Genomic DNA, 55,312 nt, shown 5'->3' with positions numbered 1-55,312 from the left:
TGGGTCCCGGCTTTCGCCGGGACGACGGACGTGAAGCGTGCGCGCACATGAGAGCGCGAAACGCCCGCCGCGCAGGCGAGCAACCTGGCGATCACGCCCAAATAAAAACCAACGCCACTGGGTCCCGGCTTTCGCCGGGACGACGGACGTGAAGCGTGCGAGCACGTGAGAGCGCGAAACGCCCGCCGCGCAGGCGAGCAACCTGGCGATAACGCATCAACACAATCACAAACCAAAGTCACTGGGTCCCGGCTTTCGCCGGGACGACGAGCGTGATGCGTGAGCCGGGACCGTACAATGGGGCTAGAATAAAACGAACGGTCGTGCTATTTTAGATTCCATGAACGCTACCACCACCCCCAGCAAAGGCGCCGCAACCCGCGAGCTGATCCTCGAGCAGGCCTACCAGCTGGCCCGCCAAGACGGCATGGAAGGCCTCTCCATCGGCACGCTCGCCTCAGGCGTGGGCATGTCCAAAAGCGGCGTCTTCGCCCACTTCGGCTCCCGCGAAGATCTGCAACTGGCGCTGCTCGACGCGGTATCCGCCCGTTTCGTGGCCTTCATCCTGCACCCGGCACTCAAACAGCCGCGCGGCTTGCCGCGTCTGCGCGCCATCGTCGAAAACTGGATCGAATGGGGACGCATCCACGCCACCGGCTGCGTGCTCCTCAGCGCCGCGGTGGAATACGACGGCCGCGAAGACAGCCTGCTGCGCCAGCGCGTCAAGCAACAACAGTCGGACTGGCGCAACGAAATCAAGCGCGCGATTGCGCTCGCCGTGCAGGTGGGCGATTTCCGCGTCGACACCGACACCACCGTATTCGCCTTCGAAATCTACGCCCTGATGCTCGGCCTGCACCACGACGCGGGGCTGTTCGGTTTTGACGAGGCCAGCCGTTGCACGTCGGCTGCGCTCGATCGTCTGTTCGCCAGCTATCGGCCCTGAACCCCCAGGAGCTTTCCCATGACACGCCCAACTGCACGCACGCATCGTCATTCCTCACGTCATGTATTGAAGCTCGGTGCCGTGCGCATCGGGTTTGTCGTAGGCGGTCGCCTGGCGCCGCAGCGCACGGTGGATCGTGCCGCGCGCCTGTTCGCCACGCCGTTCGCCAGTAGCCGCAGCCGTGCGCGCGCAGCTAAGCCCGACAGCGCCATGCAGCGGCGCGACTTGCAGATCGGTGGCGAAACCATCGCTACCTACGTGTGGGGCGATCCCGCCACGCAACCGTATGCCTTGCTGGTGCATGGCTGGTCCAGTTTCGGTCTGCGCTACCTGCCGTGGGTGCAGAAGCTGCGTGCACTGGGCTACGCCGTCGTCACCTTCGATCAACCCGGTCATGGCGAGAGCACCGGCCGTTTGTGCACGCTGCCCGATTGCATCGACACCATCCGCGAAGTCGGCAAACACTTCGGCGACGCGGCGCTCGCCATCGGCCATTCGATGGGCGGTGCCGCCGTCACGCTGGCGCAATGCGAAGCGTGGCACGCGCACAAACTCGTGGTAATCGCGCCAGCCGCCGACATCGAAGCGGCTGCGCATCGGTTCTTCCGTTTTGTGCATCTGGGCTCGCATCTGCACGAACCTTTCATGAGTTGGTACGAACATCGCACGGGCATTGCGCCGCGCGATCTGGCTGCTCATCACACGCTGCCCAGACTCGGCCAGCCGGGCCTTGTCATCCACGATCTCGGCGATCGCGAAGTGCCATGGGAAGAGGGCGAGCGCTACGCGCGCTACTGGAGCGGCGCACGTCTGCTGACGACGCAGGGGCTCGGCCACCACAAAATTCTGGATGCGCCGGAAGTGATCGAGGGGACGCTGGCTTTTCTGCGTGGCGAATGCGTGGGCAATCGCGTGGTGGCGTCGCCGAATCTGCCGTTTGGGGTGGCGTAGTCATCGACACTCCCTCACGGTGGACAGCTCACACCGTCAGACACCCCTCACCGTCATTCCGGCGCAGGCCGGAATGACGGTGAAGCGAGGAACGACGGCAACGCAAAAGCTAAACCTCACGCCTGCGTATACCGCTCCAGATCCAACTGCCCCTCCGACTTGGCCACCATGACCGCCGTCACCGTATCGCCGGTGACATTCGCGACGGTAACGCACATATCGATCAACCGATCCACCGCTGCGATCACCCCGATGACCTCCAGCGGCAACCCCACCGACGATAGCACCAGTCCCATCACCACCAGGCCCGCGCCGGGAATGCCGGCAGCGCCGATCGATGCAAGCGTGGTAGTGAGCATCACCGTGAGCAATTGCGTGAAAGACAGCTCAACGCCGTACGCATTGCTCGCGAAAATCGTCACCGTGCCGAGGTAGCAAGCAAGCCCCGCCATATTCACGGTACAACCTAGCGGCAACACAAAGCTCGCCACGCGCGTGTCCACGCCGATGCGGTCCTGCGCGTTCTCCAAATTCAACGGCAGCGTCGCCGCGCTGCTCGCCGAGGAGTACGCAAACAGTTGCACAGCGATCATCTTGCGCAAAAACGGCAGAGGATTAAGGCGAAACGCCAGCAAGTACGCGCTGCAAATCACCAGCAAGAAAAACAGTATTGCCGCATAGTTCACCGCCACCAGCGAGCCAAGATGCCCCAACACGGAAAAGCCGTGATCGGCCGTCACATAAGCCATCAAGCCGAACACGCCAAACGGAGCAAACTTCAGCACCATATGGATCAGCTTGAACACCACGCTGGAAAGGCTGTTGAAAAAGCCTCGCACTTGCGCCGCCGCCTCGCCGGCAAAATTGATCGCCAGTGCAAAGAAAATCGAAAACACGATAGTGGGCAACAACGCGCCCTCCGCAAACGCCTTGAACGGGTTCGACGGAATCGCACCGATCAACGCATCCTTGATACTGGTCGGCGGCGCGGTTGGCGCGCCTGAGCTGGTCGCGGCCAATCCAAAACCCGCGCCCACTTTAAGCAACATGGCCAAGCCCATGGCGATGGCGGCCATCAGCATCATCGATACCGCATAAATAACGAGGGACTTCCACGCGATGCGCCGCATCGATGCCATGTCCGACAGCGACGTGATACCGGTCACCAGCGACACGAACACCACCGGTATCACGCACATGCGAATCAGCGACATGAAGATGTCGCCCAGCGGCGCAAACACCTTGGCGGGCTCGCCGACGAAATGCCCGACCGCAAGGCCGAGAATCATCGCGATCAGGATCTGATGCCACATCTGCAGGCGCGGTACGCGCCGAAGGCTCGTCGATTGCATAGGCCACCATCCTTTAAACGCTGTATGGAACAACGCAAAAGCCCAACGCAAATCTCCCGATGACCCAAGTCTAATCCTGCTTTCGCGCCAATGCTGTCATCCTCGTTTCGCTCCCATGCCCTCGCTGTCACTGGCCGGCTTCGCCGTAGCGCACCCGTGAACCCGGGCCTGCGCCGGGATGGCGGCGACAGGGCATCAAACCCGCGCCCGACTGCGGATAATCACCGCGCCGACGCCCACTTAGGCCCTCCTGCGCGCGCTTAACGGGCAACCCCACTAGAATGCAGGGCTAGCACACACGTTGTCGGAGTCCCCATGAGTTCCCCCGCCAAGCACGTCCCCGCCACCGCTGCGCAGGCCGAAACCAGTCCTCTGCGTTTCGTCACCGCCGCCAGCCTGTTCGACGGCCATGACGCCGCGATCAACATCATGCGCCGCATCATCCAGGCGCAGGGCGCGGAGGTGATTCACCTGGGCCACAACCGCTCGGTGGAAGATGTCGTTCGTGCTGCACTGCAAGAAGATGCCGACGCCATCGCGCTGTCGTCCTACCAGGGCGGGCACGTCGAGTACTTCAAGTACATGGTGGACATGCTCAAGGAGAAGGGCGCCTCGCACATCCGCGTGTTCGGCGGCGGCGGCGGCACCATCACGCCGGAAGAAATCCGCGAACTGCAGGCCTACGGCGTGGAGCGCATCTACCACCCCAACGACGGCATGAAGCTCGGCCTCACCGAGATGATCGAAGACGTTATGCACCGCGCCGGCAACGCTGCCGCCAAGCGCGAGCAGAACGAAGCCCTGGTGCCTGCCACCATCAGCATCGACGACGAAATCAGCATCGGCCACACGCTGTCCGCCATCGAAGAAGACAAGCTCAGCGACACCGAACTCGCACGCCTGCGCAAAGAATGGGCGCTGGCCGGCAAGCACACGCCCGTGCTCGGCATGACCGGCACCGGCGGCGCGGGTAAATCCTCCGTGGTGGACGAACTGCTGCTGCGCTTCCTGCACGCCTTCCCGCAGATGCGCATCGCCGTGCTCGCCGTCGACCCCACGCGCCGCCGCAGCGGCGGTGCCTTGCTGGGCGACCGCATCCGCATGAATGCGCTGCGCAGCCATCGCATCTACATGCGCTCCATGGCCACGCGCCGCCAGAACGCCGCCACCAACGAAGTGCTGCACGACTGCATCAACTTCCTCAAGGCGCAGCCCTACGACCTGGTGATCGTGGAAACCGCCGGCATTGGCCAGAGCGATTCGGAAATCGTCGACCTCGTCGACTTCCCCGTCTACGTGATGACCAGCGACTACGGCGCCGCCAGCCAGCTCGAGAAAATCGACATGCTCGATTTCGCCGAACTCGTGGTGCTCAACAAATTCGACAAGCGCGGCGCCGAAGACGCGCTGCGCGACGTGCGCAAGCAGTGGAAGCGCAACCGCACCGCCTTCAGCCTGAAAGACGAAGACGTGCCGGTGTATCCCACCATCGCCAGCCAGTTCAACGATCCGGGCGTCACCTGGATGTTCACCAACCTCTGCCGCCTGCTGCGCGACAAGCTGCACATTGAACCCTCGGCAAGGGGAAACCTCAACGCAGAACCCTCCCCTTCCAGGGGAGGGCAGGGTGGGGTCGCTCTTAGCCCCAACTGCGATTTCAAACCCAACCTGGACGTAACGCTGAAAGAACCGCGCGCCACCGTGCTGATCCCCGGTGCACGCGTGCGCTACCTCGCCGAGATCGCCGAACAAGGCCGCGGCATCAACGCCCAGATCGAAACCGAAGCCGAATACGCCAGCAAGGCGCAGCACTACTACGAAGCGCTGAAAGAACTCGGCGACGAAAAACTCCCGCACGCACTGGAGCGCTACGACCACGAAGCCACGCACGACGCCAACGCCGACCGCTCCATGCTCGTGCTGCGCCAGCGCTACAACGCCGCGCTGCGCGAACTCAGCCACGAAGCCGTGCACCTGCTGCGCGACTGGCCCGCACGCTACAAGACCGTCACCGATGACGTAAACGAATACAAAGTGCGCGACAAAGTGATCCGCGTGGAGAACTACCGCGAATCGCTCAGCCACCAGAAAATTCCGAAGGTCGCGCCGCCCAAGACCAAGGATTGGGGCGATCAACTCCGCTTCCTGATGCGCGAAAACCTGCCGGGCCACTACCCGTACACCGGCGGCGTGTATCCGTATCGCCGCACCGGCGAAGATCCCACCCGCATGTTCGCGGGCGAGGGCACACCCGAGCGCACTAACCGCCGTTTCCATTACCTCAGCCAGGGCGGTGCCGCCACGCGTCTTTCCACCGCGTTCGACTCCGTCACCCTGTACGGCGAAGATCCCGCACCGCGCCCGGACATCTACGGCAAGATCGGCAACTCCGGCGTCAACGTCGCCACGCTCGACGACATGAAGAAGCTGTACTCCGGCTTCGACCTCAGCTCGCCGACCAGTTCCGTCTCGATGACCATCAACGGTCCCGCGCCGATCATCCTCGCGATGTACATGAACACCGCGATCGACCAGAACGTCGAGAAATACCTGAAGGAAGATCCCGCACGCTGGGCCGCCGCGCAAAAGCGCATCGACGAACTCTTCGCCGGCAAGCAGCGTCCGACGTATTCCGGCGACCTGCCCAAAGGCAACGAAGGCCTCGGCCTAAGCCTGCTCGGCGTCACCGGCGATCAACTCGTCGATGCACAAACGTACGCACGCATCAAAGAGGAAACCCTGCAAACCGTGCGCGGCACCGTGCAGGCCGACATCCTCAAGGAAGACCAGGCGCAAAACACCTGCATCTTCAGCACCGAATTCGCGCTGCGCATGATGGGCGACATCCAGCAGTACTTCGTCGACCACAAAGTGCGCAACTTCTATTCGGTCTCCATCTCCGGTTATCACATCGCCGAAGCCGGCGCCAACCCGATCAGCCAGCTCGCCTTCACCCTCAGCAACGGTTTCACCATTGTCGAGTACTACCTCGCGCGCGGCATGCACATCGACGACTTCGCGCCCAACCTAAGCTTCTTCTTCTCCAACGGCATGGACCCGGAGTACACCGTCATCGGCCGTGTCGCCCGCCGCATCTGGGCACGCGCCATGCGCGAACGCTACGGCGCCAGCGCACGCAGCCAGATGATGAAGTACCACATCCAGACATCCGGCCGCTCCCTGCACGCGCAGGAAATCCAGTTCAACGACATCCGCACCACGCTGCAAGCGCTGTACGCATTGTTCGATAACTGCAACAGCCTGCACACCAACGCCTACGACGAAGCCATCACCACGCCCACCGAAGAAAGCGTGCGCCGCGCCGTGGCCATCCAGATGATCATCAACAAAGAACTCGGCCTCAACTTCAACGAAAACCCCTGGCAGGGCAGCTACGTGGTCGATGCCCTCACCGACATCGTCGAAGAAGCCGTCTACAAAGAATTCGAAGCCATCAGCGAACGCGGCGGCGTACTCGGCGCCATGGACACCATGTACCAACGCGGCAAGATTCAGGAAGAATCGATGTACTACGAACAAAAGAAACACGACGGCAGCCTGCCGCTCATCGGCGTCAACACCTTCCTGCCCAAAGACCACGGCGGTGAAATCGCCACCGAAATCGAACTCATCCGCTCCACGGAAGAAGAGAAGGGTCAGCAGATCGACAACGTGCTGGCATTCGGTAAAGCCCGCAACAGCCTGGCGCCGGAAAGCCTCAAGACGCTACAGAACACCGCGCGTGAGCGTAAGAACGTGTTCGAGCAGTTGATGGAGGCGGTGAAGTACAACTCGTTGGGGCAGATTTCCCATGCGCTGTATGACGTGGGTGGGGAGTACCGGCGGAATATGTAAAGACATAAGGGCCCACTTCGGTGGGCCTTTTACAGAAGAAGAGAGTGGCCGATCGTTATCTGACAGGGGGTTAATGGTATGACGGACGATTACTCGCAGTTAGAGCTTGTTGGAGTAGCTCGCGAAATACGTGAGCGCGTTGGTGACCTGAAGCTGGCACATGCCAATGAAGCAGAGACGCGCCTGAAAGTTGTGGACGATGTCATCAAGCAGTTACTTGGTTGGACATTGGCAGACATTCACCCTGAAGAGCGAATAAGTGAAGATGGGAAGGCGCGCTATATAGATTACGTGCTACGCACTGCTAATACAGCGATTGTCATAGAAGCCAAACGAGCTGGAGCTTCGTTTGACTTGCAAGGAGTAGTGGATCGCCGAGTGCAGCTAACTCCTGGGTTCGTTAAGGGGGACGTTGGCGACGCAATAATTCAGGCAAGAGACTATGGGCGATCAAAGTCTATCCCTTTTGCTGTGGTAACTAATGGGTCGCAGTGGATCATTTTTCCGGCAAGCAGGTCAGATCAAATTGAATTCAACAGGTCTAGCGCAATAGTTTTCGATTCTGCTGATGTAGCACTTGGCACAGAACTTGGCTACTTTGTTTCGTTACTTTCTCGAGATGGGGTGGTCGACGGATTTCTGGAAAGAGAACTCCTAGGGCGTACCGAAGATCAATTGCAAGAGCGTCGCCTCAGAACTCAAGTCCATCGGGATAGCGCAAGACCAGCCAATCCAATTTTTCATCTTATTGAAAACGAAGTGATTGATTGCTTTTCAGACACGATTGCAGGAAGGGGTAAAGACTTTCTTGAACTTTGTTATGTGCCGACACCGGACAGAACAAAGTTTGATGGTCGAATCAAAATGCATCTTCGGCGTCACGATGCCTTGTTTGGTGAACATGTAGTCCGGCCCCTTCGGGAGCGCGAGTCAAAGGTTTTCATAAAAGCCATTGAGGATGCAGCCAAGCACGGTCGCCCTTTGGCGTTGTTAGTTTTAGGAAGCGTCGGAGCCGGTAAAACGACATATTTAAGCTATACGAGGCAAGTGGTTACTGACGACTTCTTTGCTTCAAGAAAAGATCGTGAATACCCGCATTGGATATATGTTGATTTAAGGGCCGTCTCCGGTGGGGAGCGCCCAATCGAAGCCATATATGCTGCTATATTTGAATATATTAAAAATGACGATTTTTTTAGTTCATGGGATCGTGCGATCCGGTCGGCCTACAAGGATGAAATTGATTCTCTTCGAAGAGGGCCGCTGTCACTGATAGCGAGCTCTGATGAGGAATTTAAGCGAAGACTGTCTGATGTTGTAATGGCTGATTACAACAATGTGAAGCCATACGTCGACAAGCTAATCAAATATGCATCGTCGAAGCAGCCAATATTTCTCGTGATCGACAACGTCGATCAATTTGAAAGCGAGGATTTCCAAGGTAAGGTCTTTGCAGACGCAATATCATTTGCTTCGCGTTTTAGCGTAAATTTGGTATTGGCGATGAGAGAAGGAACCTTTGTTAGGCACAGAAATCATCCATCCTTCGATGCGTTCGATTTTGATCCGTTGTCTATTGAAGCCCCGGAAATTACGGCGGTGCTTTCAAGACGATTCATGGTCCTTCATCGAGCGCTAAAAAATAAGGCGGGGCACTTTACTGCCGAAAATGGAGCTAGGTTTGAAGTAGATGATTTGAGTGTTTTTGCAGAACTCATTCAACAAAGCGTTTTGGGTACCGAGATAGGGACGAGGATAGAAGTTCTAGCAAATAAAGATGTCCGTTTGGCATTGCGTATGACGCGAGAATTTCTTGAGCGCGGGTACACGGAGCCTGGCAAGGCGATAAGCTTGCACAAATTGAAGCAAAAATATGTACTTCCTAGGCATGAGGCATTTCGGGCGATTCTTTTAGGTAATCAGAATGTTTATTCTGAGGCTTTCTCGGTAATTGGAAACCCATTTGATTCGAGGCTGTCGCGCTCATCATCGCAAATGCTTCGTATGTTTGTGTTGGCTGGCCTCGTCAGATTCGGTAGTGATGCGACTGCAGAATTTATAGATGGTTCGAGTCTCAGAGATGTCTGCCGAAAGCTGGGTTATGGGGATGCGTCGGTTACCAAAGTAATACAAGATTTGTGCAGGTTGAGGTTCGCTCAAACGGCGTCTCATGAAGAGCCAAAGTTTTCTTCTTCTTTCTTTGCGACACGTCTAGGTGGCTATGTTGTAAGAGAATTGATCGCCGATTTTACGTTCCTGGAGGCGATGCTTATGGATACCTTCATTTCTCACGACGGCCTATGGGAAACCCTGAAGGCGCTAACAGCACAGATAGCCAATGAAAAAGATACTGTTCGACGTATTGGGCTTCGTATAGAACGAATTAGGAAATTTTGGAAAAATTTGTCTGATCAGTATTTTCTTCTACTTAGTGAGGCGCTGCGAAGAGGGCTGCCCGCGGAATGGTGCACGAACCCATTTACGGAGCTTGAGCACGCCTTTGAGGCAAATTGTTCGAAGGTGATTTCTTCGGCTCAACGAATTTACGGCTGAGTACTGAAGGTGACAGAGGTAATTAAATCTCTTTAACTATCTAGAGGTAAGGGGAGGAAATCTCGTGGAAACTGGTCCCTTTGCAGTTGGCGAAGTTCAGTCAGTCAGTCTCTTGAATTCCCCCGTGGGTTCTTTCTACTTGCACGACGATGCGGTTGTGATGAAGATCCGCCTGATTAACCCGTTTCAGGTGGATAAACCAGTCGACCTTATAGTCTCTACGGGTGGGGCGAGCGCGTTTCAAATTGCTACGATATCCACGCATCCGGCAAAGCAAGTGGCAATACAAATTTTGAAGCGTCAGCTCGAAATCACACTCGGATCAATGATTGGAAACGCCGATCCGATTACCGGCGACCTTGGTGTGGGTACTGATGGCGAGCTTGTCGTATCAGTTTGGGTCGAACACGGGAATTATCGAATTGTCTCACTGGGAACCGGTATGGAGGTTCGGGAAAAAGCAGTGTCCAATTATGTTTGGTTCAGGCATTGGAAATTGGAAGCGGTCGCTTCCGATCGGTCAAGGAGATTCGTTCTGGTTGAGCGCACAGAAGTTGCTAATCAGCATGCAGCTGTTGCCTGAGATCGTTTGACCAAAGGGTGTGAAAAACGAAAGCAGAGAATAACGGTACCAGGTACCCTTGTTCGTTAGCCCCGGAAGCGAACATTTCATCGCTTCGCGCACCGACGGCTTTCCAATCGTTACACTGCGTTCTCGCTTCCCTGGCTATTCCCATGTCCGCTCCAGTTCGACTTGCCCATCGTGTCTCCGAACTGTTCGGGCTCTCACGCGCCGAAGCCGAGCAATTTATCCAGAACGGCTGGGTGTCGGTGGACGGGCAGGTGATCGAGATGCCTCAGCACAAGGTAACCGTCGAGCGTGTCGAACTCGACCCCAACGCTCGCCTGGAAGCGGTGGAGCCAGCCACGATCTTGTTGCACAAGCCAGCTGGGTTCGATGCGAGCAACGCTTACAAGCCCGCCAGTTCCCTGGTGACGCCGGCGACACGCTGGGCGGATGATCCCAGTGGTGAGCGCCTGCTGCGGCGCCATTTCCATCGTTTGACATCGCCGGTGCCATTGGACACCGAGGCCAGTGGCTTGATGGTGTTGACCCAGGACGGCCGTGTATGGCGCCGCCTGACCGAGGATGCGGACCTTATTGAGCACGAGTACATCGTCGAAATCTGCGGCGCGATCGCGCCCGACGGTCTGCGCCGGCTCAGTCATGGCCTGAGTTTCAACGGTCGTGCGCTGCCGCCGTGCAAGGTCAGTTGGCAGAACGAGACCCGGCTGCGCTTCGCGATCAAGGGCGTGCAAGTGGGACAGTTGCGCGACATGTGCGCACAGGTCGGGCTGGGCGTCGTGTCGATCCGCCGATTGCGCATCGGCAGGGTAGCGTTGGGCAAGGGCCCGAACGGTGCGATGCCGCCGGGAATGTGGCGCTATCTACCGATGGGCGAGAAATTCTGAGACGAACAGAACGGGGTTGGGTTGAGTTTTCCTTGTTCAACCCGCCCCGCTTGCTTCAATGGCTGGCAACCCAGCCTTCCCCGATCTCCTCGAAGCGCACATGGGCCGCTTCGGTAGAGCCAGCGCTCATTTCCATAAGCGTTTCGACACCTTTCAGCGCAAGCGCTAGCGCGCGCGCATCGACGCATGGAGAGAGTTGTAGTGCATCCCGCATGAGGTGGACGATGCCTGAATAACGGTACTAGGTACCCTTGCTCAGGACTGCCACTGCACTACAAAACCCGCTGTGCAAAGTATCAGACCTAGGACGCTGACAGCGACAATCATTGATTCTGTGCGCTGTCCAGAGTCTCTATAGCCACGGTAGATCTCTCCGATGGTGGAGCGCAATTTCGTGAGCGACGATCGCTTTGTAAAAGCCTCGCACCATGCCCAACACATGAAACCTGCGGCAAACAGGTACGACGCAAGTGAGGGTCTTTGTATAACTCCGATGATGGCCAGTGCTAGGAAAAGACTGACTTTCAGCCAGCGCGAGCCAGAGGTACGTGTGCTTCCCATGGGCGTCTCCCGGGTTAAGTGGGTGCGCGGTATATCACCCACCCTTTTCTACTTATGGACTACAGGCGTTTAAATAAAAGTCCATGTCCGAAAACTCGCCGAAATCTCCTGCTGGATTTTCGCTATTGGTAACGGGATATCCAAAGAGCGCATCGAAAGAATTTTGATATTCTCCTTGCGTGAATTGGTCCCACGATTGGTTGGCTTGATCGACCATGCCTGCCACGGTGCCGCCAATGGCATCGTCTAGCGATGGATCGTAAGTTACGATCAAATCGTGAAGCTGGTTACCTATTGCCGTACCAGTTTTCCACGCAGCCGTTAACCAAATTGCGCTATACATAGTTGTTTCGGCGATGGCTGCCGTCGGTCCCACGCTGCCAACCGGGGCAGTGCGAAATTCAAGGTAGATTTCCTGGAGCGTCATATCTAACGTTGGAGCAGCCATAGGTGTTGCTAGGCCAGATAACGGCTGCACGGGGTCAATAGCGGCCACCTTTGTATTGAATGAGCTTTGTATGTCGGGCGAAGCATACTCATTGACCGCTGCGCTCACCTGTTTAGTACCGAACACTTTTGCCACTCTGATTAGTGATTGGTCACTAAGACGTTTGGCAAAGATTTTCAGGAGTGGTTGCGTATTGCCTTGCGTGCGTATGGCATATAAATCTGCGAGGTCATTGAGTTCTCGTTCCGAGAGACCGTTCAGGAGATGTTCCGTGCTCCCGTATTGAAAATTGGCTTCGATGATGTCCGCAAAATTCGCTTGCACTTCGTCGGGTGTGGAGCCTAATCGGGATTTGCTGCTCTGGAGTACAGGTTGCCCCACGTAGCGAAAGTCTGCTGTTGTCAGTGTTCTCTTGGCAACGGATAGCGTCCCGCCACCTGCTTGGCAAGGCGTTGGCATATTAACGTGATTACCATAAGCGTTATTGCATACGGGAAAGCTGATTACGCCCACTAGTAGAGCAGCTGCAAGACAGGTCGACTTATTCATTCTCAGGCCCCTCACGTATTCGAATGGTTGGCAGTATTTGCGGGTGCGCTGTTGGTTCTGAACCTTGCCTAATGATTTTTCTTTACGAACAAGCGCGATTCGAGGATGCGACAGTTCGTTAACGGTGATGAATGGGTTTCAATTGTTAGTCGCTGTAAGCCATCTGACTAATAAAGGTAGGTGCTGGCCTGCATTGTTACGACCGCAACGCCTCTCTGATTGCAGAAAAAAGCGTCTCAAAAGGACACTGTCTGGAGTAGTCCCGTTTCCTTGAGTTTCCCTTGTTCAACCCACCCTGCTTGCTTCAATGACTGGCAACCCAGCCGTCCCCAATCTCCTCGAAGCGCACATGGGCCGCTTCGGTAGAACCGGCGCTCATTTCCATAAGCGTTTCGACACCTTTCAGCGCAAGCGCTAGCGCGCGCGGGTCGACGCAGGGAGAGAGTTGTAGTGCATCCCGCATGAGGTGGACGATGCCTTGGGCGCTTTCCAGCAACGTGTAAGCATCGTCCAGCAGGGCGAGCGGGTTGCCGATGGGGGCAGGGTAGTAACTGGTGTTGAGTGTGAGCCAGGCTCCTGGAGCTTTCTCTTTCATCGTTGTTCCTTTGCGCGATGAGATCGGCCGCAAACTGCGACCCTGTGCATGTGCACGCTTAGATCACGCCGTACATTGCATACGGCGTGACGGGCTGCAGGAAAAATCCTGCAAGGACTATCGGAAATGGATGGTCCGTTTAGTCGTTAGCCCTGATTGCCCGACATCGTTTCGGGAAAACGATGGTGAAGAAATACGCTGTGCGCACTCTGGGGCCGGGACGATGGCAAACGAGTGCCGTATCATCGGGCTTAGCCATGATTAACTCCTGAAAGTTAGTTGTGGTTAGCGGATCGTATGGGCTCCACCCCATGCGGTCCGCGCTACTTCACTGAGCGTCGGGCGGTTTGGTGCCACGAGAACGCCGCGCCCGACTCGGCGACCTTCGCACGCCACCCTGCGAACGTCTGTCAGCGCACGCTGATCAACGATTACGGCCGATGCTGTTTCGCGTGCAGCTATCAAAGGTGACGTCACGCGCAACAACGTGCGGACGAAGCGGGTTGAATCGTTGTTCCGAAATCGGTTGCATTTTTCCGAAAGGCGCACACTAGCTGTTGCCTTCATTTGGCCGAGGCGCGTACGCCCTGGCTTTGATAATCAGCGAGTCCATCGCCTCCAAGAGGTCATTGCTATGAGTCGCGAGCCGATCCATTCAAATGCCGAGGTGCAAACGCCAAGCCGTAGGGGTGTTCTCTACATGAGAATGTCTACCGATAAGCAGCAGTATTCGCTTGCTAACCAAGCACATGCTTTGTTCGCTTATGCGGAGAAGCACAATATTGCCGTGGCACGAACGTATTCAGACGAGGCCAAGAGCGGTCTGACGTTTGAGGGACGAAAGGGGCTGCAAGAGTTGATTCGGGATGTGCAAAAGCCGGAGCGACAATTCGAAGTTGTGCTGACCTATGACGTCAGTCGGTGGGGGCGCTTTCAGAACACCGACGAGGCTGCTTATTACGAACACATTTGTAAGCGAGCTGGCGTGAACGTGATTTATTGCGCGGAGGCGTTTGATGACTACGCAGCACCAATCTCGGGCATCCTCAAAAACCTCAAGCGCGCTATGGCTGCTGAGTACAGCCGGGAGTTGTCCGTCAAAGTGTCTCAGGCCCATCAGAGGTTAGCCGCCCTTGGATATCACCAAGGTAGCTATGTCGGTATAGGTCTACGCCGCGCAATAGTCACACCGGATGGCCGAGTGTTGGGAACACTCGAAGACGGGCAGCGCAGGCGTGGTTACGGTGACCGGGTTCGGGTCGTCCCCGGACCAGAGCATGAAATTGCCGTAGTTCGGCGGATATTTGACGCGTTCACCATAAGGAATCTGCAGGCGACGCAGATCATGGATGACCTGAATAAAGATCCTTCGACTTGGTTGCGTGGCGCACCTTGGACCTTTTACAAGATCAGAAAACTGCTCACGGATGAACGCTATATCGGAACCATGATCTTTAGATGTTACGACGACCGCTTCACACGCAAGACGCACCCGGAATCACCCTGCAAGGTCATTCGCTATGAACATGCATTTCCACCCCTCATTCCAGTAACGCAGTTCCGTGAGGCTGCCGAACGCATCCAATACCGCTTTCGAACGTTTGACGATGAAACGATGATAAGGATGCTGAAGAGACTGTACGAAGAAAGGGGAAGAATCAGCAAGAGCGTTATCGAGAGTAGTTACGAGATGCCCAAGTACACGACTTATCGAGACCGCTTCGGAACGCTCCTAAGAGCATATGAGATGGCCGGCATACCTACCTTCAAAAATTGCTCCTACATCGACCGAAATCGAACAAAACGCATCGATACCGAAAACGCTCTTGATCAACTCATGGATGAGCTTCGTCTTGATGAGCACCTGGTTGTGCCCGATAGAAAGCACAACATCGTGCTTGTCGATAACAGGTGGAGCATCTTTATCAGGCTGATTCGAGCAAGGCCGAACAGGGCAGGAAAAATCGAGTGGATATTTCAAGTCCGACCTTCTCAGCGAGCAGACTTCTTACTACTTATCCGGCTCGATAAAACTGGCGAAATTGTCTTCGATCAATATCTAGTTCCCATGTTGAGCATTCGACCCGGTTTGACTCGAATGTCGCCCTCTAACGATCTAGGCACCGACATGTATCGCATAAACAGCTTTTCGGCAGTTAGGGAACTCGCCGAAAGATATTTTGATGACGTCACAGAGTGCACCGATCGATTTGCTCGGCGTCGCATCGGGTGCCCGAGCAAGAGCGAGGTTAAGCTGAGGCGAGGAAGGGATTTATAAAAGCCAGATAAAAGGATGGAAGTAATTAAATCTCTTTAACTATCTCAGTCCCTTTTGTTCGCTTTGTTCTTATGTTCTGTACGGAACCGAAGCGAAGCGAAGTGCTACTACCGTATGTCGCGCACTACAAAATATAACTCTTTGGTCATGGTGTTTAGCAAATACCCTCCGTGGACGTTTTGAAAGTCCCCGCTTTGACCTAGCCCGTCAAAATTGAAGCTTACACAAAGGTACTTCTGCGCCCCTTCGGTGACGATGCTCCAGTCCGCAAGACTAGGGGTGAAATCAGTTGGCGGCCCACGGTTATCTCCCAGTGAGATAGCTGATGACAGCCTGTAGAGCTTTCCCATGAAGATGAGGGCTCTGGAATCCTTTCGTTCTGCGTAGCCAACATCGCCACCTTTGTATTTAAAGTAGTAAGGTGTATTGAAGCCGTCAGAATAGTCGTCTTCTTCTATGACCTTCGTGGTGTCAAGATTATGAACAACAATCGACGACGCAGCGGCACGGTCCTGCAGGCAACTACGCACCAACTGTTCTGATGGCGGCGTGGCAAATACTACGCAAGATATTGCCAGTAACACAGCGGCGAGGATGATCTGCTTCATTTATAAACCTTTGCATGTGTTGCGTTTAGGTACGCTTGACCAAATTTCCAAAAAATCGTCCCACCAATTCCAGCGGTCGATTCATATAGATGATCGTAGCGACCGATCTCCTCCTGCTTGATTGCAATTTTTCCTGTTTTCTTGTTCTTGGTCTTTACATACCTATATTGAATAACAAGCTTAGTAGAATCACTAATTCCGTATATGTTGTGGCTCGGATTTGTGATCTTTATCCCTCTCTTAACCTTAGCGTGGTGCGCGTAGTTCGTCTTGATATCCGCGCCATCCCAAAAATAGGCGCCATTAGATTTATCTGGTCCCCCGTTCAGTGCGTTTTTGGCGGCAGCAATTGCTGCTTGCATGCCCATATTATTTGCTATCTCTTTGTCGGATGCTTTCATCAATGCCTGATAGCGCACATTGCCGTCACTCACGACGTATGAAAACGAACGCTCCTTAGACGCAAATGTCGCTATATCAGAATAGCCCCGCGCGTCCCGCTGCCTTACGAGGACACTTGCCAGCGCCATCATCTCGTCGGAGTTGTTTTGAGTCGATGCCTCGCCGTACGCCATCGCCGCAAGCTGCCTTGTTTGTGCATCTATTGGAGCTGAGAGTGGAGAATCAGATAAGGCATATTGAGAAATGCCCGAATCATGCTCACCGAAAGGATATGGATCATTCATACATCTTTACTCGCCGAGTCTCGTTCAATCCATGTGACGAGCCTCAAGGTTGTCTGTCCTTGAACGCTTGCCGTCTCTCCGTTTGAATATGAACCCTTATGGGTATGCAGAAGGCCATTGCTGTAAAGATCGTAGCGGTATCCATCCACAGGAGTTGTTCCGTCGTCGAGCAACGCAAAGCTTTGCTCAATGATTTCATCGAGATCATCGATTACGGAGTCGGCGGTCGCAGTTGGACTATTTGCAGTAGCTGTTTGTGCGACCGCAGTTGCGCTGTTGACGGTTATGCTGAATTTGCGCCCATACATTGGAATGATTCGGGGATGCTTGGCGCATTTGCATAGCACGAGATCGTCGCCTAACGCCTGTCGCTGACCAATCGTGGCATCAAAAATTCGCCTTTGTTGTGGTGAACCCGGCGAGGCAACGATTTCACCAAGGCTCTTGCACGTATCGCACCAAGCCTGATCACCAAGAAACGCCATTCGGCGCGGTCTACCATCCGGCCCGGTAATCGTGCTGCGACGATTACCCATCAAAACCCGGCCGCCGCTGTCGAGCGGGTCATCTTCTACAACTGCATAAAATATTGCCATTGCCTCTATTCCGTTCGTGAGTGGATGGCTGTTCCATCACCCGAAAGGCGGTGAGGCCAGATCACTCACTATCTCTCGAAGGTTTCATCGCTGGATGTCAGGCAATATCGCGGAACAATGCAGTCGATCACCAAAACTTTACTCTCTCCTCCTGTTTGCAGGAGGCAGTTCTCACTTAAGGCATCACCGGCGGTACATAAGTAAGCGTACGGCCAAGCAGCCACAGCAGACCCAGCACCAGCGGCACATGCACCAGCATCTGCATGAAGGTGAAGCCGACCACATCGCGCGCCTTCAGCCCGAGCACGCCGAGCAGCGGCAGCATCCAGAAGGGGTTGATCAGATTCGGCAGCGCTTCGGCGGCGTTGTAAACCTGTACGGCCCAGCCCAGATGCACATGCAGGTCGTTCGCTGCCTGCATTACGTACGGTGCTTCGACCAGCCACTTTCCGCCGCCCGATGGCACAAAGAAACCAAGCACGGCGGAGTAAGCCCCCATCACCAGCGAAAATGTCTCGGTGGAGGCGATGTGCACGAACATCCCGGACAACCGGTGCGCCAAGGTTTCATCGCCGAAGCCCGGTGCGTGCGTAAGTAATGCCGCGATACCGCCATACAGCGGAAATTGGATCAGCACGCCGGCCGTACTCGGCACCGCACGCGAGACCGCATTGAGAAAGCTGCGCGGCCGCCAGTGCAGTACCAGGCCAACGGTGAGAAACAAAAGGTTGTACGTGTTGAGATTCGCAATGGCCGTCACCGCCGGCTTGCTCGCGAATTCATAAGCGAGCCAGCCGAAACCGAGCAATCCGATCAGCAGCGACAGCAGAGGGCTGTATTCCAGCCACTCGCCCGGTCGACTGCGCGGCGGTAGTGCCGGTGTGGCTGTTTCCGTCACGCCAAAGTCCTGCGCGGTGCGTACATGGTCTTTCGATGGCGCAGTGAACCAGCAGATCAGTAGTGACACCGCGATGAGCACACTCGTCAGCGCGATCGACTGCCACAGAAAAATCGTCTGACTGAAAGGCAGCACACCCGTGATCTTCAACAACCCCGGCGGCATGCTCGCCGGGTTCGCCTGCAACTGCGCGGCCGATGAAGACAATCCCATCGCCCACACGGCGCCCAAGCCGAGATACGCCGCGGCGCCGGCTGCGCGGTAATCCATGTGCAACGCTTCGCGCCGTGCCAGCGCGCGCACCAGCAAGCCGCCAAACACCAGCGAAAAACCCCACGACAGCAACGACGCCAGCATGCTGATCAATCCGACATAACAGATCGCAGCGCGTCCACTGCGCGGCACACGCGCCAGAACATCGATAAAGCGTGCAACAAGCGGTGCCGTGGCCACGACATAACCGCCGATCACCACAAACGCCATTTGCATCGTGAAAGGGATCAGGCTCCAGAAGCCGTCACCGAATGCACTCACGGCGGCTTTCGGCGTGGCGCCAAAGCCCATCGCTGCCAGCGCGACCACCAGCACCCCCAGCGCCGCAAACACCCATGCATCGGGAAACCACCGTTCTGCCCACAGAGTGCATTGCAGTGCGAAACGCGCCAATCCTCGTTCGTTGCCCTTATGCATTGCCGATTCCTCCCAGATTCTGACGATATGATGAGAGGTGCCAGCCCTGCGGGCAATTAGGCAAATTCTTAAAGCGTCGCCATATAGGCGTTCGCCGCCGAGGATTTGGGTGAGCCTGATTAGCGCTGACTTTCAGCTGGCAAGACGGGGAAGGAATAACGGTACCAAGGAATAACGGTACCAGGTACCGTTATTTATTCGATGACGTCACCTGGCGGCGACGTCATCGAACCATCTATCCCTTCATATGCCGTGTTTGAGATGTATCAGGACAGTCGTGTTTTGCTGTGCCACGGTGAACTGCACTTCCTGGAAAGTCGGCATCCGCATCACGGAGGGATTGTTGCTGAAGCCGTAGCCTTCCTTGGGAATCCCAAGGAAGTTGGTGCGTAGCTTGCCGCTGTTGTCTTCGTCCTGGTAAACGCCGAGTGCGTAAGTACCGGGTTGGATGTCGCTGAAGGTGTAGGTCACCGCACCAACCGCCGCTTTGACATCGCCCTTGGCGGTAGCTTTGGCCTTGTTGTTCCAGGCGGCCTCCGAACCATCCAGCTCAAGCCGTACCGTGCCATTGGCATTGCGCAGGCCGTCCACGGTGACGGTTAGATCCGCAGCATGGGCGGCAAACGGCAGCATGCACACAACGAAGCCCGCCAGCACGGCGGACCGATAGATGGATTCAACGGACATACGCACCAACCTCCTTGCACTGTTTGAGGGACGTGCGGATGAGATGCGTCGGGATCGAATAGGGTTGCACGTAAAAAGGATCGGAGCCTGAGGTATCCCCACGTTTTTGCTCGTCATCCCGGCGCAGGCCGGGATCCAATGAAATACGCGTGCGCAGCACACTGAATAGCTTTTTAGTTGTTGAGTGCTTCGCACTGGTATTCAAACTGGATGACCAGCTTCGCTGTTGTGAAGCGCCTCCGGCCTGCGCCGGGATGACGAGCAAAAAAGCATGTGGCATACCACTCCAAATCTATCCCCATGATTTGTTGACGACTGTCGGTCGCAAAACGTGGGGCAACCTTATGATCAGAGCCCTTTTTTTCGTTTTTCTGGAAGGGACTTGGGCGCACAAAACCACTCAACCGCTTGCGCGGCGATGGGTTCGGCTATCGATGTCAAAGCAGCACCGTTGGGGAGCGGTGGTTGCCGATGTACTTGCTTTCCTGGTTGATTGCGGCGTCGCTTCCTGTAACGCCCGAATTCGCTGCGGCCACTCCGATACATCCACTCCAAATCGCGTGCTACGGTCATTGGATGGTCGGTGGTGACGATAGGTTTAAATTAGCAGGGAGCGGTCAAGCGATTCATGTGAAAGTCGTAATGGTTTTTTTGGCACGATCAGCGCTCTTTTTCTCTCTGTATCGTTGCAGGCAGATTACGGGCAGTGATTCGAGACGAGTTTTCAGCTGAGTCGAGTGCTATCTAGGCCATTAGTCATGGTGACAATGCGCTTGGCTTCGCTTTCAAAAAAAGCCTCGAATTCTCGGCAAACAACATACAAACTCGACGAATGACGCACGTCAAAATCGACATGTCGAAAGTGAGATAGAGAGCGTTACTCGTGTTTAACGAACTTCGTCCATTTTGTTTCGCCTTTTGTCGCGTTTTGTTTCTCTCGTCCACCGCACAATTCTCCCGCGGACATAGGCGTCCGTAGGGAGTCATAATATGAAACGCCTGATTATTGCCTCGACCGTCGCACTCAGTCTTGCTTGTGCCGGCAGCATCAGTGTCGCCCAAGACCAGACTCGTGCCACTAATTTGCAAAATTTCACCGTCACCGCACCAGCGGTGCAATACGAGACCTACTTCGTCAACTTACCCATGGGTTACGGATTGGAGGCCCTTGTCGGCAACACGCACAGGCAGTACGTACAAGCGGCGCGTGCGGCCGAGGGGTGGGAAGCCATGCGGAAGCAGGGCATGGCCTCGCAGCCGTTCGTCGCAGTGGCTATCGACAACTCCACCGATCCCGGGGTGGCGAGAAGGTTTGTGTTGAGCGACTCCGCCCAAAACACGGTGGCTGTCGTTGACGTGTATTGCAAGCGGGCCGCACCGGAAGGCAAACGGTGCTTGTTGGTTCCCAGCCGGTCTGGGTCAACGTATAGCCACCGTCTGGCTTCGGTGAACGGAAAGCATGAAGTCGGCCGCAGCCGTCTTCATGCAAACGGATCTCGTAGATCAAGCGGCGACATGGTGGCCACTATTCTGGTAAGCCCAATCTGACCGCTCTTTTGAAAACAAGAAGGCCCGTCTGTCGACGGGCCTTCTTGTTTTAGTGTCGCTATTTGCGAGTTCAGCGAGCGGAAAAAAAGCCAGGGCACTTTTTTACGGCTGCTCTACGAATCAATGGTACAGCGTTTCAAAGTTGGTAACTCTGCCACCAATGACAGTGATGACAATCGTCTTTCCATCCTGCGAGTATTGCCACTGCTCGCCGGGCGCCAGCTGATTATCTGGCAGACCACCAGACTGCCGGCGCACAAAGGTACGTATCGTCGGCTGCCCCATCAATTCCTGCACCCGCGCTGCGCTGTCGCCGATTGTCAGCACCTTGTTGCCAACGCGCAGCGATGTCGCAGCATGGACAGTAAAGCTTGTGAGCAGCAGAAACAAAATCAGATAACGACGCATAGGAGCTCTCATCACGGTTTGCACATTCAAAGCTATTCCGTGATCAGGCTAACCTGCCTTTGGCTGGTCTGTCTTTAGTACGCGCCAGAAAGGTAAGTCGTCGCAGGACAGGAAGTTGCCCACAGTGCGGCGAAGAATCGGCCTATTGTTTGCACCCTTTGGTACGCCTTGAATGGCCTTTTCGGCCATGTCTTCAGTGAAGCGAAATGAAAAAAGAGATGTTATTGATTGCTGTGTTGCTGTTCGCTACGCCTTTGACCTGCGTAGCTAGTGGCGACAATCTTGGTGTAACAGTGGTTTCCAAGAAATGCGGCGGCGCTGAGATGAGTCTGCGGTGCACTGCAGTTGGCCATGGAATGGCAGATTGCTTGCATCCATCACTGGTCTACAGGTCAAGGGGTGCAATAAGAAGGCTGCCTCTCCCCCGGTGGCTCAAAGACAGTTCGCCAACAGGCATAGCCTGCGTTGTATCAAAAAGCGACAACACTTCCTACTTTCATGTGATGTATAGCGTTTTGCCTATGGGGTGTGATGTGTGTGAGTGGCATCACCTTTACGATACCAACGGACATCTCCTAACTGAAAGTGATCCGGCCACTATCAAGGTCTCTAATGTTGCACCCGCCCAATCGATAACCTCAAATAATCGATCTTTTGATGGATTGAGCAAAAAACTGAATTTAGGTGCGTACGAGGACGAGGACATCGTGTGCGAAGGGGCTCATATCGATGGCAAAGGAAACTTGCTGTGCCATATGAGGGTTAAATAATGGCTGATGCCGAAACCATGCTCTGTGACATCGGAGCTCAAACGCAACGGAACAACCACAGATGAAATACGTGGCGATCATTTGGATCACTTCATTACTCCCAGTTCATGCGTATGCAGCCGTCGCGTCAAGAGCGCCAATTAGCGTGAGCGCCTCGCTTGCAAAAAATGAGTTAAATGTCACTGCAGATGCTGTGACGATAAACATGAAAGCAAATGGCTGCAGCAGCTTTACCGATGAAATCGCTGTCTGCAACAGCGGAGTGCGGCTGACCATCACTAATTCATCTGCAAACATCCATCAGGTGATCGAGCCAAGTGCAGTATTCATAAGCAACAAGTATGCGTTGTATGAAGGTCCGCTAACTGATGGTGGAGTGCGTGGCACTTATAGCTTTTTGCTAAGTGACGTTAACGGCGACGGGAATGATGACCTAATTGTGTGGACGGGTCGAGATGGCGGATACGGAGGACCGTCGTTTGATGTGTATTTATTCAATGCGGCCGAACACAAATATGTCTATAGCCAAGCGTATTCCGATCTGACAGTTGGGAGCATCAGACTCTTTGTTGTCGAAAATCGAAAGGTTAAGACGACAGCTAAGGATGGATGTTGCACTCATGTTTTTGAAACGTATCAAGTTGAATCTGATGAGCCTAAATTGATCGAACGAGTTACGGAGAGTACTTCGGAAGGTTCGGGCAAGATCAGTGTAAAAACGGAGAGATTGATTGGCGATCGGATGACGGTCGTGCCAATAGAGGCAAGAAATTGAGATTAAGTAGTCAGCCAGCCAATTAAGGAGATTTAATCATGGCCAACGAGTTAGGGATCGACAGGGAATCCTCGGTAAAGTTGATTATTAAGGCCGCGTCTCATCGACAAGAGAAGTCTGTCATAACTGCTGGAGTCAGCACATGAAAGGCACCAAAGTCGTCTGCCTACTCGTGCTCTCATTTTGGGGATGTGCGTGCAACTCAGCAACGCCAGCGTCTGGTGTTGAACAGTTTGCGCCTTCCGCGGCTACAGTTTCTCCAACAATGGCATCGGGTTCGTTAAAACCCGAGAGGCCTGGGTCTTCCGCGTTGCCTGCAAAAGAGCTTGGTCCTAAGTACCAAGAGGGAATGAGCTATATGGCCTTCAGGACGCAGCTGCTTTCAGATCAGTGGAGCCCCGCCGGAGATTCTTCAAGTTTTCTCGATAGCATGCTGGGATCCAAATACAAAGAAATATGCGCCGACAATCCAAATGTTTCAGACGCGAATATCTGTGCACTAAGTACGAAATTGCCAGAAGCAGTTACATGTGAATCGACGGGCAGTGGTAGTTGCTTGATGAGCTTTATCAAAGATCACATGACCATTGACGTAAACACGTCAGGTGACATCGAGAGCATTTACGATGCCCATCACAAATATGGCTTCTACGCGGACAGTTGGCACATTTCCGTACCGATTTTCGGGGAAGTCCCCTAAAGACGGATAACAAATTTCGCACCAGTACTCGTGAGGCTGTCGAAGCTCTTCAGCGCAATCACGGCGTGCAGAGCGATGGCGTGGCCGGCGACCACACCTTGCGAGCGATTGATGGCCAACATGCGTTATTGGGTGTCGTTCCTGCCTTCGCTCCGGAGTTAGAGGGTCGTGATGCCATGCGGCTGAAAGGGCCGGATTTCGTATCGCCTATGCACGCGTCTACGCTTCAGGGTGCCGCGACCGAGACAAACCTCGCGCAACGCATTATCAAGCACAGCTCAATTCACGACATGTTCGAGGCCATATGTCAGGCCGCAGCCAATAAAGACATGGATGCACTTTGTGCAGTTGGCAAAGCCTATGAGAACTCGCACGCAGGGCAAGTCATGCTGGCGCAAGGCGCCGAACTTAATCGGCAACAAGTACAAGCTCAGGCCCGCCATATGCAACAGCGGGCCGGCCGAACCATGTAAGGGAGGAAATATGGGGCAGCAGGATGTTGAAGCGCTGGCAGTGAAAGTTGGGATGTTTGCCAGCAATCTGAAAGAACTCAGCGATCGCGTGGTGATGGAATCGCATCAGGCGATGAGCCAAGCCGCGCAGAACCTTGCGCTCACCGCCGAAAGTGCTGCGTGTCAGGCCAAAACCGGCAACGCAAAGCGGCGTCGGACTATTGTCGGCGCGCTGTTACGCGCATTCAATAGCTGCACCGGCTACGCCTTCGATGACGCGAAATAGCATGCATGGCCAAGTTTTATCTCTGTTAGTAAGAAACGTCGAGGCGGGTGCTTGTTTCATTCCTCAAAAAATATACGAAGACACGGGAGTGGTATGAAACGTCTGTTTTTCGCTTGCCTATTTGCATTATGCGCATCGCCGGCGACCCGTGGCGCCGATGGTGCTGCGCCAGCATCGTCGGTTGCGAAAGCTGCCTCGTGTGAGGCCAAGACTGAGGCTCTGCAGGAAAAGTGTGAGCCAGGCCCCCTGGAAAGCCTGTTGAACCTGCTTATCGCAAAAGAAGGGGCTGCATGGTCGTCTTTTGCGAATGTTCCCGGTGTGCAATGGAGCGACAAGGCACCTGTAAAAAGTGCCGAAGCTCGCCAAACGGAGAGATCCTATCACCGACGAGGAAAGCTTCTGCTTGCTGGATTCGGCGTTGTAGACATGCCAAATGGAAAGGTCGGTATTGATTTTGGTCTGATAAAAGGCAATGAAGGCAATGTAGGGGTGACATTGAGCGGTGATGCCAATCAGGTCTATTCCATTTCGCTGATGAAGTTCTACCCGAGCGAGAACTATCAAGAGATCATTCGGCAACAGCTGCTACCCGAAGACACGATCAAGCTAATCGCCGGCCATTGCGCGCGAGATGGATACGGCACGGCCGAAAACACAGGGAAAAACGAATTCTATGAAGTAGTCCTTGCTGCAGGTTTCGTGTATGCAGAAGCCTCAGTAGACGAAGAGGACGTGTCTACGGCTAGTGCATCAGTACTTGGGTCCACGGCATTTAATTTTTACCGGAGCAGGCCGACGCAGAGAATGGTGGCGATGGGTTGCCGCGACCTTTAATGCAGGAAATGTTCTGTTCATCGCATTCACTGAGTCATATCAAGGAGGAGCAACACCATGTCTCATCGGCAGGAGAAGGCTGTCATAACTGCAGGAGAGCCGTCATGAAAAGGATGTTGTTGTTGGTTGCCTTGTTGCTATTTGCTATGCCATTGAGTTGCCTTGCAACTGGAGACAGTCTTGGCGTAATCGTTGTTTCCAAGAAATGTGGTGATGCGGAGATGAGCCTGCGATGCCTCGCTATTCATGGTGGAAAGCTAGATTGTCTGCATCCGTCCCTTATGTTGAAAGATGGCAGCGGACGCTATTCAAAAATGGCAACCCCAAAAGGCATGGAAAAGCTATCGCCAGTCGGTTTGGCTTGTTCCGTTTCCTCAAAGAATGCTCTCAGCTATTTCGTCGTGGAGTATGGCGAGCTACCGGCCGGGTGTGAGTATTGCGAGTGGTTTCACATCTACGATACGCACGGAAAACTTCTAACTTCAAGTTATCCATCCGTTCTAAACATCGAGGGCATGGAGCCGCCACGGGATAAGGCTCCCAACAATATTGATTTCACTTCATGGAGTAAAAAGTTGGGTCTTGGAAAATCTGAAGAAGAATACCTCCAATGCGATGGTGATCCTCTGGATGCTAATGGCAACCCTGTCTGTTTTAAGGAGCTATAAGCAATGTCCAGTAACGAAATCTACGACTCGATGATCCAAAAAAGGGGCTTAGCGTATCGCGACGATCAAATCCTCACAGAGGATAAGACTCACTATCGGGACCATATTGATCGATCGCCTGGGAGACCCGCAGGCAATTCGCACATACTTGGGGATGCAAGTCCAGAAGTGCAATCACGAGTGATCGATGCGCTCATTGAAGCTTCTGAACGCGGCGGTTTGAATGCACATCAAACTGCCTACGTTTTAGCCATCGCACGATATGAATCTGGGTTTAATCCAGACGCTGCTGCCGGAACGACGACGGCATATGGGTTGGGGCAATTCGTCGCGAAAACTGGCGCAAAATACGGTATTGACGATAGCAACCGTGGCGATCTCACCAAGCAGGCAGAGGCATTAGTTGAGCATTACAAAGATAATGCTGCTATCGCTACTAGATATGCCCATGGAGAGGAATACATCTATAAATATCATCATGATGGCCCGGTTGCGGACTCGGGTGGCCTTGAGTTATCCAAGCAACACGTCATGCCTTATGTAGGCAAATACGAAGAATTTGTTCAACAGTATGAGAAGACTCATACGGTCCTGCCAACAGACCCGGGCTTCGATAAGCGCAATCATGCGGATTTTGGCAAACCCAGCCATCGCCGCACGGCCGACGGCACTCTCCGTCAAGGCGCTCACGGCAACGCCGTGATTGCATTGCAAGCTGACTTGGCAATGCTCGGCTATGCCGGTAACCGAGGCCAGACATTGCAGCCAGATGGGCTTTTCGGTAGCAACACTGAAGCCGCCGTTCGTGCTTTCCAAAGCGATCACAGCTTACTTAGCGACGGCATTGCCGGTGTGGAAACTCTTCAGGCAATTCACGGACAACGCCAGTTACTCAACCACATCCCGGCGTTGGCACCAGAGCTTGAAGGGCGTGCCGCCAACCGCGCTGTAGGCCTGAAGACCCTCGACGTCGTGAAAGAACGCGAGAATGCGCTGCAAAGCAATTCGGCTAAAACGAGCCACACACCAAGCCATGCGCAAGGTATTACCAGGCACAGCTCAATTCACGACATGTTCCAGGCCATGTGCCATGCCGCGGCCAACAAAGATATGGACTCGCTTTGCGCCATCGGCAAAGCCTATGAGAACTCGCTCAGCGGCCAGGCCCTGCTAGCGCAAGGCGCCGAACTCAATCGGCAACAAGTACAAGCTCAGGCTCTGGCCGAGCAACAGGCACAAGCGCAGGCCCGCCAAATGCAACAGCGGGCCGGCCGATCCATGTAAGGGAGGAGATATGGCACAGCAGGATGTTGAAACATTGGCAGTGCAAGTGGGGATGTTTGCCCACAATCTGAAAGAACTCAGCGATCGCGTGGTGATGGAATCGCATCAGGCCACGCAAAGGATGAGCCAAACCGCGCAGAACCTTGCGCTCACCGCCGAAAGTGCGGGGAAACAGGCGGTCGAACGGCTTCAGCAAACGGCGGCCGGTGCCATTGTTGCGGGGGCAGGGGTGGCGACTGGTGATATCGAGAGACGACTTATTGCGTGTGCAGGCAAGGTGGAGATTTCCACCAACGCGCTGGAGCAGCGCATCCACGCGTTGAGCATGATGCACACCGCGAACGCATGGAAAGCATTCGTTGCGGCGACCCTAGGTTCCGTGGCGGTGATTGCCATGGCCGTCTATGTGGTGTGGCATGCGCATCAGAATCTGCAGCAGGTCCAGTGGGTGGAGCAAATCAATGCGGCGGAAGCGGCAGGTAAACTGGAGCCTTGTTCTGAAGGTGGCATTTGTGTCTATGTAAACAAGAAATGGGTGCGGCTGAATTAACTCAAGAAAACGGGGCGGGTTGGGCTTTTACTGGTCCAGAGGTAATTAAGTCACGTTAACTAGCTCCGTCCTCTTTGTTTGGTCGTCACGATTCGTGCACAAAAAGTAGGAGTTAGACTACAAATTAGATGGATGATGTCTGACGGATCTATTCCATGACGCCTTACTAGTATGCCCCGGTCTGCAATGGGCAGACCATCAAGGGGTAGTTACATGAAGGCTATCTTTTCACTGGCAGCAGTGTCATTGGTGTTATTGCAATCAGCGTCGGTTGTCGCTGCATCACCCGCCGACGGAACAACCGCAACGCCTTCTCTGGGTATGCATGAATCGTTGACTCCAGATGCTGGGTTTATTACCGCTGATGGCTACATCGGCCATCCCATGATTAAAGTATTCACCAAAGGCGATTCAACAGAACTGGCACCTCCCAGCACAACCACGGTCACGTCTGGAAATTGGGGTGGTGCTGCTCAATCGGACAGCACGCACAACTTCACGAGCGTTGGCGCCATATTCAATATACCTACTTCGGTAACGTGCAGTTCCACATCGAATCTAGTTGCCGAATGGGTTGGACTAAATGGCTACTCGAACGGCACCGTGCAACAAACGGGAGTGGCAATTAGTTGCGCGACTGGCGCGCCAACTTTTCAAGCCTGGTACGAGATGTACCCGGCGCCCCCCGTGTATATAAGCACCGCCACCTATCCGATAAGCCCGGGCGATCACATCATAGGGAGCGTCACCAATAACAATGGCAGCTACACCCTTGCCATTTGGAACTACAGCAAGAACTGGTCGTTCTCGACCACTCAGCAAAGCAGCCAGACCACGGCCTCATCGGCTGAGGCCATTGTTGAAGTTCCATCCGGTGCCACGAATCCAAACTATGGAAACATTCCGTACGGCGCGATGACGGGCAACGTAACCCCGGGCGGAACTGGCGTCGCCTTCAGGCAACCGCAGTCAGGAGACGCTCCTATCTACAAGATCAACACGGTAAATGTCGTAGGTGGATACCGCGCAACATCGACTGGCGTTCTTTATGGCAACGAATTGAGTCCGAACATGCAGGTTTACTACGCAAGCCCCTGAACGCGGCTTTATGTAACGCGCCGCGCAGCCGCTCAAAAAAAGGCCCGTCTGTCGACGGGCCTTTTTGTTCCAGTGTCGCTATTTGCGCGATCAGCGAGCGAGCGATGCCGTGCACTGATCGTTGTCGCAGGCAAAGTCCACTTCGGATGCCGAGCTCACGAAGAGCGGAACGCCAGACAGGCTGGCGAGCGTCTTGCCGTCCTTTTCCAGCGACACCACGTAGGTCCCCGGCCGCAGCTCGGAGAGGGTGTAGCGACCTTTGCTGTTGACGGTGCCATGGCGGTTAAAGCCAGTATCGCTGTGCGCTGTAATGGTGGCGCCATCGGTGGGCGCTTTGCCAAAGATCCTGGAGTCGGTGGCTTGCGCATGAGCAGCGCTGAATGTCATGGCGCCCAATGCACCCATGGCAATGGTCGACATGAGCTTGGACGCGAAGCGGATTCCGTGTTTCTGCTGGCGATTGACTGCGTATTTTTTATTGATGTTCATGCTTGTGCTCGTGGGTCTGGGGAGGGGGCATTCAGGCGCGCAAAACCGCTCATCCGCTCGCGCGGTGATGGGTGGGGCTATCGATGTCAAAGCAGCCCTGTTGGGGTGGGGGTGGCTGCCGATGTACTTGCTTTCCTTGTTGACTGCGGCGTCTCTTCCAGTAACGCCAGAATTCGCCACTCCGACTCCAAATCGGGGGTTACGGTCTTTGGATGGCCGACGGCGACGATAGGTTTAAATTAGCAGGAAGGGATCAGGCGATTCATGTGAAAGTCGTAATGCTTTTACCCAGCGCCGCAAAAGGGACTGGAGGTGGCTAAAGTCACTTAACTGCCTTCGGCGCCTTTTCCGAATTTGCCCATCTTCCCGATGGCGGACAACTTCCGGCAAAATCCTCGTTACCAAAAGGGGGGGGCATATGGACGCATTGCAGGGGAATGGGCAGTTCGACGAACTGCCGCAGTTGACGTTCGCCAAATTCTGGCCACGCGTAGGCGCAATACTTATCGACTTGGTAATCGTTGGTGCAGTCGGTTACGTGCTTGGCATGTTTTTGTTTGACACGCTAGCCAGGCTTGGTGTGTATGCACGCATCATAGGCTTTATCATCGCTATCTCGTATTTCGGTGTATTCAATAGCCGAGTTGGCAACGGTCAAACATTGGCCAAGCGTTGGTTGGGTTTGCGGGTGGTCGATGAGCACGGCATGTGTCTTTCGTTGCCGCGCTCGCTACTGCGTTACACAGCTTTCGGGATTCCTTTTTTCTTTAACTACCTGCCCATCGATTTCCAATCAGAGCCCGCATTCGTGGGTACCCTGGTCTCACTTGTTCTGTTCGGGGGAACGCTGAGCATTTTTTATCTGTACGTGTTCAATCGGAGAACACGGCAGTCTTTGCACGACCTGGTTGTGCGGTCGTACGTCGTTAACGTCAAACCCGCAGGACTCCGCCTGCCGCCGGTCGCCATGTGGCGCGGACATCTCGTTGTAGTCGGATTGATCGCATTGTTGGCGTTTGGCGCGCCGTTGCTAGGTGAGCTGATCGCGCATCAGGCAGCCTTTCAACCCATATTGGCGGTGCAGCAGCAACTCCTGCAGCAACCGCATGTGCGCAGTGCTGGTTTTGTGGATGGCAAGTCATTCGTCTATAGAAACGGAGAAAGCCAAACCAGCAGCTATTTACAGGCCAACTTGACCCTTGATGCTCCCATGACGTCCGATGCCGATGTGGCCAGGGCGGCGGCTCGCGTGATTCGGGGTGTATACCCGGAAAAGTCCAAACAAGTCGCGATCGTGGTGCGACTTGTTTACGGGTACAACATGGTTATCGCGTCACGATGGGAATCTCAAACCTATCGGTACGAGCCAGGCGAATTGCCATAATCATCTGCCGAAAAGGGGGCCGAGTGGAGTCGTCCACTCCGCCCCTTCCTTCGTTTGGTATCCTTCCCGTCTCGTAGCGATGGCACTTTCAAGGCTTGGAGAGAGTCGGTCATGACCATGCGTACACGCGCCCTTTTGGCAACGCTGATGCTGTTGGCGGGATGTGCCACCGACCCGTCCATCGAGGTAAAGCATCGCGTTCCCCACGGAAGCACGATTGCCGTGGTGATGTTCCAGGACTGCGGTATCGCCAATCAGGCGGATTGTGCCGGCTCCGGGGCGACGGCCAGTTCCATTTTTGTCCGCGTCATTTCGCAAAAGCCGGGTCTGCACGCCGTCCCGCTGCCGAGGCCCGTTGGAGCCAACGCACAGCTTACTGACAATGCGGCAGTCGCTTATGCCCAGGCCAAAGGCTACCGCTATGTCATCAATGGCGAGGTGCAGGATTATTACCGCAGCGGGCTGGTGGGACTTCACTCGGATCGCGCAGGTATCTCAGTGCGTGTGCTGAGCGTCAAGGACGGGCAGGCGATAGCGAGCTATGCCTATCAAGAGAAGTCGACGACTCATCTCGCGACGCCCGATGACATGTTGGAAGATATGGCGAAACGAGTAGCTGCTTCCATCTTCGCTGAGCCAAAAAAGCAGCATCAGGGTGAGTTTCTGCTTTACAAGGGAAATGGCGGCGGCTGAGGTTGAAGGGTTGTTGTGGCTCAAAAAAAGCCGGAGGTAGTTGAAGTCGCTCAATTACCTCCAGCCCTTTTTCGCAGGATATTTCTAGTGAACTACGATGCTGTGATTTCCCAGTAGCTTTACGTCAGGACCTTGTTCCTGCTGACTGGTGGCCGCAGAAGCAGCTGTTTTGGGAAGATCGACGAGATACCCGTTGATCACCACGTTGAATGCCATGAATGACGGCGTGTAGCCTGCAAACGCTGGCCCGACCTGTAACGCATCCGCATAGATGGTTGTCGGGTAGGACGCATAAAATTGTGTCGGATCAACCGTTGAAGGATTGGGTCCAAAGTAATTGTAATTGAAGCCTGCGGTGCCGAGCTCTGATGCAAGGATGACGATGGGCTGTACATAGGCACCCGTCGTTTGCGCAGCGCCCGAGAGACTCACGCTTTGGACAACCAGTCGCTTTCCACTCGGAATGCTGACCGGTGTGAAGACGAAATTGTTGACGTTGACTTCTACGGTGACTTGAAAGGCACTTCTTGCAATATCCGTATTGGTCTGTGCGCGCACATTCGAAGGCTGGAATGCGGCGAGTGTGCCGAGTAGGACAACGAACGCGGCGAGAACGCTGCGACTGATTTTCATGTAAACCTCCCAGGTTTAATGAATGGTGTGACGGTTCATTTCGTAAAAAATCACCCTTTTTGACGCAACAAACGGCGGCAATAGTCCCGCCAATATTTATGGGCGTCAACGTGTAACATGCGTGATACAGATTGCCTGCCATGGCATGAAACTTCGAACCAACGCAGGCGTGAATAAGAGAAAAACTGGTTGCAAATTTTGAGGTACAGGACAAAAGCATGGACAACATCGATGCCGGTTACCCCATTGGCGAACTAGGGCAAGCTTGGGGCAAGGCGGAAAGAGACGCGTGGCTTTCGCGGCAGGTTCGCCAACGCAGCTATGAAGAAGATGTGATCGCTGCGATCGACGGGCTTCGCGCCCGCTTCGACGTGTCGGAATATGGTCGGCTTGATTACGCCCAGGGCAGCTTCCCGCTGGTTTCCGTTCGGACCCGAAATTGGCGGGATGATCTCCCCGTCATGCTGGTCACCGGCGGCGTGCACGGTTACGAAACGAGTGGCGTACATGGGGCGCTTCGTTTCGCCGAGCAACATATGGCCGACTATGCGCGGCGCGCAAACATACTGGTTACGCCTTGCATCAGCCCGTGGTCCTACGAACGTATCCAGCGCTGGAATCCTGATGCCATCGATCCGAATCGTTCCTTCTACGAGAGCAGCCCGTCGGGCGAGTCGGCTGCTCTGATGTGGTTGGTCGCGCCGTTGCGTGGCCGCTTTTTGATGCACATCGATCTGCACGAAACCACCGATAGCGACGAATCCGAATTTCGCCGTGCACTGGCCGCGCGCGATGGCAAGGTGTTCGTGCCCGGTAAAGTCCCGGATGGCTTCTATCTGGTCGATGACGCCGCGAACCCGCAACCGGCGTTCCAGCAGGCTGTGCTGGCGGCGGTGTCGAAGGTGACGCATATCGCGCCGGCGGATGCGAACAGCGAAATTATCGGCTCGCTGGTGGTGGCGCCGGGTGTGATCGAATACGCGCTGAAGAAGCTTGGCCTGTGTGCCAGCGTTACCGGCGCGCGTTACACGACGACCACGGAGGTTTATCCCGACAGCCCGCGTGCGACGCCGGAGCAATGTATCCAGGCACAGGTCGCGGCGGTGCGTGCGGCGATGGATTACGCACTGGCGCACGCCTGACAGTGCTTCACCGCGACCTTGGCCAAAGCTCGACGCAAAGCCAGCTAAGCTCTTTGTTGCTTTGCCTGCCGCTGCCCAGAGGGAACTGCGAAAATGTTCAAGAAGTGGTTCGGATCGAAGAACGAGGGGGCGAGTAAAGAATCACTCAGCGTCAAAGGAACGTATCGACGTGCTTCTTCAAATGACGGTACCAGGTACCGTTGTTTCCGCGAGTAGAGGAAGAGTTCCAAGTGCAACACAAAAGGCCCCGCTTGGCGGGGCCTTTTTTAAATAAGTTGCGCATCGTGCTCGGGTCTTCGCGTCGGGGCCTTCGACATTCCCAGGGTGGTCCACTTATTTGCGGGCTGATGATCTTAAATAATGCCACCAGCTACCGTGGTTTATGCCCCAATAGCGATCAGCCTGACTGATTGTGACTCAAGATGTAATGAATCACAGGCGCAATCGTCGTTCTTTTCCTCTTCCAGGTCTTTACCTGCTGCAACAAACCGGCGCCATTGTAGGAGCCCCAGCCGGTCGCATTGTCGTATCCGATCACGGCGTCGTAGTAACCGTTATTGCCCGTGATCACGTCATGCATGGCGCTGACATATCCAGCACCGCTCTCACCAATGGAATAGAGCGCCGGGTTGGCGAAACCTACGCGGACGGGAACGCCGTTGGACATCGCTTTGCCGATGAGACTCCACAGTGCGGCCCATTGCGGAGCAGCCACGCTGGTGCCGCCCCAGCCACCCCATCCAGCGCCGCCTGAGCCGTTGCATTGGCTGCAATAGACGTAGAAGCCGGTGTCGGGGTCGCCATCCGCGGAAACGTCCGGGACATTGCGCATGGTTCTGGAGAACTGGCTTGACGCTGCTTTAACGCCAGTCTGGTAGTCGGGGATTGGCCAATACATGCTGACGCCACCGCCACTGCCCGACGGATACGGTGACGCATTGGCGTTGTACCAGACGGATTCTCCTTCATAGGCTTGCGACGACGACGTCGTCAGTGTCGTTGCGCCAACACCCGTCACGTAGGGTTGTGACGCGGGATCGGCGACACCGGCGCTGGTTCCCTGGCAGCCGTTGTAGCCATAGTCGCCGGTGGCGGCAAACACGGCGATACCTTCCGCTGCCAGCTGCATGAATATCTGGTTCTGGATGTCCACGGTATCTTGGGAAACTTCGGCTTCGCACACGCCCCACGAAGTGCTTACCTGGCCAACCTGGTCGTCTTCGGCGATCCGGAGGAACGTATCCATGCCGGAGGCGACGGTATTGGGCGCCGTGTATACGTAGATGTTCGACGGGCTGGAAATGGCCATCACCATTTCGATGTCGAGCATCACTTCGAAGGCATTCGTCGTGTCGGTGTTTCCACCATCGACGGCGATTTGCGTCAGCGCCGGGTTGGGCAGTTTATAAGTGTTGGCATACACGGCAGCGTCGGAATAATTGGCCGACGAGAACTCGACCAATGCGACAGGTTCGCCGCCGTTCTCCATGCCGTTGAGGTTATAGGTCGTCCTGATATCGGCGGGTGTGTAGAAGCCATCCGGACCGGACCCCGCGCTTGGCTTGCTGTTGGCGGTGCGGTGCGTGGGCACGGCAAACGGCCTGAGTGGCGTTTGGTTCAGACCGACGATGCTGCCGCCTAAACTGGAAAGTTCGGACGGTGCCGTAGGTGCAGCGTCGGCAGCAAGGTATTGCTTGCCCTCCCTGGATTGACGCCAGACCATGTGAGTCTTGAAAAGATCGCGAACGGTTGCAGCGCTACCCGAGACACTGAGCATGGTGTGACCGGCGTGCTCATGGACGATGTGCAGGCCATGTTTCGCGGCAAAGGCTTTCAGCGCCGAATAATCGTCCGCGGAAGGTGCGAATTCGGATTGAAAATCCGCAGCGCTCAGGAAGGCGTGGTAATTCGGATTCAGCGGGTTGTATACGTTCTTCAGTTCGCGGCGGAGCTCGTCCTGATTCCGCAATTTCAGGATCAATGCAAACTGGACGTTCTCGGAATCGTCCGCGGTTTTCACGGTCGTATCGGGCGTAGCGTTTGCGCTTTCCTGAGCCATCAGCGGCGTAGCTGTCATGAGCAGGCCGGTCAACAAGAACATACCTGTCAGCCCCGCACGGGCGTTCCGCGTCGCGGATGCTCCCCGGGCTTTCGCGGTCCATTTGCGTTTTAGCGCCATGATCTGAAGTCCTGAAGGTTAAGGCTGCCATCGGTTGGGGCTGTACCGATCCATAGGCGATGGCCGTACGAAAGTCCACTTCGGTGCGGCGACGCGCGACGACGTGCGATTCCCAATCGCATGCCTTGACCAGGCGTCGACCGCTAAAGGTGCCCCGGGTTGCCGCCGACGCGCTCTCGATCTATGAGTTGTAAACCGAGACGCCGATGATTGTCGGACGACCCGCTGTGCAGAGGGTGTTCGAGACGGTAACGGCGATTTGCGACCCCGTGGAATAGGCCGTCAGGACAGCCGCATACATGGTGTTGTAGCCGGGGTCGTTGCTGCTCATGACGTATGCGTCGGAATACGCGCAGCCGGCAGGATTGGGAACCGTGTTGGTGACAGCAAGACTAAAAATATCGGCGCTCCAGCCTGCGCCGATCCCGACGATCGACCCGACGCTGCTTGTGGTTTGTGCCAGAGCGGGCTGGAGCGCGCTGGCGGCCACGACGCATGCGGCGGCAACAACCTGCACAGTCATTTTCTTGAACATAAAACCCTCGTTGTAGAAGTACCTTTTTAAAACACCACTTACCTGATTTGAAAACATTGAAAACGCGCGTCGCTCGCAACTCAAGCAGCAACGCGCGCAATGCCTTGGGCGTCTGCATCGAAAACCGGACGAGTGGATGGCGCGTTCGTTACCCGATGAGTACCGACGCGGTCATCAACTGCTGGGGGATGAATGATTTGCCGCTTTCGGTAACAACCGTGATTTGCGCGAAGTTTTCGCCCAGGCTACTCGTTGCAACACGAGCGTCCAGCACACGCGAAACTATCGGCACGCTTGCGCGCGGCCATTTGAAACATGAATTTCCCCTGTGGATATAAACGCTTGCTACGAGCTTAGCGGAAAGAAATGCAAGACGATAGGGACTGAAAACCCCAAAAAAATTGCCGAAGAGGCGGGGAAATGAAGGGCGTTAATTCGCAGGAATTGCCCACCCCTGGCACCGTTTACGGACGCCCCGGGCGCGAGAGGTGGGTGGACAGGCGCCTGCCCTGAATGCCGCTTTTTTGAGGGGGCGGCTGTGCAAGCTTGGCGTAAGGAAAAACGATCCCCGAGGAATAAGGAATGGTAACGGTCCCAGGTGCCCTTATTTTAGGTGCCGTTATTTTTAGGTGTTTTACGTGGCATTTCGCCCCATGAAGGATTTTGCGTCTCCGTCCTCAGGATTGACGAAAACAATGTCATCCGGACGGCGTCGTGGTACGTCGATGGCAAGAATGACGAAGGGGTGTATGAGGACTCTTGGGAATCCATGCACCTGCTTTCTCGGGAAGCGAACAAACATGCCCGGCTTGGCGATGCTTTCGGTTCCATTGAGGTGAAAGATGGCTTCGCCGCTCACGACGTATAAGTGTTCGTCGCAATCCTCGTGATAGTGCAACGGGAGATGGCGATAGATTCTGAAAATTCGGCTGCTCGCGCTTTCAAAATCGCTGAAGTACACGTCCTGAAGCATCGTTTCCGACATGTCGGGCAGCTTCGCCATTTCAAGGAAGACGTCGAAAATCTGCCGGCTGTTATCGGTCTGTGGCTCAAATTCAAGTGGGCTGTTCATAACTCCATCCGCAAAGACATCGCTAAGCAGGCTGTGCACGAGAATCACGGATGATCCAGCACACATGCAAAGCATAGGGAGCGACGATCCACAGCGCTATTTTGAAATATTGATCGCGCCGATCAAAAAAGCCTATGAAGGTGGCAAGGGGAAGGGCAGAGTGCGTTTTGATAGGAACCTGCAGTGCCCTTCTGTTGTTACTGCCACATCCGGCTTTGCGTGTCGGTGCAGTTCTCCTTGCTTAGCCGATCCAGCGCGGCGCCAATCTGCGCGCTGATCTCCTGGAAGTAGTAATAGAGATCCGCACGGCCGATCTTCAGCACGACATTGCCGTTGGTGTTGTCGTCTTCGCTGTAAGTGATATGTGCCATCAGCGTCAGCATGGTCTGGATGTTTCTCAGGTCTTCGTAAGCTTCTTCGGACAAGAGATAGAACTGCGGTCCCGTCGGACCGCCGTGCATGTCTTCCATGATCGTTCTCCACACGCTTAGGGTCACGCCGCGCATTGCGCGCGGCGTGAAGGGCTGCAGGAAAAATCCTGCTCGTTTTGTCGGAATCAGCTGCTTCCGTTTTGGCGATTGCCCACTGTGGCTCGACGTCGCGCCGATGGCGCGGCGGTGAAGTAGAAGAAATGCACCATGGCGGGGGCACGAGGGCGTGCGGGTGCCGTATGATCGAACGTAACCATCATTAACTCCGTAACCAGTTGGTGGTGGCCAGCGGATCGTTTGGGTTGCAGCCCAGGCGATCCGCGCTACTTCACATCATGTCGGGCGTGCCGTTGTCATCGAAGGGATGGGCACGCCCGACTACCGAACCATCGCATAAAGTGCGTTCCGCCATCTGTCGGGGCCGAGTGATTCGGCGCGTTGGTAAATGCCTACGCAAGCCATGCGAAAGGGCTTAGGTGCGGATTGGAAAAATGGTCGCGCTTGTCAGAGCGACTCTTCCAGCATCTGGCGATAGTCCTCGCGCGTGGCGATGCGCGGGTTGGTCTTGTGGCAATGATCGGCCATCGCACCGTCGATCACGCGCTCAAACTGATCGCGTGTTACGCCCATCGCGGCCAAGCCGGTTGGCAACCCGAGGCGCGCATTCATTTCGCGCAGGGCTTCGGCCAGTTCCATGCCCTTTGCGTCGCAGGTATCGATGCCGATGGCGTGTGCCATGCGCTGCAGGCGCTGTTCCTTCCTGATGCTTTCCGCGCCCGCGTTAAAGCGCACCACGGCTGGCAGGAACATGGCGTTCAAGGTACCGTGATGGAGTTTGTGGTTCACGCCACCCAGGCTATGGCTCAGCGAATGCACGCAGCCGAGTCCTTTTTGAAAAGCCATCGCGCCCTGCATGCTCGTGCTCATCATGTTCCAGCGCGCTTTACGATCCTGGCCGTGAGTGGTGGCGCGCACAATGTTTGCCCAGCCGCGCATCAAACCATCCAGCGCGATGCCGTCGGCGGGCGGATTCATCGCGGGGGCCATGAAGGTTTCCATGCAGTGCGCGATCGCATCCATGCCCGTGGCAGCCGTGAGAAACGGCGGCAAGCCGAGCGTCAGCTCGGGATCGAGAATGGCTGTTTTCGGCATCAGGTGCCAGTTGTGAAAACCGAGTTTGCGGCCGTCATCCACAATGACGATGGCGCCACGCGCCACTTCACTGCCGGTGCCGGCCGTGGTGGGCACGGCGATCAGCGGCGCCACGCGCGCGGTGATCTTCGGGCTGCCGCCTTCGATGGTGGCGTACGTCTTCAGCGGGCCTGCGTGGGTGGCGGCAATGGCCACGCCCTTGGCGAGGTCGATGCTTGAACCACCGCCCACGGCAATCAGGCCATCGCACTTTCCGCGCCGATACATCGCCACGGCTGCGCGCACTGCTGCTTCGGTAGGGTTGCCCGGCGTTTCGTCGTAGATCGCGTAGGGCAGGTCGCTCAATGCATCGAGTGCATGCTGCAAGACGCCTGCCACGCGCACACCGGCGTCGGTGACGACGAGCGGGTGCGTGATGCCCGCGCGTTCGCAGGCGGCCGTGAGTTGCTGAATGGCGCCGAAGTCGAGTTCGACCTGGGTCAGGTAATGGATCGTGGCCATGAGAAATATCCTTTTTCAGGCTGGCATGGAGAGCATGCCGAAGGCATGGGTCATGCGTGGTCGAAGAAGTTTTCGATCAGCGCGTATTGTTCGGGTGTGTTGAGCGCGGGGGCGTGTCCGCAGCCTGGAATGGTGACGACCTGGGCACGATCCTTCATTTGCTCGGCGGCTTCGGCCAGCAGCAAGTCGGAGTGTTCGCCACGCAGGCACAGCACCGGAATATCGATGCGGTTCCATGTATCCCGAAGATCCCGATCGCGCGGCCTGTGGACGATCTGGTACATGATCTTTGGATCGTAGTGCGGCGTAACCCGGCCGTCGGGCAGGCGGCGCATGGACGTTTCGGCGATCAAGCGCCACTGCTCGTCGGAGATCCAGCCGAACGGCTCATAAGCCTCGCGGAAGAACTGCTCCAACTGGGTCATGGTGCGGAACACCGGCAGCTGTGTACCGTAGGCCTTGATGCGTGCGATCGCCACAGGGTTCGTAACCGGGCCGAAGTCGTTCAGCACCAGTTTGCGGATGCGGCCCTTCAACCCACCCACCGTAGCCATCATGCCGATGGCGCCACCCATCGAGGTGCCTAGCCACAAGACATCCTTCGCACCCACGCCGTTGACCAGCGCAACAGCGAGCTTTTCGTAGAACGCCAGACTGTATTCGACTTCCGGAATAGGGCTCCACTGGCTGAGGCCTCGGCCAAGCGTGTCGGGGCAGATCACCCGACGGCGCTGCGCCAGGTGCCGGGCGATGTAATCCATGTCGCGGCCGTTGCGGGTCAGGCCATGCCAGGCGATGACCGTTTCAGTGTGCTGCGAGCCCCACTCCATGTAGTGGATTTCGCGGCCCTCGCAGGTGAGGTATTGGGAAGCGGGAGTCATGGTTTTCCTTTTGCCGACGATGCTTTTTGTTTTCTCCCCACCTTTGCACGAAGCGCGTGCCGTGATCTGTCGGAGCCGAGTGATTCAGCGCGTTGGTAAATGCCTACGCAGCCCATGCGAAAGGGCTTGGCTTCGGATTCGGCACTCTGGCAAGCTTGGCGCGGGACTTAAGAGCCTAAAGGGGATGGCTCATGGAAACGGAACCGCTGACCTTCGCGCAGCTTGAAGCGCGTTGTAAGGAATACATCCTCGACGAAGAGGATTCCACGAATCCAGCAGAGCGATGGGCTTTGGGCGCTACCTTGCTCGGTGGAGCAGTGATGCTCGGTCATTCCTTGGGTGCATATATCGCATTGGCCGGTCTTGTTATTGAAGTTATCGGCTTTCTGTTCTGGTGTTACTTTGCGATTCGCAGCCAATGGAAAGACGTTCGGCAGCAGCACAAGCTTACGGCTGAAAGAATCGACCGCCACTTCGATCAGTATCAAACCCTGGTGCGTTGGTTGCGCCAGCACCCGCATCAAGAAATGTCGCAGCATTTGCGCTTCATTCGCGACCGAAAGGCCGCATTCCTTTACCGCCACGGGTTGTTAATAGGGGGCTTGGAGCGCTTCGGCGTTCTACCTGTTTTGATTGTTCTCTATCTGCAATTCAAAGACTGGCAATTAGGCGACTGGCGCGCCTTGGCTCAAGTTCACTTCGTGGGTGGTGTGCTTCTTCTTTTTATATTCATCACCTACGTCATCGGTTGGATCGCGATACGAGACAAGAGCCGCTTCGACTTTTACGAGTCCGTTTTGGCCGAAGCATGTGTTCAAGACGTCGATCTTGCGACAGGCGAAAGCGGGCTGGAGGTACTTTAATGAGTTGAACCAACTCCAGCGCCTTTGTCTGGGCGGAGTGCTCGTAACTTGGTAATGGCATTGCACAAACAGGGGAAAAATATGAAACGCTCGATTGTGGGTCTTTTGGCGCTGGCGTGCGCAGGCTGTGCGCCTATCGCGAAGGTGAATCTGCCGCCCGACGCGGCCAAGTCTGCGGCTTCGTTGCCGGTGAGCGATGTACGCCCCGCCGACGAAAAGGAAAAGAAGTTGTTCAGCTTGCTGATTACCAGCAAGGAGTACGGCATCATTCGCAATGGTGATGAACATATATCACCGTCGCCGGTGGACGTGCTGCAGTACGAGGCGTTCCATAAATTTGGCGCCGATCACAAGGTCACGGTCTATCACTTCGTGATCTATATGAATGCGAAGGCGCATTTTCGTTCGCAAGCGGTCTTTGCAGGTATTGGCGGCATACTCGGCGGCTTGGCCGCCAACGCAGTGGCCAATCACAGTTCGTCGCCGCAGACGCAGGTCATCAATCAGAACACATTCGATAGCGTGAGCGGCGCGGACGAGTATGAGCGCGCCTATTTCACCCACGACGAAAATCCGAACAACGCGCCCATCTTCATCGTTTATCTCGATACCGATATCGACGGCGAGCGCATCTTTACCCGCACCGTTGCTCCGATGCAGAAACAGGGCGACGAGGGTGCATTGGCGGCTGCCGTGGAACTGGCTGTGAAGGACCACCTGAGTGACTACGGCAACGGCACGATTGCAACGACTGCTGCGTCTCAGGCACCCGCCGTAGCGGCATCCAGCGTCTCATCTCAAACGACGCCCGCGCCAATGCCCACCGCTTCCCCTGCGGCAGTGGTGCCTTCGTCCCCCATGGCTTCGGCAACACCGCAAGCCGGTTCGGTGGATACGGCCATGACCTCGAAGGCTCAGGATGTCGCCAACCAAATGGGATGTGGCATTGTTCAGAGCGACGGCAATTCGGGCTTCACCGCGCCTTGCGGGGATCACGGGATCTACATCGGCTGTGATGGCGACGCATGCCGACCGATGCATACGGTCAACATGAAGGCTAATGAATAGAGTCGGTGAAAATGCAGACAGACGCGTTGCATGACGGCTCGGGCAGCATGGATGGCGGCTTGAGCTTTCAGGGAACGTGCAAGCCAGAAGCACGTTAAAAATGTCAGATAAAGGTGACGGCAGTAGTTAAGTTGGATTAACTACTGCCGCCCGGTTTTGTTCCGCACTTGACGTTAACGCCCGAGATCCTTCAAGAACTCGTTGGTGTATTCCAACGGCGTGCTGCCGCTCACCGAATTGCACGACGTGGATACGGAACCTTTTTTACCGGAGCAGGGTGTGTCGCGATCAAGCGACCAATAGTGCAACCCTGCCAATCCGTTGGTTATGGCGTAACTGGTGATGGTGTCGACATCGCTCACCGTGGTGATTTCGCCGGATGTGTTGTTCTGGCCGATCATGGGGGTGACTTCGATGTGCGCCGCAGAAATGCCGTAGGTGTGTTCCAGGTTCAGCACGGCTTGAATGGCCGACTGCCCCATCTCGCATGCTCCGCTCACCACCACGCAACTGGCGGACGACGCTTTGCCATAGTCCATCGCCATGAGGTTGATGGTGTAGTTGGTAATCGCCGGATTGGACGCTTGGATGGCTTGCACTACTTCCTGGCCGAGCGCGTTGACGCCCGCATAGCTGCCGTTCGACGCGGCAAGCGTGGCAAGTGTGAACGAGAAGCGCAGGTTGGGATATTGTGTCTGCACGGCGGCGACGTCCGCTACCAGCTGCTGAATCTCGGCCTGCGTCTGGCCGGCCTCGATGTCGAAATCCACGCCGACCATTTGCGGCGTGTAATAGCTTGCAATGAAGCTGGCGAAAGCGCCGGGTGTGGCGCATGTGAATACACCCCCCGCGCCACCCGTGGAGATGACGTAATTCAAGCCGGCACTGGAGAGCGCACCGATATTGGCGGATGCGAATGCCGGTCCGGCAAGGCCCGCCCAACTCTCACTTCCGCAGGTGCCGGTGGCAAAGGACAGAGTCACGGCGCCTAGCTGCGGTTCTTGCGTGGCGTAAAAACTTCCTGCGCCGACGAGAGGCAACGAGGTGCCGGAAGCGGCCGTCTGCAGCGTGTCCGTGCTCCAGTTCATGTCGACGGTGATGTCTTTGTAGGGGCTGAACAACAAATAGCCCGGTGCGGTGGCCGCCTGCGCAACGGACGGCAAACCCGCAGCCATCCAGGCTGCGCATACCACGACGGCAAGAATCGAACGTTCAAGCATCTTCTTTTGTCTTGTGAGCATGTCGATGTTCTCCGGTAAGTGGAAATAATCAGCGTGCTGCTCACACCAACAAACATTGCCCTGGCAGTGCGTCGCTGCCGGGATCATTCGATATCGGACTTGCTGGACAACCCCTGCCCAAGTGTTGGCGGGCTTTCGTTATATGTCGCGTTTGGACGGGCTTGTCGAGCTGCGATGCACAAGCTCTCGCAATAAGGCAGAAGAAGAAAAAGCGGGCGGGGTGCTCGTTTAGTAGTTATAAGCGCACTCCGCCCCTTCTCCCAAGCAGCGACTCAAGCACCACCAAAGAGCGCAAGCGCCTGTTCGTTGAACCCGTTGACGAGGGCGTGTTCGTTCGGGCCCACATTGCCACGGAACTCCTTGGCCGCATCGACCACGATTTCGTTCGCATCCGTGCCAAGAATCGCCATCGTTTCGGCGATGAACTGATCGAGCGGCATGGCTTGCTCCGCTTCCTGGCTGTTCATGAGTTCGGTGCGCACCCACGGCGGCGCGATCTCAAGCACGCGAACGCCGGTATTGCGCAGCATGAAGCGTTGCGACAGCACGTAGGAGTGGATCGCCGCCTTGGTCGCCGAATAGATGCCGGTGACGGCCATCGGCACGAAGGCAAGCACGGAACTTGTGTAAGCCACGACGGCGTTTTTCTTGCTCTTCAGATGCTCGATCAGCGCCGAGGTCATGCGAATGGGGCCCAGGACGTTCGTCGACATGGTTGAGGTCAACAATGCGTCGTCGATCTTTCCGGCAAGGGTGTCGGGATACATGATGCCGGCATTGTTGATGAGTACATTGAGTTCGGGATGATCGGCGATCAACTGGGTCGCCACGCGATCGATGCTGGCCGGATCGGTGATGTCCAGCTCCACCGCTTCCATGCCGGGATTGGCGGCGATCACTGCGTTGAGATGACTGCGACGCCGGCCGGCAATGATGACCTTGTTGCCCCGTTTGTGCAGCGCTTCGGCGAGCCCGCGACCGATGCCTGAGCCGCCGCCGGTGATGAAGATGGTGTTGCCAGTGAGTTTCATGGGAGTTCTCCTAAAGTGAGTTCAAGCAGGGAAGCGGTTGCCGAACATGGGCAATCCGCTCTTCGATTCGGTTTGGGTGGCTTCGTCTTGCAGCACGTCCCAGTGCTCGGCGAGCTTGCCGTTTTCGACGCGCACGACATCCGCCGCAACCCACGCCGCGGGGCGGCCGTTGCCGGAGAAGCGGCCGTGCACGATGACGTAGTCGCCTTCGGCCATGATCAGCCCGTGCTCGTAGCGCAAGGTGTTGGGGATGCTGCGAATCAGATTGAACAGGCCGTCGCGGCCCGGCTCGATGTGCGCGCTGTGCTGGATGTACTTGTCGGACCAAAAACGCTCGGCGGCTTCGTAGTCACGCTGGTTGAACAGCGTGTCGAATGCCTCGAGGACAAGTGCCTTGTTCTGTTCGGGCGAAGTCTTTGACATGGTCGTTTCCTCTTCGATGGCGGATGGCTGGTTGGCGCTGAATTCTGATGACGATGGTGATCACCATCGTCATGGTGCTAGAATGGCACCGTCCCGAAGCTATGTCAATGGTGATCGCCATTGTCTTTTGGGGCAGACCGCAATCTGGCCGTAGAGCAGGAGCAGGAACATGGGTGTTTCGAAACAGCAAGCCATTGAAAATAAAAGGGCTATTGTCGACGCGGCAGAAAAGCTCTTCCGCGAGCGCGGGGTGGCTGCGGTGGGGCTGGCCGAGCTGACCAAGGCCGCCGGCTTCACCCAGGGCGGCTTCTACAACCACTTCAAATCAAAGGACGCCCTGGTCGCCGCGGTGATGGAGAAGGCGATGGAGGATGGCGCGGCCGATCTCATCGCCGGTATCCAGGCGTCGAAGGCGGATGCGGCGGACCCGATGAAGCGACATGTCGAGTGGTACCTGTCTCCCGAGCACCTGGCCGATATCGAGAAAGGATGTCCGTTGACCGCGTATGCGGGCGACGTTCGGCGACTCGGCAAGGAAGCGCGTCAATCCTATGCACACGGATTGACGTGGAATTTCGATCAGCTGGCGAATGTGATCGATGGCGAGAACCAGCAGGAGAAAAGAAAAAAAGCCGTCGCGCTTTTCAGTCAGATGGTGGGGGCGCTGGTGCTTTCGCGCGCTGTCGCCGAAGCCGATGCTAGCCTTGCCGATGAGATACTGAAGGACGCGCGTCAGCAGTTGTTGCAGGCCATCGGCGAATAAATAGAAGGAGCGGGTCTTTAAAAAAGTCAGATCCACGCATCGTGGCGGTTCGCCGGCTAGGGAATGAATCTGACTGCGTTTCCGCTACCTAAGTGCATCAAAGGAACACCCGCATGCTTCCCCAAGGATCCCTGCCAGGCTTCGACCTCGCTATTCCCACCGACCGCCTGTTCCTCGCGATCTTTCCCGATCCGAACTACGCGGCTCGCTTCGAAACCTTTGCCGCCAAGCATCTCGTAGCTCGTCGTATGGATGGCAAGCCGGTAGAAGCCAGTCGACTTCACGTCACGCTCTTTCATCTTGGCGATTACACCGAACTTCCACCCGGACTTGCGACTCAGGCTGCCGAAGCGCTTTCCCATCTCACATCCGAACCTTTCACGATCCGCTTCGACCAGATCGGCAGTTTCAACCACCACAACGCGCAAGGCGACTTCATCCTCACCGCCAGTGGCGGTAATGAAGCATTGCATGCGCTCCATAAGCAGCTTGCTACCTATTTACATGCTGCCGCATTGGGTCAACACACCAAGGGTTCCTTCACCCCGCATATGACCCTGGCCTACAACAAGCCGGCGGTGCCGTTGCAGCGGATCGAACCCGTGGTGTGGCCGGCGCATGAAGTGGTGCTGATTCACAGCTTGCTTGGCAAAACCCGGCATATCCGGATGGCTGACAAGCTGTTGCGTTGAAGGAAGATAAGTCCCCGCGTAAGCAAGGCTGAAGCGGTCAGTTGATTCGACTGCTTCTATCGACGCTTTCGCAGCGGATCGAGCAGGGACCGCAGCCCGTTGTGATCGAGCTCTAGCATCAATGCCAGCAAGTTGCCCAGATCACCGGGCGGGAAACCTTTGCGGGCAAACCACGCGAGGTATGCGCCGGGCAGGTCGGCAATCAGCCGGCCCTGGTATTTGCCGTACGGCATAGTGACGGTGACCAGCCGCTGCAGATCTTCTGGCTTCATGTGCTTACGGCACGCGGGGCGCGATAAGGCGTTGAGTGCGCATGGGAGTTCCTCAAGGCGAAAATTGGGGACAGCTTCCCATGAAGAAGCTGGATCAACCAGACCCCGGAAATTTGGCCCGTGGCCCGATGTTGATAGGGTTTATGATGGCTGCGTTGGGTGTTCCTTGTCCGCTCGTCGGGTCAAGTTATTTTCCGGCTGGCCGAATCAGTCGAGGTAGCGCAATGAAAAAGGTCGATGCATGAAATTCTGTCCGGTTTGTTCGAATAGCTTTCCCAATTTCCTGCCGCTTCCGAACAACTATTTCGAGATCCTTCATCGACTGCGCGTGCCTTACTCGCTGGATCAGTTCGAAACGCTCAACCTGGGTCAATACAACTGCCCGATTTGCCAGGCGTCGGACCGCGATCGCCTTTATGCCTTGTTCCTGAAGGCCTATGTGCAGCAGCGTCAGGGACAGCCGTTCCGGATACTGGATATCGCCCCCGCGCCCATGCTCTCGCGGTTTCTGAAAGGCTTGCCGGGAGCACAATATCGATCCGCGGACTTGATGTCGCCCCTGGCCGATGACAAGGTCGATATCACCGATATGAAGTGTTACGCCACGGGCAGTTTCGACTTCGTCATGTGCTCGCACGTGCTGGAGCATGTGCCCGATGACGCCAAGGCGATCCGCGAACTGAAGCGTGTGCTGGCGCCCAACGGCGTCGCGATTCTCATGGTGCCGATCTTGCTCGGCTTGCAGAAGACCGATGAAGATCCCAGCGTGACGGACGTCGATGAGCGCTGGCGGCGCTTCGGCCAGGACGATCACATACGGATGTATGAGCGCAGCGACTTCCTGCAGCGGCTTCAGGCCGGCGGTTTTCAGGTGGAAAGCCTCGATGCGGCGAAGTTCGGGCCTGAACTTTTTCAGCAGTGCGGCATTACCGAACAGAGCGTGCTGTATATCGGGCATCACTAGCCGGTTGTCGAGGGTGTTGGAGCTTGTCGCGGGTACCGATCGTTGCTATCGCCATCCACGAGTAGACTGACGTTCCATCATGACAGGATCGTCCCAAACACCTCTCTTCATCGTCAGCACGGGCCGTTCCGGCTCGACGATGCTTTCCGATTTGCTCTCGCTGCATCCGGACGTGCTGAGTCTCTCTGAGCTGTTCAACGCGCTGCATCCGCTTGGCTTCCAGAAAGATCCCGTCGACGGCCCGAACTTCTGGTCCGTGTTGAGCGAGCCGCGCCCTCGTCATACGGCCTGGCTTCGCTTGATGGAGCGCGGCCTGGCCATTGACGAGTTTCGCTACCCGCTGGCCTCTGCGTTGCGTTTTCGCGAGACGGGCATTCCACCGCTGTTGGCGATGACGCTTCCGACGCTCACCGAAGACCCCGACGGGTTGCACGAGGAGCTGGGCGTCTTCGTGCGGCCGCTGCCGGAAGACCGGGTTCACCGGCAGTACCTTCGGGTTTTCCAGTGGTTGTGTACGCGCCTTGGCCGCCGGTTCTGGTGCGAGCGTTCGGGCGCTTCGCTCGGTCTCGTCCATCCCTTGTCGCACTTTTTTCCCGATGCGAAGTTCATCCACGTTTTTCGCGACGGTCGAGAATTCGCGGTTTCGGCGAGCCGGTTTGCGCCGATGCGGATGGGCATGATCGGCACTCTGTTCAAGCGGAGGTTCGGCTCGGCCCCGTATCTCTCGCCGACGTATCAGGCACCGCAGGACTTGCCGCCGGCGTGGCGCGGGCTCGTGCCCGAGAGCTTCGACGTCGACGTGTTCCAGCGTTTCGAATTGCCGATCGCGCCGATCGGCCTGGCGTGGTCCGAGATGATCACCGTGGGTTTGAAACTGTTGGAGAAGGTACCTGCCGAGCGTGTTCTCCACGTGCGCTACGAGTCGATGCTCGATGCGCCGCAGGCTGAACTCCAGCGCATCGTCCGTTTCATGGCCCCCGGCCTGGACGATCCTGCGTGGCTCGCGCAGGCGGCGGGGCGCGTGCGGAAGAACCCGCCGAAGTGGGTGAATCTGCCTGCCGATGAGAGGGTGCGACTCGAGTCGGCTTGCGCGCCTGGCATGGAGCTGCTTCGGCATCTTTCGTGAATCATCCGGGCGAGGGCGGACTCGCGTCGAACGGTTGTTGTGCGTCGCGTTTTATACAAGGGCATCCAGTCGTCTAGGCAGCCGCACACTTTCCGCAATCCAGGGCTCATTAACTGTCCGTTTTCAATCGGTCGAACGCGATTCGACACGGGGCACGATCATGGCGTACGCCAAAAATGTCGACGAGTTGCTGGATCTGCTATCGGCGCAAGGAGAGCAAGCTTATTTTGGCGAGCCCGTTTCCGTGCTTGAACACTGTTTGCAGTGCGCGCATTTCGCCGAACGGTCTCACGCCAGTCCATCGACGATAGCGGCTGCGCTGCTGCACGATGTGGGGCACGTACTGCATGGCCTGCCTGAGGACATCGCGCAACATGGCGTGGATGGCGCTCACGAAGAAGTCGCCGCAGCGTATCTGGCCAGGTTGTTTGGCGAAGACGTCACCGAAACGGTGCGCCTGCACGTCGCCGCCAAGCGTTATCTGTGCGCCACCGATCCCACCTACATCGCGCAGCTGTCACCGGCTTCCATGGAAAGCCTGCACATCCAGGGCGGTCCCATGAGCGACGAGGAAGTCGCGGCCTTTGAGGCATTGCCTAACGCCGGCACGGCGGTCCAGCTTCGCCGCTGGGACGACGAGGCCAAGATTCCGAATTTGGATGTGCCGGGGTTGGCGCACTATCGCCCGGTTCTTCTACGGGTAGCCATGACGCCGGCGCAATGACGCTAAACTGCTCGCAGGTAGATGGGGCGGGGGTAGTTGGTTTAACCGCATCCTTCCTTACGGTTCGCAACGACTGAAGGGGGCTCCATGAGTGCAGACCCAGCGACTGCATCTGCGCCAGTCCAGACCCGAATCCAACATGTCTTCGTGTTGATGCTGGAGAACCGATCGTTCGATCACCTGTTCGCGCTGTCGGGCATATCGGGGATTGTCGCTGCCACGTCCGGCAACACGAACGTCTACAACGGTGCCGCCTACCCATTCGGCATGGGCGCGCCCGACCAGATGCCCACCGATCCCGGGCATGAGTTCACGGATGTGCTCGAACAGCTTTGCGGTGCGGGCGTACACTTTCAGGCGGGTGAGGCTTACCCGCCGATCGACAACTCGGGCTTCGCCTCCAATTACGCGACGACCCAGTCGGAAGGCACACCACCACCGGCGGTCGACGTAGGCAAGATCATGCAGGGCATCGACGCCCGCACGCAGGCGCCTGCGCTATACCAATTGGCCAGTGAGTTCGTGCTTTGCGATGGCTGGCACTCCTCGCTACCTGGTCCGACGTGGCCGAATCGGTACTTCCTGCACGGCGCATCATCCGCTGGACTTGATCACTCGCCGACGTCCGCCGAAATGGACGAATGGTCCATGGTCGATGGCTTCTCCTATCCGAAGGGTTCGATCTTCGACGCGCTGGGCGAGGGCAACTACCGTCTCTATCAAGACAACACGGGTTCGCTGTTCGGGCACGTGCCGCAGGTTTCTTCGCTGAAGGGCATCAGCTTTTTCGACGTCGACGACCTGTCGCATTTCGAAGACGATCTCAATGCGGGCTACACCGCTCGCTACACCTTCATCGAGCCGGGCTACGGCGACATCGTGCACGACACGTTCGCGGGCGGAAGCTCGCATCATCCGATGGACGGTCTGGGCGGTGGCAACCAACTTGCGGCACGCGTGTACAACGCGATCCGCACATCGACGCTGTGGGAAAGCAGCCTGCTCGTGATCCTCTACGACGAGCATGGCGGCTTCTACGACTCAGTGAAACCCGGTAGCGCGGTTCCTCCGAACGATGGCGCGGCTGCCACGCTCAATACGAATGGCTTCCGGTTCGATGTGTTTGGCGTGCGCGTTCCGGCCATCGTGGTGTCGCCGTGGGTGGCGCGGGGACAAGTCGATCACACGGTCTATGACCATAGCTCGGTGCTTGCTACCGTCGAGCGCTTGTTTGGTCACCCGCCGATGACCGATCGCGACCGCAACGCGAACGATCTGCTTTCGCTGATCACAACGACCTGCCGTACGGACTGCCCGCAGGAGATCGGATCATGACTGAGGCATCTTCCCCTGATCCGCGCGACAACGAACCTTTGCGCGACGGCACGAGTTTGATGGGCTTTCTGCACATATTGAGGAAGGCACACACGGCGCTGGTTGGGCGAGACAAGGCGCACCTGCGCTTTCACCAGCTGCATACGCGCGGGCACGCCAGGCAATACATCGAGGAGTTGATGCCGATGTTGCTGGAAGAACGCGAGAAGCACCGGCAGCAGCGGCACCGGCCGATCGGGCGGTAATCAGTCATCGTGAGGGACTGGCGTCGCTCGGGCGCCGTCCCCGCGTAAAGTCAGGGAGTCACTTCGCGCCCTTGTCGCGCAGCCCCTGGACATAACCAAGTTCCCGCAGCGACGCCGGGTCGCCGGGCTGGATGGCGAGGCATTGCTGGTATGCCTTGGTCGCATCGTCGAGCTGGTGCAATTCCACGTAGACGTATCCCTGTCCGCGCAGCGCGCGGCAGCGTAGCGGTACCTTGATCTCGTTGCGGGCTGCAACGCTGGCGGCGGTATCGGCATCCTGGAAAGTCTTCAGCGCCTGGGGCCAATCTTTTTCGTGTTCGTAGGCATTGCCCAATTCCGATAGAAACTGCGAATTGGACGGCGACAGTTGCAGTGCCTGCTTCAGGCTCGCTTCGGCATCGGCGGTTCTCCCGAGCGAGCCATAGGCGTAGCCGCGCACGTAATAGGCAAGCGCCCACGTAGGCTTGGCCAGCACTTGCGCTTCCTGGTGGTTTTGCGCGGCGGTGGCCAGGTACAGCATCACTTCCGTCGTCGATTCCGCGCAGTAGATGCGCTTCTTGCTGTGCCCGTACGCTGTCTCGTACGTGTGGATGATTTGCGCGAGCGGCCCGTTGATGGCGTCGGCAAACGATCCCGCCTTGATCTGGTCGACAGCCTCTTGCAGAAGCTGATCCTGCACCGCCTGGTCAATGCCATCGCTGTTCGACGGCGGTGTCTGCGCTGCTGCTTGTCCCTGAGCCGCTCCCAGCCAGCCGAAAGCCAACAGTGCGACTGCGATCCGTGCAATGGACGACAACATGGCGCTCCCCTAAGCTTGATGCTGGTGGTGCATTCTTGCCCAAAACAAACGGCTGTGGGTAGCCCGGCCAGGACGCGAATGGCACGCCTTTATGAAGGTCAGGAATTAGAAACGTGTTTCGCGTTTGCGTGCTTTTGCCGCCACGCGCGGCGAAGGCCGGTGCAGGTAGCGTTCCATCAGCCATACGATTTCATCGACCAACCCTGGATGTGCAAGCAGTTCAGGGCGTTCGCTGGCAGCTTCATGGACAATCGCATGTCCTGCGGTGCGCAATACGAACACGGCCAAATCGAGGTCAGGGACATTGCGCGCGAAAGGGCGCACTAACTCTTTCAGTTGCGCACGCACCTGTACCTCCCTCGCGGGGTCTGTGTGTCGCGCCGACCGTGGTAGCTCTTCGGCAAATACGCGATGCAATGCGGGCGCCGTGCTGTGCTCGTCGATGCTGGCTTGAATCAACGCGGTAAGCAGGCTGCGCAAACTGTCTTTGGCCCGTAACGCGACCATGGCGTCCGGGCGTGCCTTCTCCACATGCCGGCGCTGCAATTCGACGACGATGGATTCCTTGTTGGGAAAGTACTGGTAGAGCGAGGCGATGTTCACGCCCGCCCGCTCGGCGACCCGGTTGGTGGTGAAACGCTCCCATCCATCCTTCACCAAAATGTAAGTCGCAGCCTGAAGGATGGCATCCACGGTGGCAGTGGAACGGGCTTGCAGCGGGCGTTTGCGCGGTGTGACTTTGGGTTTTGGCATGGGCTTGCAATGCAAGTTGCTAAAGCCAAGCTTTAGCTTACATTATTTACGGCATGGACACCCTGCTTGCCAAAGCGCCGGCTCCCGCGACCGAATCGACGGCCGCAGCCTGGGTTGTCTTCCGTGCCATCAATGCGTATCGCCGGGCTGTGCGTGATTTCGATGGAAGTCCCGTAGCCGACGAGGACGTCCGCGCGGTGCTGGCGGAGGCGCAGCTTGCGCCGTCGAGCAACAATCTGCAGCCGTATCGGTTTCACTGGATCAAAGACCCGTCGCTAAAAGGCGAGGTAGCGGCGGCATGTCATAACCAGCGCGCCGCGGCAAACGCTTCGGCGTTGATCGTGGTGGTCGCGAGCAGCATCTCGCGCAAGCGTTCGCTCGATGGCTTGGCGAAACACGTCGAGAGCTGTCCGGCATTGAGCGAGGCATCGAAGACGTATCACCGCGCGCATCTGAAAACGCTGCGACGCTTCGGTTATATCGGAGAGTTGCCGCTCTGGACACCGCTTATGGCGCTGGCATCCTGGATCGATCCGATATGGATGCTGCTGCCCCTCGGGCATTCATGCACGCGTCACTGGATGGCGCGCAATAGCCTCTTTGCTGCGCAGACGCTGCTGCTTGCGGCGGCAGCCAAGGGGTTGGATAGCTGCCCGATGGAAGGGTTCCATGCCAGGAAAGTGGCACGGCTTTTGAAACTGCCGAGAGGCGCGGTCATACCTTTGGTCATCGCACTCGGCCGACGTACGCCCGACGCACGTATTGAGCCTCGTTGGCGCGTACCGTTTGATGCGGCGGTCGTCGAGCATTAAAACGTTGCGATTAAACCCCTGGTAAAGCCGAGAGCGCTTCTCTCGGGCATTCCCCTGTTGCCGTAAATCACTCAGGCCAGCATGGCACCGAGGGTCGCAACGCAGATCACCAGGCAAGCAGCGAACAGGCTATGCAGTATCGCAGTTTCGAATTTCATGGCGATTCTCCGAAAGCAGGTGAATGAAGTGCCGGAGCAGGTGGTTCAGGCGAGCATGGCGCTGAGGGCCGTTACGCAAATCACCAGGCAGGCAGCGAAGAAGCTATGCAACATGACAGTCTCGAATTTCATGGCGGTTCTCCGTGAGTTGGGTGATGAGGCTTTCGAGATATATCGAGCAAGGCTCGTGCCAAGCGGCGATTTCCTTGGGAAACCGCACTCCAAAGCCATTTCCCGTCATGGTGCCCAATGGCAGAAACTGTCCGCGGACGGCTGTCCGCGTTGTCCGGACAACACACGGACAGCGAAGGGCAAGTTTCGAGCCAATCGGCTGGAAAATTCTGCGCGATTTCCTATGTGCTTGCATGGCGGAGCTGCTCCGCCATGCACAAGCCAAAAGTGTTTATGATTTCGAGGACAAATTGGCTCGGTAGGCGGCTCGCCATCATGAGGAAATGCCCTTGAATGCCGGAGTCCATACAGCCTCGAGCCGCCGGGCTGCTTTCGGGCCGGTACTCTCCATACAGATCTATGCGCGTATCGCTGGAGCCTTGTTAGTGGTCTCCATGCTGGCCGGGATCTTCGGCGAACTTTATGTTCCCGCGAAGATGATCGAATTTTCCGATGCGGCGGCTACCGCAAAGAACATCACTTCCCATGGCGAGCTGTTTCGCCTCGGCTTTGCGGGTTACCTGGTTGAAGCGTTGTGCGACATCGCCTTGACGCTTCTGTTCTATGTGTTGCTGAGGCCGGTTCACCGCCAGATCGCGTTGCTGATGGCGTTGTTCGGGGTGATAGCGACCGCCACGTATGCCATGGCGGAATTCTTCTATGCAGCGGCGCCGGTCGTGCTCGGTGACGATAGCCTTCTGAAAGTTTTCTCTGTCGGTCAGCGTGATGCTGTGGCGTTGCTGATGCTCAAGCTGTATGGCTATGGCGGGGAGATATTCATGGCCTTCTATGGTTCGGCTATTGTCATTCGTGGATATCTGGTCATCAGATCGACTTTTTTGCCGAGGATTCTCGGGGTGCTGATGGTGATCGCTGGCGCGGGGTTCATCGTCAAGAATTTCGCCATGCTGTTGATGCCATCTTACGCGTCGGACTTGCTTCTCTTGCCGATGTTTGTATCTGCAGTGGTGTTGGCGTTATGGCTACTTATTAAGGGGGTGAATGTTTCACGCTGGCACGCAACGATGGTTGCGGCATCGGCAGGCGAGTGAGACGTACAGCGATGATCGCTTCATTGCTTGCGCCACGCTTCATGGTCGTCGTCCCGGCGAAAGCCGGGACCCAGTGACTTTGGCTTTTAGCTGCGCCTGTGCGTTAACGCCAGATTGCTCGCCTACGCGGCGGGCGTTTCGACCGCTTGCCAGCGGCCGAGTCACTTTCTCTTGCTTGCCCAAGAGAAAGATAACCAAAGAGAAGGGCAGCCCCGAGTACCCGCTTTGCGGGCTTCGCCCGCAAAGTGCGCGGAGGGATTGCGGGGTTTTTCGACAGGGCATCCTGCCCTGACGAAAAACTGGCTGGCATCCCTGCCAGCCACCCTACGGGCTGATCCTCCATCCCTCCGCCGGGTCCTAGGGGCCCCAAGGTCAAGATCAAGAGCAGGAGCCAGAGCAGCGCGCTTTGCACGCCCTCGGTGCCGGCGCTAGCGCCGGAAGAGCGCGTACGCAGCGGTGCACGGCGTTCTCGCTTTTCGCTCCTTCGCCTTGCTCTTGGTTTTTGCTCTTTTGAAAAGTGCGCGCATCGCGCGCCCCGGGCCCCGTAGGCGGTGAGTGAGCTGGGGACGACAAGGCCCGCAGGGGGATCGGCATGGATGCCGATCCCTTTTCGCCAGGGCAGGAAGCCC

Annotated in this window: 58 protein-coding genes and 1 pseudogene; 35 read left to right on the top strand and 24 right to left on the bottom strand. The window is 56.5% G+C overall.

What is annotated here, in order from left to right; genetic code table 11:
• Positions 1-340: 340 nt before the first annotated feature.
• Together DWU99_RS20460 and DWU99_RS20455 are read left to right on the top strand one after the other, a co-directional pair.
• A complete protein-coding gene (locus tag DWU99_RS20460) occupies positions 341-946 on the top strand; it encodes a TetR/AcrR family transcriptional regulator (protein ID WP_115479954.1) in 606 nt (201 codons plus the stop codon).
• 18 nt (positions 947-964) lie between these two features.
• Positions 965-1,897, top strand: coding sequence for an alpha/beta fold hydrolase (locus DWU99_RS20455; protein WP_115479953.1), 933 nt, complete (start codon positions 965-967; stop codon positions 1,895-1,897).
• A gap of 116 nt (positions 1,898-2,013) precedes the next feature.
• On the opposite strand, the gene DWU99_RS20450 is transcribed toward DWU99_RS20455, so the two are convergent.
• The gene (locus DWU99_RS20450; RefSeq protein WP_115479952.1) at positions 2,014-3,249 is read right to left on the bottom strand and encodes a dicarboxylate/amino acid:cation symporter; all 1,236 of its coding nucleotides are present in this window, start codon (positions 3,247-3,249) and stop codon (positions 2,014-2,016) included.
• A gap of 315 nt (positions 3,250-3,564) precedes the next feature.
• Between DWU99_RS20450 and DWU99_RS20445 the strand changes: the two genes are divergently transcribed.
• From DWU99_RS20445 to DWU99_RS20430, 4 genes are all read left to right on the top strand, one after another.
• Positions 3,565-7,104, top strand: coding sequence for a methylmalonyl-CoA mutase family protein (locus tag DWU99_RS20445; RefSeq protein WP_115479951.1), 3,540 nt, complete (start codon positions 3,565-3,567; stop codon positions 7,102-7,104).
• 78 nt (positions 7,105-7,182) lie between these two features.
• The gene (locus tag DWU99_RS20440; RefSeq protein ID WP_199535892.1) at positions 7,183-9,657 is read left to right on the top strand and encodes a hypothetical protein; all 2,475 of its coding nucleotides are present in this window, start codon (positions 7,183-7,185) and stop codon (positions 9,655-9,657) included.
• A gap of 64 nt (positions 9,658-9,721) precedes the next feature.
• The gene (locus DWU99_RS20435; RefSeq protein WP_115479950.1) at positions 9,722-10,240 is read left to right on the top strand and encodes a hypothetical protein; all 519 of its coding nucleotides are present in this window, start codon (positions 9,722-9,724) and stop codon (positions 10,238-10,240) included.
• 152 nt (positions 10,241-10,392) lie between these two features.
• The gene (locus DWU99_RS20430) at positions 10,393-11,130 is read left to right on the top strand and encodes an rRNA pseudouridine synthase (RefSeq protein WP_115479949.1); all 738 of its coding nucleotides are present in this window, start codon (positions 10,393-10,395) and stop codon (positions 11,128-11,130) included.
• Between the two features lie 613 nt (positions 11,131-11,743).
• Here the strand turns inward: DWU99_RS20430 and DWU99_RS20425 are convergent.
• Together DWU99_RS20425 and DWU99_RS20420 are read right to left on the bottom strand one after the other, a co-directional pair.
• Positions 11,744-12,688: a hypothetical protein gene (locus tag DWU99_RS20425; protein ID WP_147292993.1), complete on the bottom strand. Its 945-nt coding sequence runs from the start codon at positions 12,686-12,688 to the stop codon at positions 11,744-11,746.
• 304 nt (positions 12,689-12,992) lie between these two features.
• Positions 12,993-13,283 (bottom strand): hypothetical protein, encoded by a 291-nt coding sequence (locus tag DWU99_RS20420; protein WP_115479947.1) that lies wholly within the window; start codon positions 13,281-13,283, stop codon positions 12,993-12,995.
• A 634-nt stretch (positions 13,284-13,917) separates the two neighbouring features.
• Between DWU99_RS20420 and DWU99_RS20415 the strand changes: the two genes are divergently transcribed.
• A complete protein-coding gene (locus DWU99_RS20415) occupies positions 13,918-15,561 on the top strand; it encodes a recombinase family protein (RefSeq protein ID WP_115479946.1) in 1,644 nt (547 codons plus the stop codon).
• A gap of 107 nt (positions 15,562-15,668) precedes the next feature.
• Here the strand turns inward: DWU99_RS20415 and DWU99_RS20410 are convergent, their stop codons facing one another.
• From DWU99_RS20410 to DWU99_RS21070, 6 genes are all read right to left on the bottom strand, one after another.
• The gene (locus tag DWU99_RS20410) at positions 15,669-16,169 is read right to left on the bottom strand and encodes a hypothetical protein (RefSeq protein WP_115479945.1); all 501 of its coding nucleotides are present in this window, start codon (positions 16,167-16,169) and stop codon (positions 15,669-15,671) included.
• A complete protein-coding gene (locus tag DWU99_RS20405) occupies positions 16,166-16,855 on the bottom strand; it encodes a hypothetical protein (RefSeq protein WP_199535891.1) in 690 nt (229 codons plus the stop codon). Before DWU99_RS20405 ends, DWU99_RS20410 begins: the two co-directional genes overlap by 4 nt.
• Entirely contained in the window at positions 16,852-17,451 is a 600-nt protein-coding gene (locus DWU99_RS20400; protein ID WP_115479944.1) for a PAAR domain-containing protein, read from the bottom strand. The genes DWU99_RS20405 and DWU99_RS20400 overlap by 4 nt, the downstream gene beginning before the upstream one ends.
• A gap of 175 nt (positions 17,452-17,626) precedes the next feature.
• On the bottom strand, positions 17,627-19,039 hold the full coding sequence (locus DWU99_RS20395; protein WP_199535890.1) for a short-chain fatty acid transporter: 1,413 nt from the start codon (positions 19,037-19,039) through the stop codon (positions 17,627-17,629).
• 243 nt (positions 19,040-19,282) lie between these two features.
• A complete protein-coding gene (locus DWU99_RS20390) occupies positions 19,283-19,726 on the bottom strand; it encodes a DUF2141 domain-containing protein (protein WP_158543399.1) in 444 nt (147 codons plus the stop codon).
• Positions 19,716-20,006 carry a hypothetical protein gene (locus tag DWU99_RS21070; RefSeq protein ID WP_158543397.1) on the bottom strand — a complete coding sequence of 97 codons (291 nt, stop codon included), beginning with the start codon at positions 20,004-20,006 and terminating at the stop codon, positions 19,716-19,718. The genes DWU99_RS20390 and DWU99_RS21070 overlap by 11 nt, the downstream gene beginning before the upstream one ends.
• A 710-nt stretch (positions 20,007-20,716) precedes the next feature.
• Between DWU99_RS21070 and DWU99_RS20385 the strand changes: the two genes are divergently transcribed.
• Positions 20,717-21,274, top strand: a complete 558-nt coding sequence (locus DWU99_RS20385) for a hypothetical protein (protein WP_199535889.1) — start codon at positions 20,717-20,719, stop codon at positions 21,272-21,274.
• A 120-nt stretch (positions 21,275-21,394) separates the two neighbouring features.
• Here the strand turns inward: DWU99_RS20385 and DWU99_RS20380 are convergent, their stop codons facing one another.
• The gene (locus DWU99_RS20380; protein WP_158543395.1) at positions 21,395-21,682 is read right to left on the bottom strand and encodes a DUF2845 domain-containing protein; all 288 of its coding nucleotides are present in this window, start codon (positions 21,680-21,682) and stop codon (positions 21,395-21,397) included.
• A gap of 206 nt (positions 21,683-21,888) precedes the next feature.
• Here DWU99_RS20380 and DWU99_RS20915 point away from each other — a divergent pair, with 206 nt between their 5' ends.
• The 11 genes and pseudogenes from DWU99_RS20915 to DWU99_RS20350 all read left to right on the top strand — a co-directional run bounded on the left by DWU99_RS20915 (position 21,889) and on the right by DWU99_RS20350 (position 29,099).
• Complete coding sequence (locus DWU99_RS20915) at positions 21,889-22,452, top strand: hypothetical protein (RefSeq protein WP_147292991.1); 564 nt, start codon at positions 21,889-21,891, stop codon at positions 22,450-22,452.
• A gap of 61 nt (positions 22,453-22,513) precedes the next feature.
• Positions 22,514-23,227, top strand: coding sequence for an XAC2610-related protein (locus DWU99_RS20910; protein ID WP_147292990.1), 714 nt, complete (start codon positions 22,514-22,516; stop codon positions 23,225-23,227).
• 142 nt (positions 23,228-23,369) lie between these two features.
• Positions 23,370-23,927 (top strand): hypothetical protein, encoded by a 558-nt coding sequence (locus DWU99_RS20905; RefSeq protein WP_147292989.1) that lies wholly within the window; start codon positions 23,370-23,372, stop codon positions 23,925-23,927.
• A pseudogene (locus DWU99_RS21475) lies at positions 23,888-23,977 on the top strand (hypothetical protein); the annotation flags it as partial. The gene DWU99_RS20905 and the pseudogene DWU99_RS21475, both read left to right, overlap by 40 nt.
• Before the next feature lie 15 nt (positions 23,978-23,992).
• Entirely contained in the window at positions 23,993-24,400 is a 408-nt protein-coding gene (locus DWU99_RS20375) for a hypothetical protein (RefSeq protein ID WP_233511234.1), read from the top strand.
• Between the two features lie 10 nt (positions 24,401-24,410).
• Positions 24,411-24,665, top strand: coding sequence for a hypothetical protein (locus DWU99_RS20370; RefSeq protein ID WP_115479940.1), 255 nt, complete (start codon positions 24,411-24,413; stop codon positions 24,663-24,665).
• Positions 24,666-24,758: 93 nt separating this feature from the next.
• Complete coding sequence (locus DWU99_RS20900; RefSeq protein ID WP_147292988.1) at positions 24,759-25,499, top strand: hypothetical protein; 741 nt, start codon at positions 24,759-24,761, stop codon at positions 25,497-25,499.
• A gap of 104 nt (positions 25,500-25,603) precedes the next feature.
• Positions 25,604-26,167, top strand: coding sequence for a hypothetical protein (locus tag DWU99_RS20895; protein ID WP_147292987.1), 564 nt, complete (start codon positions 25,604-25,606; stop codon positions 26,165-26,167).
• Between the two features lie 3 nt (positions 26,168-26,170).
• On the top strand, positions 26,171-27,451 hold the full coding sequence (locus DWU99_RS20360; RefSeq protein WP_115479938.1) for a peptidoglycan-binding protein: 1,281 nt from the start codon (positions 26,171-26,173) through the stop codon (positions 27,449-27,451).
• A gap of 10 nt (positions 27,452-27,461) precedes the next feature.
• Entirely contained in the window at positions 27,462-28,001 is a 540-nt protein-coding gene (locus DWU99_RS20355) for a hypothetical protein (RefSeq protein WP_115479937.1), read from the top strand.
• A 213-nt stretch (positions 28,002-28,214) separates the two neighbouring features.
• The gene (locus tag DWU99_RS20350) at positions 28,215-29,099 is read left to right on the top strand and encodes a G1 family glutamic endopeptidase (RefSeq protein ID WP_158543390.1); all 885 of its coding nucleotides are present in this window, start codon (positions 28,215-28,217) and stop codon (positions 29,097-29,099) included.
• Between the two features lie 90 nt (positions 29,100-29,189).
• Here the strand turns inward: DWU99_RS20350 and DWU99_RS20345 are convergent, their stop codons facing one another.
• Positions 29,190-29,588 (bottom strand): carboxypeptidase-like regulatory domain-containing protein, encoded by a 399-nt coding sequence (locus DWU99_RS20345; protein ID WP_115479935.1) that lies wholly within the window; start codon positions 29,586-29,588, stop codon positions 29,190-29,192.
• Between the two features lie 418 nt (positions 29,589-30,006).
• On the opposite strand from DWU99_RS20345, the gene DWU99_RS20340 reads away from it, so the two are divergent.
• Together DWU99_RS20340 and DWU99_RS20335 are read left to right on the top strand one after the other, a co-directional pair.
• Entirely contained in the window at positions 30,007-30,972 is a 966-nt protein-coding gene (locus tag DWU99_RS20340; protein ID WP_115479934.1) for an RDD family protein, read from the top strand.
• A 111-nt stretch (positions 30,973-31,083) separates the two neighbouring features.
• Positions 31,084-31,665 carry a hypothetical protein gene (locus DWU99_RS20335; RefSeq protein ID WP_115479933.1) on the top strand — a complete coding sequence of 194 codons (582 nt, stop codon included), beginning with the start codon at positions 31,084-31,086 and terminating at the stop codon, positions 31,663-31,665.
• An 84-nt stretch (positions 31,666-31,749) separates the two neighbouring features.
• Here the strand turns inward: DWU99_RS20335 and DWU99_RS20330 are convergent, their stop codons facing one another.
• Complete coding sequence (locus DWU99_RS20330) at positions 31,750-32,298, bottom strand: hypothetical protein (protein WP_115479932.1); 549 nt, start codon at positions 32,296-32,298, stop codon at positions 31,750-31,752.
• Between the two features lie 218 nt (positions 32,299-32,516).
• On the opposite strand from DWU99_RS20330, the gene DWU99_RS20325 reads away from it, so the two are divergent.
• Positions 32,517-33,440, top strand: a complete 924-nt coding sequence (locus tag DWU99_RS20325) for a M14 family metallopeptidase (protein WP_115479931.1) — start codon at positions 32,517-32,519, stop codon at positions 33,438-33,440.
• Between the two features lie 397 nt (positions 33,441-33,837).
• Here DWU99_RS20325 and DWU99_RS20320 read toward each other — a convergent pair whose 3' ends face one another.
• The 4 genes from DWU99_RS20320 to DWU99_RS20305 form a co-directional block, all read right to left on the bottom strand.
• Positions 33,838-35,541, bottom strand: coding sequence for a S53 family peptidase (locus DWU99_RS20320; RefSeq protein WP_158543388.1), 1,704 nt, complete (start codon positions 35,539-35,541; stop codon positions 33,838-33,840).
• A 259-nt stretch (positions 35,542-35,800) separates the two neighbouring features.
• Positions 35,801-36,154 (bottom strand): hypothetical protein, encoded by a 354-nt coding sequence (locus DWU99_RS20315; protein ID WP_115479929.1) that lies wholly within the window; start codon positions 36,152-36,154, stop codon positions 35,801-35,803.
• A 634-nt stretch (positions 36,155-36,788) separates the two neighbouring features.
• Entirely contained in the window at positions 36,789-37,226 is a 438-nt protein-coding gene (locus DWU99_RS20310) for a cupin domain-containing protein (RefSeq protein ID WP_199535888.1), read from the bottom strand.
• A gap of 197 nt (positions 37,227-37,423) precedes the next feature.
• Positions 37,424-37,696: an XAC0095 family protein gene (locus DWU99_RS20305; protein WP_115479928.1), complete on the bottom strand. Its 273-nt coding sequence runs from the start codon at positions 37,694-37,696 to the stop codon at positions 37,424-37,426.
• Between DWU99_RS20305 and DWU99_RS21290 the strand changes: the two genes are divergently transcribed.
• A complete protein-coding gene (locus tag DWU99_RS21290; protein ID WP_233511233.1) occupies positions 37,686-37,847 on the top strand; it encodes a hypothetical protein in 162 nt (53 codons plus the stop codon). The genes DWU99_RS20305 and DWU99_RS21290 overlap by 11 nt on opposite strands.
• A 314-nt stretch (positions 37,848-38,161) precedes the next feature.
• Here DWU99_RS21290 and DWU99_RS20300 read toward each other — a convergent pair whose 3' ends face one another.
• Together DWU99_RS20300 and DWU99_RS20295 are read right to left on the bottom strand one after the other, a co-directional pair.
• The gene (locus tag DWU99_RS20300; RefSeq protein ID WP_115479927.1) at positions 38,162-39,310 is read right to left on the bottom strand and encodes an iron-containing alcohol dehydrogenase; all 1,149 of its coding nucleotides are present in this window, start codon (positions 39,308-39,310) and stop codon (positions 38,162-38,164) included.
• A gap of 50 nt (positions 39,311-39,360) precedes the next feature.
• Positions 39,361-40,191 carry an alpha/beta fold hydrolase gene (locus DWU99_RS20295; RefSeq protein WP_115479926.1) on the bottom strand — a complete coding sequence of 277 codons (831 nt, stop codon included), beginning with the start codon at positions 40,189-40,191 and terminating at the stop codon, positions 39,361-39,363.
• A 191-nt stretch (positions 40,192-40,382) separates the two neighbouring features.
• On the opposite strand from DWU99_RS20295, the gene DWU99_RS20290 reads away from it, so the two are divergent.
• Positions 40,383-41,054 carry a hypothetical protein gene (locus DWU99_RS20290; protein WP_115479925.1) on the top strand — a complete coding sequence of 224 codons (672 nt, stop codon included), beginning with the start codon at positions 40,383-40,385 and terminating at the stop codon, positions 41,052-41,054.
• An 81-nt stretch (positions 41,055-41,135) separates the two neighbouring features.
• A complete protein-coding gene (locus tag DWU99_RS20285; RefSeq protein ID WP_115479924.1) occupies positions 41,136-42,122 on the top strand; it encodes a hypothetical protein in 987 nt (328 codons plus the stop codon).
• 173 nt (positions 42,123-42,295) lie between these two features.
• On the opposite strand, the gene DWU99_RS20280 is transcribed toward DWU99_RS20285, so the two are convergent.
• The 3 genes from DWU99_RS20280 to DWU99_RS20270 all read right to left on the bottom strand — a co-directional run bounded on the left by DWU99_RS20280 (position 42,296) and on the right by DWU99_RS20270 (position 44,817).
• Positions 42,296-43,363, bottom strand: a complete 1,068-nt coding sequence (locus DWU99_RS20280; RefSeq protein WP_199535887.1) for a glycoside hydrolase family 18 protein — start codon at positions 43,361-43,363, stop codon at positions 42,296-42,298.
• Between the two features lie 272 nt (positions 43,364-43,635).
• Entirely contained in the window at positions 43,636-44,394 is a 759-nt protein-coding gene (locus DWU99_RS20275; protein WP_115479923.1) for an SDR family oxidoreductase, read from the bottom strand.
• Positions 44,395-44,415: 21 nt separating this feature from the next.
• Positions 44,416-44,817 (bottom strand): nuclear transport factor 2 family protein, encoded by a 402-nt coding sequence (locus DWU99_RS20270; RefSeq protein WP_115479922.1) that lies wholly within the window; start codon positions 44,815-44,817, stop codon positions 44,416-44,418.
• 169 nt (positions 44,818-44,986) lie between these two features.
• On the opposite strand from DWU99_RS20270, the gene DWU99_RS20265 reads away from it, so the two are divergent.
• On the top strand, positions 44,987-45,580 hold the full coding sequence (locus tag DWU99_RS20265; protein WP_115479921.1) for a TetR/AcrR family transcriptional regulator: 594 nt from the start codon (positions 44,987-44,989) through the stop codon (positions 45,578-45,580).
• A gap of 113 nt (positions 45,581-45,693) precedes the next feature.
• Complete coding sequence (gene thpR / locus DWU99_RS20260) at positions 45,694-46,272, top strand: RNA 2',3'-cyclic phosphodiesterase (protein ID WP_115479920.1); 579 nt, start codon at positions 45,694-45,696, stop codon at positions 46,270-46,272.
• A gap of 56 nt (positions 46,273-46,328) precedes the next feature.
• Here thpR and DWU99_RS20255 read toward each other — a convergent pair whose 3' ends face one another.
• The gene (locus DWU99_RS20255) at positions 46,329-46,544 is read right to left on the bottom strand and encodes a DUF3820 family protein (RefSeq protein ID WP_115479919.1); all 216 of its coding nucleotides are present in this window, start codon (positions 46,542-46,544) and stop codon (positions 46,329-46,331) included.
• A gap of 80 nt (positions 46,545-46,624) precedes the next feature.
• Between DWU99_RS20255 and DWU99_RS21285 the strand changes: the two genes are divergently transcribed.
• From DWU99_RS21285 to DWU99_RS20230, 6 genes are all read left to right on the top strand, one after another.
• A complete protein-coding gene (locus DWU99_RS21285; RefSeq protein WP_233511232.1) occupies positions 46,625-46,789 on the top strand; it encodes a hypothetical protein in 165 nt (54 codons plus the stop codon).
• On the top strand, positions 46,786-47,508 hold the full coding sequence (locus DWU99_RS20250) for a class I SAM-dependent methyltransferase (RefSeq protein WP_115479918.1): 723 nt from the start codon (positions 46,786-46,788) through the stop codon (positions 47,506-47,508). Before DWU99_RS21285 ends, DWU99_RS20250 begins: the two co-directional genes overlap by 4 nt.
• 79 nt (positions 47,509-47,587) lie before the next feature.
• On the top strand, positions 47,588-48,634 hold the full coding sequence (locus DWU99_RS20245) for a sulfotransferase family protein (RefSeq protein WP_115479917.1): 1,047 nt from the start codon (positions 47,588-47,590) through the stop codon (positions 48,632-48,634).
• Between the two features lie 160 nt (positions 48,635-48,794).
• Complete coding sequence (locus DWU99_RS20240; protein ID WP_115479916.1) at positions 48,795-49,358, top strand: HD domain-containing protein; 564 nt, start codon at positions 48,795-48,797, stop codon at positions 49,356-49,358.
• Positions 49,359-49,445: 87 nt separating this feature from the next.
• Positions 49,446-50,693: an alkaline phosphatase family protein gene (locus DWU99_RS20235; RefSeq protein WP_115479915.1), complete on the top strand. Its 1,248-nt coding sequence runs from the start codon at positions 49,446-49,448 to the stop codon at positions 50,691-50,693.
• Entirely contained in the window at positions 50,690-50,938 is a 249-nt protein-coding gene (locus DWU99_RS20230; RefSeq protein ID WP_115479914.1) for a hypothetical protein, read from the top strand. Before DWU99_RS20235 ends, DWU99_RS20230 begins: the two co-directional genes overlap by 4 nt.
• Positions 50,939-50,996: 58 nt before the next feature.
• On the opposite strand, the gene DWU99_RS20225 is transcribed toward DWU99_RS20230, so the two are convergent.
• The gene (locus tag DWU99_RS20225; RefSeq protein ID WP_115479913.1) at positions 50,997-51,737 is read right to left on the bottom strand and encodes a tetratricopeptide repeat protein; all 741 of its coding nucleotides are present in this window, start codon (positions 51,735-51,737) and stop codon (positions 50,997-50,999) included.
• Positions 51,738-51,842: 105 nt separating this feature from the next.
• On the bottom strand, positions 51,843-52,490 hold the full coding sequence (locus tag DWU99_RS20220; RefSeq protein WP_115479912.1) for a TetR/AcrR family transcriptional regulator: 648 nt from the start codon (positions 52,488-52,490) through the stop codon (positions 51,843-51,845).
• A gap of 53 nt (positions 52,491-52,543) precedes the next feature.
• Here DWU99_RS20220 and DWU99_RS20215 point away from each other — a divergent pair, with 53 nt between their 5' ends.
• Together DWU99_RS20215 and DWU99_RS20210 are read left to right on the top strand one after the other, a co-directional pair.
• Positions 52,544-53,302, top strand: coding sequence for a nitroreductase family protein (locus tag DWU99_RS20215; protein WP_115479911.1), 759 nt, complete (start codon positions 52,544-52,546; stop codon positions 53,300-53,302).
• A gap of 619 nt (positions 53,303-53,921) precedes the next feature.
• Positions 53,922-54,683 (top strand): DUF4386 domain-containing protein, encoded by a 762-nt coding sequence (locus tag DWU99_RS20210; RefSeq protein ID WP_158543386.1) that lies wholly within the window; start codon positions 53,922-53,924, stop codon positions 54,681-54,683.
• Positions 54,684-55,312: the final 629 nt, after the last annotated feature.

The sequence above is a fragment of the Dyella psychrodurans genome (assembly GCF_003363265.1).
GTDB classification, from domain to species: domain Bacteria; phylum Pseudomonadota; class Gammaproteobacteria; order Xanthomonadales; family Rhodanobacteraceae; genus Dyella_B; species Dyella_B psychrodurans.
The sequence above is the reverse complement of the archived record's forward strand: the minus strand, read 5'-3'. Positions and strand labels throughout refer to the sequence as shown.

Excerpts from the sequence above, each read along its gene's own strand:
- DWU99_RS20270 (WP_115479922.1), bottom strand. The coding sequence starts at position 44,817 with ATGTCAAAGACTTCGCCCGAACAGAACAAGGCACTTGTCCTCGAGGCA.
- DWU99_RS20325 (WP_115479931.1), top strand. The coding sequence starts at position 32,517 with ATGGACAACATCGATGCCGGTTACCCCATTGGCGAACTAGGGCAAGCT.
- DWU99_RS20350 (WP_158543390.1), top strand. The coding sequence starts at position 28,215 with ATGAAGGCTATCTTTTCACTGGCAGCAGTGTCATTGGTGTTATTGCAA.
- DWU99_RS20285 (WP_115479924.1), top strand. The coding sequence starts at position 41,136 with ATGAAACGCTCGATTGTGGGTCTTTTGGCGCTGGCGTGCGCAGGCTGT.
- DWU99_RS20330 (WP_115479932.1), bottom strand. The coding sequence starts at position 32,298 with ATGAAAATCAGTCGCAGCGTTCTCGCCGCGTTCGTTGTCCTACTCGGC.
- DWU99_RS20310 (WP_199535888.1), bottom strand. The coding sequence starts at position 37,226 with ATGAACAGCCCACTTGAATTTGAGCCACAGACCGATAACAGCCGGCAG.
- DWU99_RS20290 (WP_115479925.1), top strand. The coding sequence starts at position 40,383 with ATGGAAACGGAACCGCTGACCTTCGCGCAGCTTGAAGCGCGTTGTAAG.
- DWU99_RS20910 (WP_147292990.1), top strand. The coding sequence starts at position 22,514 with ATGAAATACGTGGCGATCATTTGGATCACTTCATTACTCCCAGTTCAT.
- DWU99_RS21070 (WP_158543397.1), bottom strand. The coding sequence starts at position 20,006 with ATGCCACATGCTTTTTTGCTCGTCATCCCGGCGCAGGCCGGAGGCGCT.
- DWU99_RS20250 (WP_115479918.1), top strand. The coding sequence starts at position 46,786 with ATGAAATTCTGTCCGGTTTGTTCGAATAGCTTTCCCAATTTCCTGCCG.
- DWU99_RS20225 (WP_115479913.1), bottom strand. The coding sequence starts at position 51,737 with ATGTTGTCGTCCATTGCACGGATCGCAGTCGCACTGTTGGCTTTCGGC.
- DWU99_RS20410 (WP_115479945.1), bottom strand. The coding sequence starts at position 16,169 with ATGAAGCAGATCATCCTCGCCGCTGTGTTACTGGCAATATCTTGCGTA.
- DWU99_RS20255 (WP_115479919.1), bottom strand. The coding sequence starts at position 46,544 with ATGAAGCCAGAAGATCTGCAGCGGCTGGTCACCGTCACTATGCCGTAC.
- DWU99_RS20440 (WP_199535892.1), top strand. The coding sequence starts at position 7,183 with ATGACGGACGATTACTCGCAGTTAGAGCTTGTTGGAGTAGCTCGCGAA.
- DWU99_RS20215 (WP_115479911.1), top strand. The coding sequence starts at position 52,544 with ATGGACACCCTGCTTGCCAAAGCGCCGGCTCCCGCGACCGAATCGACG.
- DWU99_RS20235 (WP_115479915.1), top strand. The coding sequence starts at position 49,446 with ATGAGTGCAGACCCAGCGACTGCATCTGCGCCAGTCCAGACCCGAATC.
- DWU99_RS20305 (WP_115479928.1), bottom strand. The coding sequence starts at position 37,696 with ATGGAAGACATGCACGGCGGTCCGACGGGACCGCAGTTCTATCTCTTG.
- DWU99_RS20360 (WP_115479938.1), top strand. The coding sequence starts at position 26,171 with ATGTCCAGTAACGAAATCTACGACTCGATGATCCAAAAAAGGGGCTTA.
- DWU99_RS20355 (WP_115479937.1), top strand. The coding sequence starts at position 27,462 with ATGGCACAGCAGGATGTTGAAACATTGGCAGTGCAAGTGGGGATGTTT.
- DWU99_RS20230 (WP_115479914.1), top strand. The coding sequence starts at position 50,690 with ATGACTGAGGCATCTTCCCCTGATCCGCGCGACAACGAACCTTTGCGC.
- DWU99_RS20245 (WP_115479917.1), top strand. The coding sequence starts at position 47,588 with ATGACAGGATCGTCCCAAACACCTCTCTTCATCGTCAGCACGGGCCGT.
- DWU99_RS20370 (WP_115479940.1), top strand. The coding sequence starts at position 24,411 with ATGGGGCAGCAGGATGTTGAAGCGCTGGCAGTGAAAGTTGGGATGTTT.
- DWU99_RS20280 (WP_199535887.1), bottom strand. The coding sequence starts at position 43,363 with ATGCTCACAAGACAAAAGAAGATGCTTGAACGTTCGATTCTTGCCGTC.
- DWU99_RS20895 (WP_147292987.1), top strand. The coding sequence starts at position 25,604 with ATGAAAAGGATGTTGTTGTTGGTTGCCTTGTTGCTATTTGCTATGCCA.
- DWU99_RS20220 (WP_115479912.1), bottom strand. The coding sequence starts at position 52,490 with ATGCCAAAACCCAAAGTCACACCGCGCAAACGCCCGCTGCAAGCCCGT.
- thpR (WP_115479920.1), top strand. The coding sequence starts at position 45,694 with ATGCTTCCCCAAGGATCCCTGCCAGGCTTCGACCTCGCTATTCCCACC.
- DWU99_RS20385 (WP_199535889.1), top strand. The coding sequence starts at position 20,717 with ATGAAACGCCTGATTATTGCCTCGACCGTCGCACTCAGTCTTGCTTGT.
- DWU99_RS20455 (WP_115479953.1), top strand. The coding sequence starts at position 965 with ATGACACGCCCAACTGCACGCACGCATCGTCATTCCTCACGTCATGTA.
- DWU99_RS20380 (WP_158543395.1), bottom strand. The coding sequence starts at position 21,682 with ATGCGTCGTTATCTGATTTTGTTTCTGCTGCTCACAAGCTTTACTGTC.
- DWU99_RS20340 (WP_115479934.1), top strand. The coding sequence starts at position 30,007 with ATGGACGCATTGCAGGGGAATGGGCAGTTCGACGAACTGCCGCAGTTG.
- DWU99_RS20295 (WP_115479926.1), bottom strand. The coding sequence starts at position 40,191 with ATGACTCCCGCTTCCCAATACCTCACCTGCGAGGGCCGCGAAATCCAC.
- DWU99_RS20240 (WP_115479916.1), top strand. The coding sequence starts at position 48,795 with ATGGCGTACGCCAAAAATGTCGACGAGTTGCTGGATCTGCTATCGGCG.
- DWU99_RS20315 (WP_115479929.1), bottom strand. The coding sequence starts at position 36,154 with ATGTTCAAGAAAATGACTGTGCAGGTTGTTGCCGCCGCATGCGTCGTG.
- DWU99_RS20425 (WP_147292993.1), bottom strand. The coding sequence starts at position 12,688 with ATGAATAAGTCGACCTGTCTTGCAGCTGCTCTACTAGTGGGCGTAATC.
- DWU99_RS20915 (WP_147292991.1), top strand. The coding sequence starts at position 21,889 with ATGAAAAAAGAGATGTTATTGATTGCTGTGTTGCTGTTCGCTACGCCT.
- DWU99_RS20405 (WP_199535891.1), bottom strand. The coding sequence starts at position 16,855 with ATGAATGATCCATATCCTTTCGGTGAGCATGATTCGGGCATTTCTCAA.
- DWU99_RS21290 (WP_233511233.1), top strand. The coding sequence starts at position 37,686 with ATGTCTTCCATGATCGTTCTCCACACGCTTAGGGTCACGCCGCGCATT.
- DWU99_RS20420 (WP_115479947.1), bottom strand. The coding sequence starts at position 13,283 with ATGAAAGAGAAAGCTCCAGGAGCCTGGCTCACACTCAACACCAGTTAC.
- DWU99_RS20400 (WP_115479944.1), bottom strand. The coding sequence starts at position 17,451 with ATGGCAATATTTTATGCAGTTGTAGAAGATGACCCGCTCGACAGCGGC.
- DWU99_RS20415 (WP_115479946.1), top strand. The coding sequence starts at position 13,918 with ATGAGTCGCGAGCCGATCCATTCAAATGCCGAGGTGCAAACGCCAAGC.
- DWU99_RS20430 (WP_115479949.1), top strand. The coding sequence starts at position 10,393 with ATGTCCGCTCCAGTTCGACTTGCCCATCGTGTCTCCGAACTGTTCGGG.
- DWU99_RS20445 (WP_115479951.1), top strand. The coding sequence starts at position 3,565 with ATGAGTTCCCCCGCCAAGCACGTCCCCGCCACCGCTGCGCAGGCCGAA.
- DWU99_RS20390 (WP_158543399.1), bottom strand. The coding sequence starts at position 19,726 with ATGTCCGTTGAATCCATCTATCGGTCCGCCGTGCTGGCGGGCTTCGTT.
- DWU99_RS20900 (WP_147292988.1), top strand. The coding sequence starts at position 24,759 with ATGAAACGTCTGTTTTTCGCTTGCCTATTTGCATTATGCGCATCGCCG.
- DWU99_RS20265 (WP_115479921.1), top strand. The coding sequence starts at position 44,987 with ATGGGTGTTTCGAAACAGCAAGCCATTGAAAATAAAAGGGCTATTGTC.
- DWU99_RS20275 (WP_115479923.1), bottom strand. The coding sequence starts at position 44,394 with ATGAAACTCACTGGCAACACCATCTTCATCACCGGCGGCGGCTCAGGC.
- DWU99_RS20460 (WP_115479954.1), top strand. The coding sequence starts at position 341 with ATGAACGCTACCACCACCCCCAGCAAAGGCGCCGCAACCCGCGAGCTG.
- DWU99_RS20395 (WP_199535890.1), bottom strand. The coding sequence starts at position 19,039 with ATGCATAAGGGCAACGAACGAGGATTGGCGCGTTTCGCACTGCAATGC.
- DWU99_RS20320 (WP_158543388.1), bottom strand. The coding sequence starts at position 35,541 with ATGTTCTTGTTGACCGGCCTGCTCATGACAGCTACGCCGCTGATGGCT.
- DWU99_RS21285 (WP_233511232.1), top strand. The coding sequence starts at position 46,625 with ATGAAGAAGCTGGATCAACCAGACCCCGGAAATTTGGCCCGTGGCCCG.
- DWU99_RS20905 (WP_147292989.1), top strand. The coding sequence starts at position 23,370 with ATGAAAGGCACCAAAGTCGTCTGCCTACTCGTGCTCTCATTTTGGGGA.
- DWU99_RS20300 (WP_115479927.1), bottom strand. The coding sequence starts at position 39,310 with ATGGCCACGATCCATTACCTGACCCAGGTCGAACTCGACTTCGGCGCC.
- DWU99_RS20335 (WP_115479933.1), top strand. The coding sequence starts at position 31,084 with ATGACCATGCGTACACGCGCCCTTTTGGCAACGCTGATGCTGTTGGCG.
- DWU99_RS20345 (WP_115479935.1), bottom strand. The coding sequence starts at position 29,588 with ATGAACATCAATAAAAAATACGCAGTCAATCGCCAGCAGAAACACGGA.
- DWU99_RS20450 (WP_115479952.1), bottom strand. The coding sequence starts at position 3,249 with ATGCAATCGACGAGCCTTCGGCGCGTACCGCGCCTGCAGATGTGGCAT.